Source organism: Collinsella sp. TM05-38 (genome assembly GCF_003466445.1).
GTDB lineage: Bacteria > Actinomycetota > Coriobacteriia > Coriobacteriales > Coriobacteriaceae > Collinsella.
Genome location: NZ_QSPM01000004.1, coordinates 115,343 through 172,293 on the forward strand (window position 1 = coordinate 115,343; position 56,951 = coordinate 172,293).

Below are 56,951 nucleotides of genomic sequence, written 5' to 3' on the forward strand. Positions count from 1 at the left end.
CAAGCTTGCGAACTCCGTAGGCTAACGTGGTGCGGCGGCGTTGTCATCTGTGCCGGCAGCGGCATCGCGGCGCTTCACCATTCCCCACGCATGGGACTTCTGCGACGGCCGTTTTCCGAAGCGATGGATAAGCTGGTAGGCGCCGTGCGCATGGGCTGCTCGGTTGAGCACGCCCAACGACTCGGCGGCGGCGACACCGGGGATGTCACAGCAGATGGCGTGGTTTTCGCCAAGCCCGCCGTGCCCACGCCAATCTGGCACGCCATCATCAAACGTCTCGGCACCCGTGCTCAATCAACTATCTAAATTATCGAGCACCCCAGTCAACGGCCTCGCGCCAGCACTCAACGAGGCGATCCAGGCGCCAGGCCGCGTTAGCGGGACTTGTTGACGGCAATATGACAGCGGGCAGGCCCGTCCGCTCCTGTAGATAGCGCTTGTAGAGGCGCCCCGCCGTGCCACCGTTGCATATTACCTGCTCAATGGACACGTTGCTGGTGATGAGCTCGATGTGTGCCGGCACGACGTTACGAATACTAGCGTCACTCGAGCCCTTGATATCGCAGCTCTCGATCACATCCCACAGGGCTACGCCGCCGTCGAGGAGCATGAATCGCTTGGCGGCAATCGAGGCGTCGAGTGTCGCCGGCGTACCGTCCGCCAAAGGATCGCCCTCATTGGGTGGCACAGGCGCACCGAGGCATGCCGCTATCACGCGCCAAAAGCGGTTCTGAGGGTTGCCATAGTAAAAGGCATTGGCGCGCGAAAGCACCGAGGGGAACGACCCGAGCACCAAAACGCGCGAGTGCCGGTCGAACACGGGCTCAAACCCATGCTCAATATGTTGATAGCCCTCGTCAGACACTGGCATGGGCTAGGCCCTCAACAGATAACGCACCTCGTAGGGCGCAAGCTCAAGCGTGCCCGCCAGCTCGACCGTGGGCGCGTCGTCGGCAAGCAGGTCGACAAAGGACCCGTTGAGCTCGCCGGCTGTAAAGGAATAGGTCTCGTCCACGGCATTCACCGACACGAGCACCGTGGCGTCGTCGCAGGCACGCTCGAACAGCAGCTGCTTGTTTTGAATCACCACGTTACGGTACGCGCCGTAGTTGAGAGCGCGTGCCGCCGCGTCGTCGGCCGAACGAAGGTGCGCGAGCTGCGTGATGAACGCCGTCAGCTCGTTGGGCGCAGGCGCATTGAGCGCAGGTCGCAGCGCCCAGTCGCCATCGGGGCCGCCCTTTTCGCCAGCAATTCCCCACTCGCTGCCATAGTAGACGCACGGGATTCCCGGCATGCCAAAGAGCATGCCATAGGCGGGACGCAGGCACGACTTGTCGGTGAGGATGCTGGCCAGACGCGGCACGTCGTGGTTGTCGACAAACGACAGCAGGTGTTTGCCGCGGTAGATGCACCACGGGTCGCCGCCAAACTGGCGATGCAGCGAATGGGCGATCTCGAACATATTGACTGAGTTAAAGCTGGAATACAGGCCCTTGTAGCACTCGTAGTTGGTGCAGGAGTCGAGCATCTCGTCGTTGACGATCTGGTTGTAGTCGCCGTGGAGCGTCTCGCCGATCAGTACAAAGTCGGGCTTGAGCTCGCGGGTAAAGGAGCGCAGGCGGCGCATAAAGTCGCGGTCGAGCATGTAGGCGACGTCCAGGCGCAGGCCGTCGATGCCAAAGTCATCGGCCCAACGGCGCACAGACTCGAGCAGGTAATCGACTACGGCAGGATTTTGCAGGTTGAGCTTCACGAGCTCAAAATGGCCCTCCCAGCCCTCATACCAAAAGCCGTCGCCATAGCAGGAATCGCCGTCAAAACTGATGTGGAACCAATCCTTGTAGGGCGAATCCCACTTGCGCTCCTGCACGTCGCGGAATGCCCAGAAGCCGCGGCCCACATGGTTAAAGACGGCATCGAGCACCACGCGTATGCCATGGGCATGCAGCGTCTCGCACACGGCGGCAAAGTCGGCATCTCCACCCAGGCGGCGGTCGATATGGCGCAGGCTGCGCGTATCGTAGCCATGGCCATCGGACTCAAGCGGAGGGTTGATCAACACGGCACCGATACCGAACTCCTGCAGGTAATCGGCCCATTGGGCGATTTTCATGATGGGGGCATCGGGATTGGGCGCGGTACCGGCAGCTTGGAAGAGCTCATCCTCGGCAACAGGCGCGGCGTTTTCGCGCGGAGCCCCGCAAAAGCCCAGCGGATAGATCTGATAGAACGTCGTCTCGTATGCCCACATAACAGCCTCCCGGTAAGCTCAACACAACGACATCCATTGTATGCCCAGCAGGGTAGCTAATTTGGGACGGGGCTTTTTTAGCTACCCAATCCAGTCCGCATTCCGCCGCAACTGATGAGGGGGTGTGGTTAGGCGACAGGCTTTGCGCGGCGTATGGCCGGGAACAGCACGGTGATGGCGAGGATGACGCCCACGACGGCAATCGTGCCGCCCGCGTAGCCGATCCAAGCGATGCCCGGGCCCGACACCACGGCGCCACCAATCGCCGTGCCCGTACCAATACCCAGGTTGAACAGGCCCGAGAAGATCGACATGGCGACAGCCGACGAATCCGCCGGCGTGTACTTGATGAGCTCGGCCTGGAACGCCACATTGAAGGCCGTGGCGCAGCAGCCCCATAGCGCGCAGACGGCAAGCACTGCCGCGAGCAACGATGCGGCCGAACCCATGAGCAGCAGGGCCGCCGGCACGCCGGAGAGCGTAATAGCCAAGAACGGGAACCGGTGCCCATCGAACAGTCGGCCGAACAGCCAGCTGCCCACCAGACCGGAGCAGCCAAACGCCGTCAGCGTCATGGTGATGGCGCCTGCGTCGACGTGCGCGACCTGTGCCAGGAACGGCTCGATATAGCTGTAACCCGCGTAGTAGCCGGTCGCCATAAAGACCGTGACCGCGTAGAGCGCAATCAGGAACGGGTTCTTGAGCAGCTCGGGCAGCTGCTTAACGGTAAAGCGCTCACCCGCCGGCATGGCCGGGAACACCGCGGCCTGGTACACCACCGCGGCGGCAGAGAAGGCCCCGACCACGGCAAACGTCATGCGCCAGCCCACGGCCAGGCCGATGGCACGACCGAGGGGCAGGCCGAAAATCTGCGCGATAGACGAGCCCGTGGCGATCATGCTGATGGCGAGCGCCCCGTGGCGGGCGTCAACCAGGCGCGAGGCCATAATCGAGGCGACCGACCAGAACACGGCATGTGCGCAAGCGACCACCAGGCGCGCACAGACCAGGATGGGATATGTCGGTGCCACAGCAGACAGGAACTGACCCAGAGAAAACACGGCGAGCACGCCGAGCAGCATCCACTTGAACTCAAAGCGCGAGGCAAACACCATGAGTGGCAGCGACAGCAGCATGACGCCCCAGGCATAGACCGAAATCATGATGCCGGCTTGGGCCTCGGTGAGCGAGAACGACGCGGCGATATCAGTCAGAAGGCCGATGGGCATAAACTCCGACGTGTTGAACACGAACGCGCAACAGGCGAGCCCGATAAGCGGGAGCCACTGCTTGAGCGAGATGCCATCTTGCTTTGTTTGAGCCATATAGGAAAACCTCTCCGATTGTCTTGGGCGGTGGGCGATTATATAGCAACGGCCCCGCATCCGTCAGTATTGATGCGGGGCCGCAATCAACTCAATACACAGAGGTTGCGCCATCAATTAATAGCTAAGCCAACCCCAGTAATATGCCTGCCGAATGCACGACAAACGCCACGATCCAGGCGACTGTCACTTGGAACGCGAACACGGCCACGGCGTAGCGCGCACCCAGTTCGCTCTTGACGGCACCGATTGCCGCCACACACGGCGGGTACAGCAACGTAAAGACCAGGAACACGTAAGCGGTAAACGGCGAAAACATGGTCGACAGTGCCGCGGGCGAGGTTGCACCCAAAAGCACGGTGAGGGTCGAAATGACACTCTCTTTGGCAATAAGTCCGGTGACGAGCGCCGTGGATGCACGCCAGTCGCCAAAGCCGAGCGGCGCCAGCAGCGGAGCGATAATGCTACCAAGGCCCGCAAGGAGGCTTTGCGACTGGTCGGCAACCACGTTAAAGCGAATGTCGAACGTCTGGAGGAACCAGATGACCACGGTGGCGGCAAAGATGATGGTAAAGGCCTTGGTGATAAAGTCCTTGGCCTTATCCCATGCCAGCATCACCGTCGTCTTAACGCTCGGTAGGCGGTAATTGGGAAGCTCCATGATAAACGGCACCGGGTCGCCCTTAAATGCCGTGCGGTTGAGCACCAAAGCCGCGACGCAGCCGACCACAATGCCGATCAGATAGAGCGAGACCATAGCAGGAACCGTCGCCTGCGGGAAAAACGCCCCGCACAGCAGGCCGTAGACCGGCAACTTGGCCGAGCAGCTCATGAACGGCGTGAGCATGACGGTCATCTTGCGGTCGTGCTCGGACGGCAACGTGCGGGTCGACATGATAGCCGGCACGGTGCAGCCAAAACCGACGAGCATGGGCACAAAGCTGCGGCCCGACAGGCCAAAGCGGCGCAGCACCTTATCCATGACAAAGGCCACGCGCGCCATGTAGCCCGAGTCCTCCAAAATGGAGAGGAACAAGAAGAGCACGACGATGATCGGCAGGAAGGTGAGCACGCTGCCCACGCCTGTGAGCACGCCGTCGACAGCCAGCGAGCGCACCACGTCGTTGGTGCCGAACGCTTTGAGGCCCGCATCGGCCGAAGCGATGATGGCAGCGATGCCGTCCTCCAAGAGTCCCTGCAGCGCTGCGCCGATCACGCCAAACGTCAGCCAAAAGACGAGGCCCATGATTACCAGGAACGCCGGAATGGCCGTGTAGCGACCCGTCAGGATGCGGTCGATCTTGACGGAGCGTACGTGCTCGCGGCTCTCGTGCGGCTTGACGACGCAGCGCCCGCACACGTCGCCGATAAAGCTAAAGCGCATATCGGCCAGCGCGGACAGGCGGTCGGTGCCGGCCTCGCCCTCCATCTGGGAAATAATGTGCTCGATGGCGTCGAGCTCGTTGCGGTCCAGGTGAAGCGCCTCCGTCACCAACTCGTCGCCCTCAACCAGCTTGGTCGCCGCAAAACGCACCGGGATATGCGCCGTCACGGCATGGTCCTCGATAAGGTTGGCGATACCGTGGATGCAGCGGTGCAGGGCTCCGCCGTCCGGGCCATCGGGCGCGCAAAAGTCCAGGCGGCCGGGACGCTCGCGGAACCGCGCCACGTGCAAGGCATGATCCACCAACTCGCCGATGCCCTCGTTGCGGGCAGCGCTAATGGGGACAACAGGCACGCCCAACAGGCTCTCGAGCAGGTTGACGTCCACGGCGCCGCCGTTGGCCGTCACCTCGTCCATCATGTTGAGCGCGATGACCATGGGGCGATCGAGCTCCATAAGCTGCAGCGTTAGGTACAGGTTGCGTTCAATATTAGTAGCGTCGATGATGTCGATGATGGCGTCGGGATGCTCGTCCAGGATAAATTGACGGCTCACAATCTCTTCGCCCGTGTACGGCGACAGGGAGTAAATGCCGGGCAGGTCGGTAACGCTCGCCTCGGGATGGTTGCGGATGGTGCCGTCTTTGCGGTCGACCGTCACGCCGGGAAAGTTACCGACGTGCTGGTTGGAGCCCGTCAGTTGGTTGAACAGCGTGGTCTTGCCGCAGTTTTGGTTGCCGGCGAGGGCAAAGTGCAGCGGCGCGCCCTCGGGCACGGCCGTCTTTGCCGCGCGGGGCGAATACGTTCCCTCGCCGAGGGCCGGGTGCTCCGTTGTGCCAATAGCGGCGTTCACGCGCGGACCCGTATCGGTGTCGTGGATGCCCACGAGCTCAATGCGAGCGGCATCGTCCTTGCGCAGCGTCAGCTCGTAGCCACGCAGACGGATCTCGAGCGGATCGCCCATAGGGGCGTACTTCATCATGGTGACTTCGGTGCCCGGCGTTAGACCCATGTCCAAAATATGCTGTCGGAGTGCCTGATCGTCCGATGCCACCGATGCGACAACGGCGTCCTTTCCAATCTCGAGTGTATCGAGTCTCACGTCCGTGTTCCTCCCCCGGCGCCCACAGGGCTTTGTATTTATGTTCACCATGGCTAACCGTTTGCCATGGCTAACCAATTTTAACCATGCATGATAGCGCGAACACACAACGACGTTCAATCAACAGATCGGTGCAAGCTAAGCTGCCCCCATTGCACCCAAGCAGCAAAAGCCCGCGCAAGCAACTAATGTCACCCGCGCGGGCCTGGTGGGCACTCACAGAAGCACGTTACAGAGGCCCACGTCAGTTATGGATTACCGAACGGCACCGGCACGCGATGCCTCCGCCGGCTTGCCAAGCGATGAAGCTTGCCGCAGTCTTAGACTATCGGCGCAATGCCGGCAAAGTGCAGATACAGCGAAATGATTGCCACGACAATGACCACCGCTGCGATCAGCTTGTCGTGCAGATGCGGAAGCACCGGTTTACCGCGGCCTCGCTCGCCCAGCATATAAACGGGAATGGCCGGAGCAAAAAGAATCGTCGTGATCATAACGCCCTGAAGACCCGTCGACCACACCAGGAACAATGTGTAGATGAAGCCGAGCGTACCGAAGAAGCGGGCTTTGCCGACGCTGGGCGCATGCGGCCCGTCCAGATGCTCGTTCTTCCAGCCAATCACCATGTAATAGGCAGCCGAGCAGACATACGGAACCAGAATCGTGTTGACTGCGCAGCTATAGAAGAACTGGTAGGTGCTCGCCGCCACATACGACACGATCAAGAAGAGCTGCGTGATGCCGGAGCTCACGAGAACCGTTACCACCGGGGCGTCGTGGTTGTTCGTCTTGGCAAACGCCAGAGGGAAGGATCCCTGGCGCGCCGCCTCGAACGGCGTCTCGGACGCAATGATGACATAGCCCAGCAGCGCGCCGACCAACGAAAGGATAACGCCAAGGTTTACGATGGCAGCACCAACCGGACCGATTGCGCACTCGAGAATTCCCGCCATGGAGGGCGTTGCAAGCTGTGCCATCTCCTCGCGCGGCATAATGCCGAGCGACAGCATCGAGATGATCAGATACAGCGTGAATACAGCCGCAAATCCGAGCGCCGTCGAGCGGCCGACGTCACGCACGTACTTTGCACGGCCCGAGATAACGACAGCGCCCTCGATGCCCGTGAAAACCCAGACAAGGGCGATCATGGTCGAGACAACCTGCTCGCCAAAGCCAGGACCAGCCGGCTCTCCCCAGAAGTTGTCCATAAAGATATCGACGTTGAACTTACCCAGGAGCACGATACTCAGCACAAAGAGCCCCAGCGGCACCAGCTTCGCCAACGTGACGATCGTGTTAATGCCCGCAGCCTCCTTAACGCCACGAAGCACAAGGGCGGTAAGGAACCACAAAAACACGCTGGCGCAGACGATAGAAAGCAGGTTGTTACCCGCGCCAAACGCAGGGAAGAAATAGCCCAGCGCGCTAAACAGCAAGAGCGCAAAGCTCACGTTGGAAAGGCACGCGCTGATCCAGTAGCCCCAAGCGGAGTTGAATCCAATGTAATCGCCAAAGCCGGCCGCAGCATATGCATAGATGCCGCCGGTCAGGTCAGGACGAGCCTGAGACAGACCGTTGAACACCATCATCAGCGCAAAGACGCCAATAAAGCAAATTCCCCACGAGATAATGACCGCGCCGGTATTGGCTCCGCCTGCCGCCATATCGCCGGCAAGAGAAAAGATACCGCCGCAAATGCTCGCGGTGATAACCATCATGGTCAGACGGAAAAGATCAAGACCATTGGGGTCGATCATCTCGTCGTTACGAGTTTTAGAGGCCATTATATGTGCACCCCCTCCATCAGACGACCGCATAAAGATGGCCCGGACGTCCCGAATCGGGTGCCGGGCCATCGGTCAAGCGATCATTAAGCTAGTACAGCGACCGCATTAGAAGCGCAGGGACAGGCAGGAGAGGCCGCCGTCGACCTTGCGGTACTCGGAGGTATCGACAACAAGCGTCTTGTAGCCCAGATCCTGCACGGCCTTGAGCACGGTCGGATAGCCCTCGGCAACGATGACCGTACCGTTGACCCAGATGCAGTTGGCGCCGTAAGCCTCGTCCTCGGGCACGACGATCTTGTTGTACTGGGCAAAGTCGGGCTTATCGATAAACTCACCGGAGACGAGCATGTTGTTGTCCTCGATGTAGTTGACGCCCGTCTTGAGGTGCAGGACCTCCTCCAGCGGCACCTCGGAGCCCTCGAGGCCCCAGCCCTCGAGAATCTCGCAGAACTGGCGGATACCCTCTTCGTTGGTGCGAGCGGAGCGACCGACGTAGAAGTGGTCGCCGACCATCATGACGTCGCCGCCGTCGAGCGTGCCGGGGGAAACGATGTGCTTCACATGCTCGTCGTCAAAGAAGCGACGGACGACCGGCTCGATCTCGTCCTTCTCGCCATTACGGCTGTCGGCGCCGGGGTTGGTAATGATGGCGCCGCAGCGAGTGATAACGGCCGGATCCTCGACGAAGCAGCTGTCGGGATACTGCTCGAGAGCCGGCAGCACCGACACGTCAACGCCGCACTGCTCGAGTGCGTGCTCGTAATCGTAATGCTCCTCGATAGCGCGCTCGTAGATGGGCTGGCCAAGCTCGGGAGCGCTCGTGATGCCATTGCTCAGGGACTTGCCGGGACGACGGATAATGACGTGGCTGAACTTGGTCATGATGATCCTCCTTGGATCTCTTAGTAGAGGGCGGACTTCCTCGCGCCCGCCTTCCTTCCGGTGGCTTTATCTTAGGGTGTCTTTGCTGTTTTGTATATTGTATACAATCCTGGGCGGTAGGTTTTTCTCGGTAAGCGTTTTTTTGCTTCTTCTGATTAAGTAGCGCGATTTAGCTGGTCGTTCTATAATTCAATTAGCCTATTCAAGCGAAACGTATTAAGAATTGAAAATATACAGTTAAGGGTTATAAGTTCATGGAAACACTCAGAAGGCCCTTGAAGGACCATGTATACGACTACATTTCGAGTCGTATAGACGCCGGCGAGCTTTCGGCCGGCGACCGCGTGAGCGAGCAAGCGATCTGCGATGCCATGGGCGTTTCGCGCACGCCGGTTCGCGAGGCGCTCATCCAGCTAGCAAGCGATGGCTATCTGGACAATCTCCCCCGCCGCGGATTCCGCGTCCGTGGATTCGATCAGCAAAATGCCGTTGAGGTCTTTGAGATTATGGGGCCGCTCGACGGGCAGGCAGCATATCTCGCCTGCCCCCTCCTGACCGAAGAGGACATCATGCAGCTAAAGTTTTTGGTTGGGTCCATGGACCTTGCGATCCAGGGCGGTCTTATCCGAAAGTACGACGACATTCAGCGAGACTTTCACCTGACGTACTTTAACCGCTGCGGCAACGACCGTCTACGCGACATGATTTCGCAACTCGAACGCTGTTTTATCAAGCGCGATTACGAGACCGTCGACCAGGAGACGGCGTGCAAACTCCTGGGCATAGCCAATGCCGAGCATGCTCATATTCTTGAGCTGTTCGAAGCGCGAGATGCAGTGGGCGTGCGAGACTACGTTCGCGATGTCCATTGGAACACGGACAACGCCCAGTTCGCCGTTTGGTAGAAAAGCAACAAAGGTAGCTTTCAAATGTCCACCTCACGAGAGTGGATAATCTCCCATTTTTGTCGAAAAGCAGACCAAAAAATGGGAGATTATCCACTCTCGTGCTGCGCGGTCTAAAACCCGTGACGCTCGAGGAAGCGGAAGGCTAGACGAATCCAAGGACGGACCGCCACCTGCTTGTCCTCGTTGTCGACTGCGGTGTTGGCGTTGCCGAGCGAAAGGCCGTGGCCGCCCTGGTCAAAGACGTGCATCTCGCATGCGACGCCCTCCTCGGCCATGCGCTGCGCAAACGGGTAGACCTGCGCGATCGGCGCCGTCTTGTCGTCGGACACGCCCCACACAAAGGTCGGCGGCATCTGGCGCGAAACATGCGTGGTGGGGCAGATGTCGGCCAAGTGTTCGTCGGTTGCCTCACCGCCCGTCACCATCGACAGGTAGTCGTTAAGCAAATCACGTCCCGTCTTGCCGCCCGTCTTGGGCACGCGCAGGTCAATGCGCGGATCGCGCGTCTGCGTGTCGCGCACATAGGCAAGGTCGAGCAATGGATAGCCCAGCACCACGGCGTCGGGGCGAATATCATCCGGACGCACCCCGGCAAGCGCCGCAAAGGGACCGGTCTTCCACTGCGTTGCTAACGAGGCGCAGAGCATGCCGCCCGCCGAAAAGCCCACGACGCACACGCGCTTGGGGTCGACATGCCATTCGTCGGCATTAGCGCGCACCGTGGCGACCATCTTGGCAAGATCGGCCTGCGGGTGCGGAAAACTCACGTCGCCCGTGCCGCTTGTCACATAGTTGAGCACAAAAGCCTGGTACCCGTAATCCAAAAACGCAAACGCCACCGGATCTTGCTCATGCGGAGCGATGTGCGTAAACGCGCCTCCACCGCAGATAATCACTGCCGGGCGACGACCATTAGGCTTATCGGGCAGCGGCTCGGCGCCCAAATAGGTAAACGTCGCCGGATATTCCTCAGTCGGCTCCTCGCCCCACAGCGCATGACTCTCGATAATCAATTGGTGCTCCCTTCGCGCAATTCGTGCGCACTATTTTTTCGTCCTCAAGCGTACCCCAGTTGGACCCACGGCGCAGAAACACTCCCGCAATAAGTTCCCTTTCAACTGATATATCACATAATCCCAGCTCAGCACTATCGTTTCACAGCGTAAAATAGGGACGCTGACCGTGCCGGGAAACACATGCGTAACGTTTCCGGCTACATTACACGCGTGCAACAGGCGCGCTTGATACGTTGGAGGCAACTATGGGTCTGCTCGATTCGCTCAAGTCCACGTTCACTTCGTCGGGCGAGGCGTCCGTTCCGCCCTCAGCAAGCTTCGCTACCCGCGAAGGCGTCATCTATGCCCCTGTCAACGGCGTACTCGTCAATCTGGACGAGGTTCCCGACGAGACCATCGCCGCGGGCATGCTCGGTCAGGGCTATGGCATCGAGCCCATCACCGGCACCATCTATGCGCCCGCCAACGGCCGCATCGGCGCCACCACCGTCACCAACCACTCCATCGGCATGATCACCGAGGACGGTCTTCGCGTGTTCATCCATGTTGGCCTGGGCACCGTGGAAATGAACGGCAAGGGTTTTGCCCGCTTTGTCGAGATGGGCGATGTGGTCAAGGCAGGCCAGCCGCTCATCAGCTTCGACCGCGAGGCTATTAAGGCCGCCGGTCACGAGGACATCGTGACCGTCATCGTCTCCGAGCTCGATCGTCTTAAGAGCATCGACCATGTCGGCGAGTCTGGAACGCTTATCGGCGGCAACCCGCTCGTCAAGCTTGGCGACCCGCTGCTGGTAGCCAAGACCAAGTAGCCAGGCCCCGTGCCACACAGCCAAAAGGCACCTCGTCAAGCGCCCGCGACCATTTGGCCGCGGGCGCTTTTCGTTTGAAAAACCATCCCGCCAATGCCTTATCTGTATAGCCCAAATGAGCCGAGCTGCTAGAATATCGAACTGTATGGATAATTATCATTCAACCGCTATGGGAGGATACGTGAACCGCACCAAAATCGCGCAGCTCTATGCCGATGCCGAGTCGCTCGGCGGCCAGACCGTCACTGTCGCCGGCTGGGTCAAGTCCGTCCGCGACATGAAGAACTTTGGCTTTGTTACGCTCAACGACGGCAGCTGCTTCCGCGACCTGCAGGTCGTCATGAACCGCGAGGCGCTCGACAACTACGACGAGATCGCCCACCAAAACGTCTCGGCCGCACTCATTTGCACTGGCACCGTCAAGCTGACCCCCGATGCGCCCCAGCCCTTCGAGCTTTCTGCCACCTCCATCGAGATCGAGGGCGTCAGCGCCCCGGATTACCCGCTGCAGAAGAAGCGCGCAACCGTCGAGTTCCTGCGCACCCAGCAGCACCTGCGCCCGCGCACTAACCTGTTCCGCGCCGTGTTCCGCATCCGCTCTGTCGCGGCTGCCGCCATCCACCGGTTCTTCCAGGAGCAGGGCTTTGTCTACGTCAACACCCCCATCATCACCACGAGTGACTGCGAGGGTGCCGGCGAGATGTTCCGCGTGACCACGCTCGACCCCAAAAATCCGCCCCTCACCGAGTCCGGCGAGGTCGACTGGAGCCAGGACTTCTTTGGCAAGCATGCGAGCCTCACCGTGTCCGGTCAGCTCAATGCCGAGAACTTTGCCATGGCCTTTGGCGACGTGTACACCTTTGGCCCCACCTTCCGCGCCGAAAACTCCAACACCACGCGCCACGCCGCCGAGTTTTGGATGATCGAGCCCGAGATGGCCTTTGCCGACCTTAACGACTACATGGATAACGCCGAGGCCATGCTCAAGTACGTCCTTAAGGACGTTATGGCCACCTGCCCCGACGAGCTCAACATGCTCAACAAGTTTGTGGACAAGGGCCTGATCGAGCGCCTGGACCACGTGGCAAACTCCGACTTTGCCCGCGTTACCTACACCGAGGCCGTCGAGATCCTGGAGCAGGCCGTCGCCGCCGGCCACAAGTTTGACTATCCCGTGAGCTGGGGCATCGACCTGCAGACCGAGCACGAGCGTTTCCTGACCGAAGAGCACTTTAAGCGCCCGACCTTCGTAACCGACTACCCTGCCGAGATCAAGGCGTTCTACATGCGCATGAACGAGGACGGCAAGACCGTCGCCGCCGCCGACTGCCTGGTTCCCGGTATCGGCGAGATTATCGGCGGCTCCCAGCGCGAGGAGCGCCTGGATCTGCTCGAGGCCCGCATCAAGGATCTGGGCATGAATCCCGAGCAGTACAAGTACTACCTTGACCTGCGCCGCTACGGTTCCTGCAAGCACGCCGGCTACGGTCTGGGCTTCGAGCGCTTGGTGATGTACCTCACCGGCGTGGGCAACATCCGCGACGTCCTGCCGCACCCGCGTACCGTGGGCAACGCCGACTTCTAATCGCCACAGCGCCACCCAGCGCGTTACAGCACATCGCGTCAGCGCCTCTCGGCAAGCCGAGGGGCGCTTTTTTCAACAGCATCCGTCAAGCTTTTGGCAAGTTTTTGGTTAGTTGAGCAGGGCTGTTGAAAACTCGACCCGCCGCTTGCCGACAACTACCGACCGCCCAGAGCGCCTTGCGCCCCTAGGCAAGCCCCGCGTCCTAGGCTCCGTACCGTCGCCACCCAAAATGGAAAGGACGTGGGCGTTATGACCGAAGCCGTTGTTGAAAACTATGAGACCACGACCAGAGGCGCCGCCTCGATGGCGGCCTATCGCGCCGTGCGCATCCTGCAGCTCTTGAGCGAAAACACCGGCGAAGACAAGGCATTGCTTTCCGATGAGTTAATCGAGCACCTCGCCCACCCCGATGACCCCACCCGCATGCCCATCTCGGCGGCGCGGCGCAGCATCTACACCTCGATATCCGCGCTTCGTCACGCCGGATACGAAATCGACTACAAACGCGGCGTGGGCTACAAACTTCTTACCCGCCCGCTCACCGATGAAGAGATCATCCGGCTCCACGGCATGGTCATGCGCAACCGCTCCACGCCTATCGCTATCCGCAAGAGCATGGCGCAGCATTTAGTTGCCATGGCGAGTGCCGACGTTCGCGACTACCTCGATACACCCGAACCCGCTCCAAGCGCAAGCAGCAAGGCTACCAAGGCAACACGCACGCCCATCAAGCGCATCGACACGTGCGAGCTCATCGAGCAGGCCATCGACCACGGAACGACCGTCAGCTTTGATATCTCGAGTACCCTCGCCCGTGGCGAAACCGAAGCGGTGCGGATGACGCTCCGACCCTTTGCCATCAGGCAGCGCGATGGCATCTCGTATCTGCTGGGAACGGTCTACGACGCCCGAGGCACCGACGATACGCTGCGCACCGTCGAGATCGCCCGTATGAGAAACGTCAGCACGCGCCTCCTTGACGGCAAGAAACTCTTTGCCGCCCTGGACGAGGATGATGACGCCGTCTCCGCCGCATAAGCATCTCCGTCACCCATTCGACTACCCGTACCGCCTATCCGGTTCTGTATTAAAAAACCCGCCAGGCTGTTGTAAAAATGGACATCGGCGTTACTATAGTTCCACTTGCACTTTGTCCCAGTGCAGTGTTTCCAGCCATTTTTATACTGGGGGTAATGATATGAAGGACATCACCATCAGCCGCAGGAGCCTTCTGGTCTCCGCCGGCCTGCTCGCGCTCGCCCCGCTCGCCGGATGCGGCGGCAACTCTGGTTCCGGCTCTGCTGCCGCCGGTTCCGACTACACCATCGGCGTTCTGCAGCTCACCGAGCACTCCGCACTCGATGCCGCCAACAACGGCTTTGTCAAGGCCATCAAGAAAAGCGGCCTTAAGGTCAAGATCGACCAGAAGAACGCCCAGAACGACCAGTCCACGTGTAAGTCCATCGCCGACAAGTTCGTGGGCGATGGCGTCGACCTGATCTACGCCATCGCCACGCCCGCCGCACAGGCTGCTGCCGGTGCCACGGCGGATATCCCCATCGTGGGCTGCGCCATCACCGACTACGCCGCCTCCGGCCTGGTCCAGGACAACGACAGGCCCGGCACCAACGTCACCGGTGCCTCCGACCTTACCCCGGTCGCCGAGCAACTCGAGATGATGCAGAAGGTCCTGCCCGACGTAAAGAAGGTCGGCCTGCTCTACTGCACCGCCGAGTCCAACTCCGACGTCCAAATCAAGGCCGCCAAGAAGGAACTCGACAAGCTTGGCCTGGAGTACACCGACTTCACCGTCTCGAGCTCCAACGAGATCCAGTCCGTCGTCGAGTCCGCCGTGGGCAAGGTCGACGCGCTCTACTCCCCCACCGACAACACCATCGCCGCGGGCGCTTCGCAGGTCGGTCAGATCTGCAAGGAGAACAAGCTCCCCTTCGTTACCGGCGAGGAGGGCATGTGCAAGGCCGGCGGCCTGTTCACCCTCTCCATCAACTACGAGGATCTGGGCTACGCCGCAGGCGAGATGGCCGTCAAGATCCTGAAGGGCGAAGCCAAGCCCGAGGACATGGCGATCAAGCACCTCTCGAGCAAGGACCTGGTCGTCGTCAAGAACGACGAGATGGCCGAGGCTCTGGGCATCGATCTTTCCGCTCTGGACGAGTAGCGCCATGCGCGGTAGCGCGTCTAGGGCACGCACTCGCGCCGTTGACGTGTTATTCAATATCTGAGCCACAGGGGCGAACGCCAAAGACCGGCGTTCGCCCTGCTTGTTTCGGATGAGTCAAAACATCCGGCCGCAGCTCTTTTATGCATTGTTACCGCTATCATGGTGACTCACGTGTCCACCCTATCCTAGGAGGTATGAAGCATGCTCATTGCATTGCAGGGCGCCGTTTCGCAGGGCGTCCTCTGGGGCATTATGGTGCTTGGCGTGTTTATCACGTTCCGCCTGCTCGACATTCCCGATATGACCTGCGACGGCAGCTTTGCCCTCGGCGGCTGCGTCTGCGCTGTGCTCATCGTCAACAATAACGTCGACCCGCTGCTCGCCGTGCTGGCCGGCATGTGCGCCGGCGCCATCGCAGGCGCGGTCACGGGCATTCTGACCACCGTCTTCGAGATTCCCGCGATCCTCGCCGGAATCCTCACCCAGATCAGCCTGTGGTCCGTCAACCTGCGCATCATGGGCAAATCCAACACGCCCATCCTTGCCAAGGGCACCATCTTCTCGTCTGTTAGCAACATGACGGGCCTGCCGCAGTCCACCGTTGCCATCATCTTGGGCATCCTGCTCGCCGTGGCCATCGTTGCCATCCTGTACTGGTTCTTTGGTACCGAGATCGGCTCGGCGCTTCGCGCCACCGGCAACAACGGGTACATGATCCGCGCCTTGGGCGTTAACACCAACTCCACCAAGATGATCGCTCTCGTGCTCTCCAACGCCCTCATCGGCCTTTCGGGTGCGCTTATCTGCCAGAGCCAAAAGTATGCCGACATTGGCATGGGCACAGGCGCCATCGTTATCGGCCTTGCCGCCATCGTCATCGGCGAGGTGCTCGGTCGCCTGCTACCCGGCGGACTCACGCAGTTTAGCGTCCGTCTTGCCTCCGCCGTCTTTGGCTCCGTGGTGTACTTCCTTATCCGCGCCATCGTGCTGCAGCTGGGCATGGACGCCAACGACATGAAGCTGCTCTCCGCCGTGATCGTGGCCGTGGCCCTGTGCGTGCCCGTGGTTTGGGAGCGCTATAAGCTCCGCAGCTCCTACACGAAGGGAGATGAGGCAGATGCTTAAGCTCTCACACGTCAAGAAGACCTTTAACAAGGGCACCGTCACCGAGAAGCGCGCGCTCACCGGCGTCGACCTCACCCTTAACGACGGCGACTTTGTAACCGTGATTGGCGGCAACGGCGCCGGCAAGTCCACGCTGCTCAACATGATCGCCGGCGTGTATCCGCTCGATTCGGGCGTTATCGAGCTCGACGGCACCGATATCTCGCGCCTGAGCGAGTCGCAGCGCGCCAAGTACCTGGGCCGTGTGTTCCAGGACCCCATGCGCGGCACCGCAGCCGACATGCAGATCGCCGAGAACCTGGCCCTCGCCAAGCGCCGCGGCCAGCATCGCGGTCTTTCGTGGGGCGTCACCAAGGCCGAGAAGGACGAGTACGTTGAGCTGCTCAAGCGTCTGGACCTTGGTCTGGATACGCGCCTCAACGCTAAGGTCGGCCTGCTCTCGGGTGGCCAGCGCCAGGCACTCACCCTGCTGATGGCCACGCTCACCAAGCCGCGCCTGCTGCTGCTCGACGAGCACACGGCGGCCCTCGACCCCAAGACGGCATCGAAGGTGCTCAACCTGACCGAGGAAATCGTCGACGAGAACCACCTGACCACACTCATGGTCACACACAACATGAACGACGCCATCCGTCTGGGCAACCGTCTGATCATGATGCACGAGGGCCACGTGATCTACGATGTGGCAGGCAACGAGAAAAAGTCGCTCACCGTCGCCGACCTGCTGCAGAAGTTCGAGGAGGTCTCGGGCGGCGAGCTCGCCAACGACCGCATGCTGCTAAGCTAACGACTTAGAAAACCACCACAAAGGGGACAGGCACCTTTGTGGTGGTTTTTGTTAAGGACTAAGGAGACTGCCATGAAAAGATTCGTCCCCTGCCTTGCGTTAACCGCCGCGCTGCTTGCCGGCGTGTTCACTGGCGCACCCAGCCTCGCCCTTGCGAGCGATCTGCCCCAGGCGATCAACGACTCCGTGACCGTCATGCACACCAACGATATCCACGGCAGCTACAACGCAAGCAAGGGCACCGGCACTGTGGGCTTTGACGGACTGGCAGTCCTCTATAGCGCCCAGGGCAACGCCCCCGATCTTCTGCTCGATGCGGGTGACACCTTCCATGGACAGTCCTTCGCCACCATGAGCGAGGGCAAAAGCGACGAGAAGCTCTATACCGCCAAGGACGTAAACGTTCTTTTGACCGACCCCAACAAGGGCTCCACCTACTATCAGAGCATCCTTGATGAGGTCCACAACAACAAGATCAAGCCGCTCTACGATGCCTTTAGCGCCGCATCGAGCGAGGTGCTCGGCACGAGCTCTACCAATTATTTCTACGGCGAGGACGCCGCAGGCACGCATGGTTGGGAAATGGTGCGCACCACCGATTTCCGTCCCAGCAAGAAGGGCGACACCACCAAGACCCAGACCATCGGACATGTGATCTGCGGCTCCTATCTTGACCTGACGGGCGCAGACCTTGCCATCGAGAACGCGGGCGGCATCCGCGGCGGCATCGCGGCGGGCGATGTGACCGCCGGCAACGTCATCGCTATCTCGCCCTACGGCAACACCGTGGAGACCTGGACCATGACCGGTGCGGACTTCCTGGCAGCGCTCGAGCACTCGCTGCAGATCAGTGACGAGTGCAATCACAGCTACGAGCTTCAGCAAGCCTACGTGGCGTCCGGCCACACCGAGCAGGAGGCGCAAGACATGTACAAGTGGCGCGACGACTCCGGCAGTGTCCTTTCCTTCGGCGGCATCAACGTGACAATCGATTGGACGCAGTCCGAAGGCAAGCGCATCGTGAGCGCCACACTCACCAAGGATGGCAGCACGCTCGACCCCGCCAAGACCTATACCGTCGCCACCAACAACTACATCATCACCAACACGACCGACTTCCCCACCTTCGCAAACGCCACCAAGCACACCGAGTGGGGTACCTGCGAGTCAGCACTAAGGGCGCTGATCGGGCAGAACAGCTGGGAGAGCAAGATGGCCTCGCTCGCGGGCACCATCAGCTTTGGCTCCGCCGCCGTGGACCCCACGCCCACACCGGCCCCGACGCCTGAGCCCTCGCCTCAGACGGATACGACGACCACGAAGGTCATCACCAAGAAGACGACCGGTAAGCTCGCCGCAACGGGAGACCGCACGCTGGCTATGGTCGGCGCATGCCTCATCGGCGGCATCGTCATCATCATTCTCGGCATTATCTGGAAGCGTCGACGCTAAGCTACACCGCCGGGCCTTGCAGGCCCGCCGTGCAAACCTTATATCGAGCACAGAAGCCCGTCAGAATTTGATCGGACGGGCTTCTTGGTGGGTATCATGGTTGGACGATCATGAGGAGGTTTCCCTACATGGAATTGTTTGAGCCAATTCTTCATTTCTTTGCACAACGATGGGTCCGCAACATCATCTGGGCCGGCATCTTGGCCATCGGCACCGCCGTTGCCGCCAAAGTCGCGTCCAAGACCCTGCACCACCTGCTTAACCGCGACGATAACCCACTCCCTTCATCGAGCATCTTCATCAACATCGCGCGCGCCGTCATCTGGATGATCGGCGGCAGCTTTATCCTCGACAACTGTTTTGGCATCAACGCAAACGCACTCGTCGCCGCTCTTGGCGTCGGCGGCATCGCCATCTCGCTCGGCTTTCAGGACACTCTCTCAAACCTTATCGGCGGCATGCAAGTGACGTTTATGGGCATCATCAAACCCGGCGACAATATCGAGGTCGGCGGCGTATCCGGCGTGGTCCAAGACATCACCTGGCGCCACACGACCATCGAAGATGCCTGTGGACAGACCATCATTGTGCCCAACTCCAACATCTCCAAGAACACACTCGTGCATCTGATGCCCTTTGGACGCGTGACCGTGCCCGTCGCCGTAAAGGACACGTCTAAATGGGCTTCCCTTGACGCGCTGGCAGACGAGCTCACGAGCGCAACCAAAACGGCCGTCTCGCCCATCTCGGGCTTTGACAAGGAGCCCTACGTACTCTTTAGCGAGATCGGCGACTTTGGCATCAAAGGAAAGATCATCTTTATCGTCAGCGACGACAGCACCACTTTCACCGCTGCCGACGCCTGCATCCGCGCCATCGCCCCCATCATTGCCTAAACCACCACAAAGGGGACAGGCACCTTTGTGGTGGTTTTCATTCGTGGTACCATGGTATATATAGTTGTTTAAACGACTAAGGGAGCAGACACCATGGAAGAGGCCTATCGTCAAGCACGCAAGCGCGGCGAGCAGGGACGCCGTCGCGCCATCAGCCAAAGCGAGCACCCGTACCTTACGGACCTCGATAGCCTGGTTGCTCAGCTCCCCTTAGGTCAGCGAGAGAACGTCGGCCTGCGGGATATTCCGCTCGAAATGGTCGTCGGTACGGTTACCAAGGGCCGCCAGTCCGCCTTTTCGTGCAACTTTATGCCCCTGCTGCCGTTTAGCACCGAGTTCGCCCGCAAGTGGTCCAACCTCTACGACATCCAGGTGACCGAGGGCTATCGCGATCCCGTCATCGTAACCGAGTTCATGCATCGGTTTTACGTCCAAGAGGGCAACAAGCGCGTCAGTGTCCTCAAATTCCTGGACGCCCCAACGGTTTCCGCCAAGGTCACCCGTCTCTACCCCGGCAAATGGGATTCCGTCGAAAGCCGCCTGTACGGTGAGTTCTGTGCGTTTTGGCACGTCTGTCCCCTATACGAGATCGAGTTCTCGCGCGAGGGAAGCTATGAGACGCTCGCCAAGATGCTCGGTCAGAACCTCATCGAAAAATGGCCACAGAAAAAGATCGACTACCTGCGCCACACCTTCCTGCTCTTTAAGCGCGCCTACCTTCGCGCAGGTGGCGACCATCTGGACATTGCGCCCGCCGACGCCATGCTCGTCTACCTCAATGTGTACAACCAGGACCGCCTGCTGGATACGCCGACGGATATCGTCGTTAACCGCCTGTGCAAGATTTGGCGCGAGCTGGTCATTGCCGGCAAAAGTGACGAGGACAAGGTCGATCTTGTCGAAGCCCCTCAACCCAACGAGGAAGAGTCGCCCGCCAAGTCCACCTCCGGCGTGCTCAACTTCTTTATGGGCAAGACCGTCTACTCGGCGACCAATCCCCTGCGCATCGCCTTTATCCACGAATTCCCCTGTGCGACATCGAGCTGGGACAGCCTGCACGATCAAGGGCGCCAATATCTTGACGAGCACTTTGGCGGCATCGTGCGCACCGAGGCGTTCGAAAACTGCCACGATCCGGACGTGTTCTACGCCGCCGTGGAAACGGCTGTCAAACATGGAGCAAACGTCATCTTCTCGACCTCGCACCGCCTGATGGAATACACGCTCAGGGCTGCCGTCGAGTATCCTCAGGTGCGATTCCTCAACTGCTCTATCGGCCTTCCCCACCAAAGCGTCCGTTCGTACTTTGGCAAGATGTATGAGGCCAAATTTCTCTTGGGCGCCCTTGCCGCCAGCATGGCGGACAACCACCGCATCGGTTACCACGCGTCGGTCTTCGCCTCGGGCGCGCTCAGCGAGATCAACGCCTTTGCGATTGGCGCTTCGCTGCTCGACCCCCGTGCGCAAATTATCCTGACCTGGGGCGATGTGCCCGCCGGAGGCCTTGCCGAGGCCATGTGCCGCGAAGGTGTGAGCGTCATGACCGGCGCCGACATGTCAAAGTCACTCGAAGACCCCACGGCATACGGACTCCACCGTCTGGTCGATGGCAAGGCTGTCGGCATTGCCATGCCGGTATGGAACTGGGGCCGATACTACGAGCTTATCGTGCGAAGCCTGCTGCATGGCACCTGGGATGAGACCAGTGACGACAGCCAGGTTCGCGCCGTCAACTACTGGTACGGCATGAGCTCAGGTGTTATCGACATCCGTTATGCTCCTGGCCTACCCTACCAGACGCGCAAGCTTGTTCAGCTACTCCGCAATGGCATCGTCGAGGGCTCCATCAATCCATTTGGCGGCGAGCTCCATAGCCAAGACGGCGTGGTACAGATTGAGGGCTTTCCCCCACTGCCGAGCACGCAGATTGTCGAGATGAATTGGCTGGCGGACAACGTGGTGGGCACCATTCCGCAGCTCGACGATGAGCCGGGGGTTACCGCCCTATGAAGATCCTTGCCATAGCAGATACCGAAGAACGATGCCTTTGGGAGTGCTTTCGCAAGGAGCGCTTTGAGGGTGTCGACCTGATTCTGTCTGCCGGCGACCTGGACCCGGACTATCTTGAGTTTTTGGTCACGGTCATCAACAAACCGCTCATCTACGTCCGCGGCAACCACGATGACCGCTACGCACGTCATGCACCGGGCGGCTGCATCTGTGTCGAAGACACCGTGTACGTGTATCGCGGCGTACGTATTGCGGGTCTTGGCGGCTCCATGCGCTATCGAGACGGTGCCAACATGTACACTGAGCGCGAGATGGCCAAGCGCATGCGCAAGCTGTCCCGCAAAGTGAGGATGGTCGGCGGCTGCGACATCTTGCTCACCCATGCGCCCGCCGCCGGCGTGGGCGATCTGGATGATCTACCGCATCGAGGATTCGAATGCTTTAACACGGCACTCGAATCCTGGAATCCCGACTACATGGTGCACGGGCATGTGCACCAAAGCTACGGTTGCGATTTTCAGCGCGAGCGTCAGCACGCATGCGGGGCAACGATCATCAACGCCTGCGGCTATACGCAGTTTGAACTCGACGAGACGCGCTACCCCATCCGTGGCTGGCAAGCAGCCTGGCTCAATTCGCAAACCATGCGCCGCGAGCTCAAGCGCCACGAGGCTATCGAGTCCTCGACCGCCAGAACCCCCTGGTAACCACCACAAAGGGGACAGGCACCTTTGTGGTGGTTCCGGACTCTCGACGCTACAGGGCAGCGATGACCTTATCGCCCATCTGAGCGGTGCGGAGGATCTTATCAGCAGGGGTGTTGGCGTCGGCGATGTCGCGGGTACGCCAACCTTCGTCGAGCACATGGGGCACAGCATTTTCGACTAAGACGGCCTGCTCGCCCATGTCGAGCGCGTACGTGAGCAGCATTGCCGCCGACAGGATCTGTGCGAGCGTATTGGCAATACCGAACCCTGCGATATCGGGCGCGCTGCCAGCGCTCGGCTCGAACAGCGAAACGCCGTCGCCCAGCGAAGCAGAGGCGAGCATGCCGAGCGAGCCCGTAATCTGTGCAGCATCGTCGGAGAGAATGTCGCCGAACATGTTCTCCGTAACTACGACGTCAAAGTCGCCCGGTCGGTTGATGAGCTGCATAGCGGCGTTATCGACGAACAGGTCTTCGAGCTGCACATCGGGGCACTCTTCATCATGCACGCGATGCACGACCTCGCGCCACATGCGGCTCGTCTCCAGCACGTTGCGCTTATCCACACTCGTCACGTCACCGCGACGCTTGCGGGCCGCTTCGAACGCTTGACGGGCAATGCGCTCCACCTCGAACTCGCGGTACTCCATCACATCGACCGCACGCTGGCCCGCAGCGCCATTAGCGCCCGCGCCGTCCTCGTCGTAGAAACGATCGTGCTTGCCAAAGTAAATGCCGCCGGTAAGCTCGCGGCGTGGGGCAGCCGGATCGGTCGAATCCCACTTAGGGCCACCGACTGATGCTAGCCTCATCCTCGGTCATATGGAGCTTGTCGCGCAGATGGCTGGGGCTTACCCCAGGCCGGTATGGATACGGGGCCTCTGAGCCGTCTTGAGGGCTTCTGCGGCCACTTCGATATCCTAGTCGACCGCACGGGTGAGACTCCATACCGTGCACCGGCCGCCCGCGATCTTGCCAATCTCCTGCACCGAGCGAAAATCGCCGGGGCTCGAGATGGGAAAGCCCGCCTCGATCACATCCCCGTTCATGCGCACCAGCTGACGTGCGATGACGATATTTCCCTCAGTATTCATGCTGACGCCGGGAGGCTGCTCCCCGTCGCGCAGCGTAGTGTCAAAGATTGCGATTTTGCGACTCATGATTTCCACCTGATAGGCCTGAGATACAGATGGCTTTCAGGAGAGATGGAGTGCCCCAAGATAGAAAAATACCCGTGTCGCTCATCACGCCCAAAAGCAGCGGACGATAGCGCACCCGGGTACAACTCATCGTTATAGCGAGATTGCAACCCTAGCGCGCTATCCCATCTAGTAGCGCTAGGCCTAGGAGCTGCTGCGTGTTATAGAACATGTCTGGCTCCTTTCAGCCTCGGGTATTCACTACATCGCGCTAAAGTGCAACTCAGTCGAAACGACGCGCAATGGGGATTTTGGAGCAACCGAGGCAAAACCACCACGAAGGTGCCTGTCCCCTTTGTGGTGGTTTTGCCCCGAGATAGCAAAGAACCCGGTCCTGCACGAGGCAGAACTGGGTTCCTTTAGCAATGCTTGCTTTGCTGAGGCAGTAACTAGCAGTTACTCAGCCAGGAAGTCACGCTGAACAGCGGGATCGACCTTGACGCCAGGGCCCATGGTGGAAGACACGGAGATGGACTTGACGTACTTGCCCTTAGCAGAAGAGGGCTTGACGCGCAGGATCTCGGTGTACAGGGCAGCGTAGTTCTCGACGAGCTGCTGCTCAGAGAAGGACTTCTTGCCCAGGGGCACGTGGCAGATGCCGTAGCGGTCGGCGCGGTACTCAACGCGGCCAGCCTTGAGCTCGGAGACCATCTTGGCGACGTCCATGGTCACGGTGCCGAGTTTGGGGTTCGGCATGAGGCCACGGGGACCAAGGATCTTACCGATGCGGCCAACCTTGGCCATCATGTTCGGCGTAGCAATAGCGGCGTCGAAGTTGATCTCGCCCTTCTGGATCTGGGCGACGAGCTCGTCGGAACCGATGATGTCGGCGCCGGCAGCCTCGGCCTCGCGGGCCTTCTCGCCCTCGGCGAAGACGGCAACACGAACGGTCTTGCCGGTGCCGTGGGGCAGGGAGATGGAACCACGGATGTTCTGGTCAGCCTTACGAGTATCGATGCCCAGACGGAAGTGGGCCTCGATGGTCTCGTCGAACTTGGCGGTGTCGAGCTCCTTGATGAGCTTGGCAGCCTGAAGGGGGGTGTAGAGCGCGGCGCGGTCGATCTTCTCGGCAGCGGCGTTATAGCTCTTACCATGCTTAGCCATGTGCATTACCTCCTGTGGTTAAACGGGCGTGAGCCCTCCCACATCGTATCGTGTGCCCTATTGCACACATATAACGGGCGCCCCGGTCGGAACACCCGTCATTACCTAAAGAAATCGCTACTCAGCGATGGTGACGCCCATGGAGCGGGCGGTACCGGCGATGATCTTCTTGGCGGCGTCAATGTCGTTGGCATTGAGGTCCGGCATCTTGATCTCGGCGATCTTGGTGAGCTGCTCTTGGGAGAGCTGACCAACCTTGTCGGCCTGGGGCTTAGCGGAACCAGACTTGAGGTTCAGCTCCTTCTTGATGAGGTGAGCCGCCGGCGGGGTCTTGGTGATGAAGGAGAAGGACTTATCCTCGTAGACAGAGATCTCAACGGGGATGATGTCGCCCTTCTTGTCCTGCGTCTCGGCGTTAAAGGCCTGGCAGAACTGCATGATGTTCACGCCAGCAGCGCCCAGGGCAGGACCGACGGGAGGAGCGGGGTTAGCGGCACCAGCAGGAATCTGGAGCTTAATGACGTTGGCAACCTTCTTCTCAGCCATGGTCATTCCTTTCGAATCACGAGTGTGAAGTACTTGCTATATCGTAAGCACGCACGTGTTAGAAGCACTCCTGAGATGAGCAGTCACAGAAGAAGCACGCTCGCGCGAACGGACGAAAACTTAAGCGATGACAGCGACCTGGTTAAAGTCGAGCTCGACCGGCGTCTCGCGGCCAAAGATCATCAGCGTGACCTTGAGCTTGCCAGCCTCGGTGTTAACCTCGGAGACTTTTCCATCAAAGTCGGTAAGCGGGCCATCGGTGACGCGGACGGACGTGCCGACCTCAATATCAACCGAGGTACGCTTGGGCGAATCACCCTTACCGGGACGACGAGTCATCTTATTGTACTCGTCGCGGGAAAGCGGAGCGGGCTTGCCGTTGCCGCCCAGGAAACCGGTGACGCCGGGCGTGTTGCGAACGCACGTCCATGCATCGTCATCCATCTCCATGCGGACCAGAACATAACCCGGGAAAATCTTGGAATCCTTGGTCTCGCGCTTGCCACCCTCTTTAATCTCAGTGACGCGCTCCATAGGAATCTCGATATCAAAGATACGGTCCTGCATGCCCATAGTCTCGATACGATGCTCGAGATCAGACTTAACGCGGTTCTCGTATCCAGAGTAAGTGTGAACGACGTACCAACGCTTAGACATGGTTTAGCCCCTCAATCCAGAAAACAGAGCAAGAGCCTCGCCAAAGCCAGCATCGAGCAGAGCGATGACGACGCCGACGACGATCAGAGAAGCGCAAACGACGACCGAGTAGTTCACGAGCTCCTTCTTATCGGGCCACGTGACGCGCTTCATCTCGGACTTGACCGAAGCGAAATACTTCTTGGTGCGGGCGAAGAAGCCAGGCTTCTCGTTCTTCTTGGACTTCGCAGCCTTCTCGTTCTTCTTGGCAACGGCCTTCTTGGCCTCAACCTTGGAGTTGGCGGCAGCGTTGTTGGCGAGTGCCGGCTGCTGAGCCTTCTTCTTGTTCTTCTTGTTGGCCATTTGGGTTACCTCCGCGCAATGCGCTTATACATGAGTAAACCGTAAGCCCCCAATGGGAGCTTACGGAATAATGACTGGCACGCCAGGAAGGACTCGAACCCTCAACACTCGGTTTTGGAGACCGATGCTCTACCAATTGAACTACTGGCGTATGTGACTAGAGACTAGCGGGTCTCTTTGTGCAGCGTGTGGTGACGGCACCAGGGGCAATACTTCTTGATCTCCATACGATCAGGCATGTTCGCCTTGTTCTTGGTGGTCGTATAGTTGCGGCGCTTGCACTCAGTGCACGCAAGAGTAACTAGAGTACGCATGTATCCTGAACCTTTCATTTCCGCCCCGTACGGGCACGAGTTGGTACTTTATCAGCTCTACGTAAGGGCTGTCAACGAAAACCTCGAGTCAATTGGTTCTCGGTGGATCCATTCATATTTGGAACACATCAATGAAGCCAGCGAGAGCTAATCGACGGTGTACCCAGGACCATTATCGATCCTCTCGACACCAGCAACGACTCAATGTCCATTGCAGAAAAGAACCCGGCACCCATATAAGTGCCGGGTTCTCTAAGTCAGCTATATCAGAGAGCTAATTTACTCAATGATCGTGGAGACGATGCCCGAACCAACGGTGTGGCCACCCTCGCGGATAGCGAAGCGCAGGCCCTCCTCCATGGCGATCGGGTGGATGAGGTCGCCCTCGATGGTGATGTGGTCACCAGGCATAGCCATCTCGGTGCCCTCGGGAAGCTTGACCGTACCGGTAACGTCGGTGGTACGGAAGTAGAACTGAGGACGATAACCATCGAAGAACGGGGTGTGACGGCCGCCCTCCTCCTTGGTCAGAACGTAGATCTCGCCGGTGAACTTGGTGTGCGGGGTAACCGAACCGGGCTTGCAGAGAACCTGGCCGCGCTCGATGTCCTCGCGCTTGATGCCGCGGAGCAGCAGACCGACGTTGTCGCCAGCCTCGCAGAAGTCCATGGACTTACGGAACATCTCGATACCGGTAACGACGGTGTTCTGGGTGTCCTTGATGCCGACGATCTCGACGGGCTCGTTGAGCTTGAGCTCGCCGCGCTCGACACGGCCGGTAGCAACGGTACCACGGCCGGAGATGGTCATAACGTCCTCAACGGCCATCAGGAAGGGGAGGTCGTTGTTACGAGCAGGCGTCGGGATGTACTCGTCGACGGCGTTCATGAGCTCGCGGATAGCGTCCATCCACTTGGCGTCGCCCTCGAGAGCGCCCAGAGCGGAACCACGGATGACGGGGATGTCGTCGCCGGGGAAATCGTACTCGGAGAGGAGCTCACGGGTCTCCATCTCGACGAGGTCGATGAGCTCGTCATCGTCAACCATGTCGCACTTGTTCAGGAAAACGACGATGTAAGGAACGCCGACCTGACGGGCGAGCAGGATGTGCTCGCGGGTCTGAGCCATGGGGCCGTCGGTAGCGGCGATGACCAGGATAGCGCCGTCCATCTGAGCAGCACCGGAGATCATGTTCTTGACGTAGTCAGCGTGGCCCGGGCAGTCAACGTGAGCGTAGTGACGGGCAGCAGTCTCGTACTCGACGTGGGAGACGGAGATCGTAATGCCGCGCTCGCGCTCCTCGGGAGCCTTGTCGATATTCTCGAACGCAGTGAAGTCAGCCTTGCAGCCCTCGGTCTCGGAGAGAACCTTGGTGATGGCAGCGGTCAGCGTGGTCTTGCCGTGGTCGACGTGACCAATGGTGCCGATGTTAACATGCGGCTTAGTGCGCTCAAACTTCTCTTTGGCCATAAAGCCCTCCTCTTAACAGGTCGTCCCCGGACGGGACTTTGCCTTTATACCATAGTGGCCTCTCAACATACTATTGAGAAGCCACCGTGTTACCTATGGTAGCGGTGACTGGATTCGAACCAGTGACGCCACGGGTATGAACCGTGTGCTCTAACCAACTGAGCTACACCGCCGGATGGAGCCTGCAACCAGACTTGAACTGGTGACCTCTTCGTTACCAACGAAGTGCTCTACCGACTGAGCTATACAGGCACTTGACGGGTGGGAGCTATAGGATTCGAACCTATGTAGGCAGAGCCAACGGGTTTACAGCCCGTCCCCATTAACCACTCGGGCAAACTCCCAATCGTTCAAGTATCCGCAGGTTCTTCGGTCTTTTGGACCGCCGCCCCCGCGAACGAAGAAGATAATACGATGCCACCTTGGGGGCTGTCAACGAAAACCTCTAGATACACGGTGCCGGGCGTATCTATATACCTGTGACCTGCGATTTTGTTGGGTTTAGATATGAAGGACGGTGAATTTCGCTACGCTGGTGACATTTCCCGAGGCAACACTTTGGTGTAGTGGAGTACACCTTCAGGATCGAACTTCGATACCGGCTTATTTACACCTATATATAGGTCGTGATCGCGCTTCTCTGGCTTGACCGAGCGTGGATGACTGGAGCCGGTCCGGCCTTTGTCTCGATCTGTAACATCTAGAGAACATTTTCTCCCCTATCTGTTACAGATTGAGATATTACGCAGAGACCCCAGCTCACGTCTCATTCTGTAACAGTTAGAAACGATTAAACCGTCTTGGTGTTACAGATTGAGACTAATTGGGGGACGAGACGGACGCTTTGCCCGATACTTATCAACAAAAAAGAAACGGGCCCTGTCCCACAAGGAACAGAGCCCGAAACTCTCATGGAGCCAGTGACAGGAATCGAACCTGCAACCCACTGATTACAAATCAGTTGCGCTACCGTTGCGCCACACTGGCACACTTGGCGCTTTCGCGCGAAGCCTGTTAAGAATAATGGAATTGCGGACGGGGCGCAACAGGCCGCACGGCGATATACAAATATGCAAAATCCAGCAACAGCGCATACCAGGCCCGTTCATTTCTGTCAGTGCGCCCTCAATCTTAAAACCATTCGTCAGAACGAATAGTTTTAATTACAATTGGCTATATAAAACTATTCGTTTTGGCGAAGGGTTTCGCGATGTTGACTACAAAGGAAGCAGCCGAGCTGCTCGGCATCACCCCGCGCAGGGTGCAGGAGCTCATTAAGAACGGCGCGCTGACCGCCCGCAAGGCTTCTGGCGTGTGGCTTATCGACAAAGACAGCGTAGACACGCGACTCCGCTCCGCAACCAAAAGAGGGGGACGGCCTCGTCGCGGACATGGGAAAAGCGAAATCGCATTTACCCTCATGAACCGCACGCACGAAGTAGCCCAGCTGGTCTACAGCAGATCACGGAAAGACTTCACCCACATCGGCGCCGACGTCGATCGTGCCCACGCCCCTATTGGAGTTTTTGCTCCCAGCAAACCTGTATCGCTCGACTCCTTCCGCATCTGGTGGCGCGGCCGCGGTATCCCGCTCGCACGCATTGGGCTAACCTCCCTGCTTGCAGAAGCCGCAGTCGATGTTCCCGATGAACTCGTACAGCGAAATCTCGGCCTCTCCCTATCCGACCAGTATTGGATTAGACCCCAAGATTCCGGTCTCGCCTGGGAGGATATCAACTTCTTCAATAACGCCTTTGATGACGTCTCGCTGTCCATTGCGCCCTTTGCCCCAGAGGGAAAAGCGGCTGCCGCAAAGCCCGATAACACCTCGGACGGCAATCTTCAAAAGTACTGGACGTGCGAGGACGGGCGTCGAATTCTGCATAAGGCAGGAGCGCACCTGAACCAAGAACCTTATAACGAGCTGGTGGCGACCGCGCTCCACCGGCGCATCCTAAACGCCTGCGATTATGTACCCTATTCGCTCGAAGGCGCGGGTACTTCTGCCTTGAGCACATGCAATGTCTTCTTAACTGACGAAGAAGAATATGTCCCTGCGTTCTATGTAAACCAGCATGCAAATGCAGACGAGCGACTAACCGATTACGAACGGTATGTAGCAAACTGCGAGGAGCTCGGGGTGACAGGCGTTAAGGATGCCCTTGACCGCATGATCGTGTGCGACAACATCATCGCCAACTACGATCGTCATTGGCGCAACTTCGGCCTCGTGCGAAACGTCAACTCACTAGTCTGCAGGCCAGCCCCCATCTTCGATTCGGGCTCATCGCTCTGGTGCAACATTTCTCTTGAGGAGCTTAGGGCGGGAGAGCACAGTTTTACCAGCGCGCAGTTTCATTCAAGCCCCGCCAAACAAATGCTGCTCGTCGAGGACATGGGCTGGTTCGATGGAGACAAACTCAAAGGCTTTGTCGACGAGGCAATCGAGATTCTGTCTAAAAACGATGCCCTAGCAGCGAGACTGCCTTATCTAAAAGAGGCGCTAACGTGGCGCCTCGAAAGAATGATCGACATCGCTGAATGGAGTTAGCAAGGCAGCATTGCCCCGCCAGCTCCCCTACCGTCCGCGCAACGCCTTGAGCTTGGCCAGGGCCTCGGGGCTCAGGCGGCTGCCCAGGGTCATCTTGATTTGCGGAGCTTCCTCTGCCTCGTGAACATCGTTATCGATCTGTTTGATCTCGTCCACCAGCATGCGGCTCGAGATGCGCGTAACGCCCTTGCCCATGACGACGGCCTGGATCGTGCCGTCGCTCGACACCACGGAGCACGCGCGGCCTTCCTCGCGCGCCTCGATGCAGAGCTTCTGCACCACGGTATCGGCAGAGACGCCCGTCGGCGAGAACTCGATACGCACGCCGCGGGCAGGCAGGTTGGGGCGCTCGCTGGAGATATTGCCCGCGCCGTCAAAGACGACCACAGCCTCGTAGCGGCCCTGGGCAAACGCGGCAACGTCGTTGATGAGCGCCGTGCGCGCCATATCGTGGACGTCGCTGGAATACGGATCATCGGAATGGTCGTAGACGAGCTTTTCGTAGCGCGGCGTGCAGTGAATCACGTTGTAGCCGTCGACCACCAGCAGCTCGGGCTTATTGGAGTGCACCGTCGAGACCGGATCGGCGATGGCCTGCGCAAACGCATTGCCGCCCACGCCATAGGTCGCGGCTGAAACAATCGGCTTGGCCGAGCCTTCGCCAAAGCGCTTGGCCTTGGACTTGGCGCGGTTCTTCTTGGACATGCGCTACTCCTCCCCCATGAGCTCACCGGCGTTGCGGCGCAGCCACTCAAAGCACAGCGCGGTGGTCGCCTGGGCCACATTGAGGCTCTCGGTCATACCGCGCTGGGGGAGCTTGGTCAAAAAGTCGCACTTCTCGAGCACCAGGCGCGAGATGCCGTCACCCTCCGAACCCATGACAAGTGCCACGCGGCCCTCGAAGGGAGCGTCCCAGCAGCTGCCCTCGGCGTGCTCGGAGGCACCGCCCACCCAAAAGCTGGCGGCCTTGAGGTCGTCGAGTGCGCGAGCGATATTGGGAACCTGCGCAATGGGCAGATGCATGACGGCGCCGGCAGAGGTCTTGTAGCTGCCCACCGTTACGCCTGCTGCTCGTTTGTTGGCGATGATGACACCGGCCGCTCCCACAACCTCGGCGGAGCGCACGATGGCACCAAAGTTGCCGTCATCGGTCACATGGTCGAGCACGACAACGAGCGCAGGACCCTCGCCCGCGCGGTCGAGAATGTCGGCAACGTCGGCGTAGGGAAAGTTGCCCACCTCGAGCGCAATGCCCTGGTGAGCGCCGTGGCTCGACAGCGCATCGAGCTGTGCGCGCGACACGTACTTAATGCGGACGCCCGCGGCGTTGAGGTCATCGACCAGACGCGATAGGGCGGCATCGCGCTCCCCACCCTCGGCAATCAGCGCACACTTGACGGGAAAACCGGTGCGCAGAGCCTCGGCGGCAGCACGGCGGCCCTCGATGAACTCACCCTTGGGAGCCTGGACAGCATCGCGGCCACGCTCGCGCTGCGGACGCGCAGTCTGGGCTTGGGAGCGCTCGCGCTGACCCTTGGACGCGGCAGTGCGGTCATTGCGGCGAATCGGACGCGAGCCAGAAGCAGCCTGCTTGCCGCCACGAGACGCACGCTTGCGATTGTCGGCCATAAAACGGCCTCCTTAAATAGATAACGAACAAGAATCGACCGTCCGAGCCACGGCACCTTGCCTTTCAATCGTCGGGCATGACCACCAGGTCTATGCCCTCCTCTTTCAAGGCAATCTGCCGCACCTCGAGCGGTCGACAAATACTAGAGACTCTTAATACGAGTGCCCGCGGCAGTATCCTCGATCGTCAGCCCGAGGTCCTTGAGCTGGTCACGGATGGCGTCGGCCAGATCCCAGTTCTTGTCGGCGCGGGCCTCGGCGCGGGCCTCGAGAATCTTGGCAGCGGCCTCGTCCACGTCGTCGCCCGTGTAGGCGACCAAGCCGGCGGCAACGCCTAGCAGACCCAGCGGCAGCTCGACCTTGGGCTCGGGGAGCTCAACGCCAAACGTATCGAGCAGCTCGACCAGCGTATCGGCGGCGGCCAGGGCAGCGGTCTTGTCGGCAGCGTCGCCCGCTTGCTCCAGGTACTGGTTGCACTCGGTCACAAAGCCAAAGACGGCACCCATGGCGCCGGCGGTGTTAAAGTCGTCGTCCATGCACTCCTTAAAGGTGGCGCGGGTCTCGGCGGCCTTGGCGGCAAACGCCTCGGATGCTGCCTCATCGGCATCGGCCGTCGCATGGTTCGCGGCCCAGCGCAGGTTCTCGACCGTACCGGCGATACGCGTGAGCGAGTTTTCGGCACCCTCCAGGCGCTCCCAAGAAAAGTCGAGCGGCGAGCGATAGCTCGTCTGCAACATCAGCAGGCGCAGAGCGGCAGCGGAGTGCTGCTCGAGGACCTCGGCCAGCGTAAAGAAGTTGCCGAGCGACTTGGACATCTTCTCGCCGTCTACCAGCAGCATGCCTGTGTGCATCCAGGTGTTGGAGAAGCCCTGGTGCCAGGCGCAGGTGGCCTGGGCGCACTCGTTCTCGTGATGCGGGAAGGCAAGGTCGGAGCCGCCGCCGTGGATGTCGATCGGAGTGCCCAGGTAGCGATGCACCATGGCGGCGCACTCGGTGTGCCAACCAGGACGGCCCTCGCCCCAAGGGCTCGGCCAGCTGGGCTCGCCGGGCTTGGCGGCCTTCCACAGGGCAAAGTCGAGCGGGTCGTTCTTGTCCTCGTTCTCCTCGATGCGCGCGCCAACCATAAGGTCATCGATGTTGCGGCCCGAGACCTGACCGTAGCTGGGATCGCTGCGCACGGCAAAGTACACATCGCCGTTATCGGCTGCGTAGGCATGGCCCTGCTCGATGAGCGTCTTGATCATGGCGATCATGGGGCCGATCTCCTTGGTGGCGCGGGGGCGCACATCGGGATCGAGCACGTTGGCGGCACGCATGACGCCGATGAACTTGTCGGAGAACTCCGTCGCGACCTCGACAGCCGTACGGCCCTGCTCGTTGGCGCGCTTGATGATTTTGTCGTCGACATCGGTGAGGTTCTGGGCGAACGTGACCTCGTAGCCGCTCGCGATGAGCCAGCGACGAATCACGTCAAAGCTGATGAACGTGCGGGCATTGCCGATGTGGATGTTGTCGTAGACCGTGGGGCCGCACACATACATGCGGACCTTGCCGGACTCGATGGGCTTGAACTCTTCCTTTTTATGGGTAGCGCTGTTGTAGATACGCATTCGTTACTCCTTAACGGTTTTCTGTAGCAGGCAGACGGCCCAGGCGCCGATTCCCTCGCCTTGGCCTTCCCAACCGAGCTTTTCGGTCGTAGTGGCGGCGACGCCCACGTTTTCGACGTCAACGCCCAGGGCATGGGCAAGGTTGGCGCGCATGGCATCGCGGTGCGGGGTGATCTTAGGTTGTTGACAGGCAATGGTGCAATCGGCATCGACAAACTCAAAGCCCAGCTCGCGCGCATAGTCCATCACGCGAGCGAGCAGCACCATCGAATCGGCACCCTCGTAGGCGGGATCGGTGTCGGGGAATAGCTTGCCGATGTCTCCCCCGCGGCAGGCTCCCAGAATGGCGTCTGCCAGCGCGTGTGCAAGCACATCGGCATCCGAGTGGCCCAGCAGGCCGCGCTCGTAGGGGATGTCGACCCCGCCGATGATACATCGACGCCCCTCCACCAAACGGTGGACGTCGTAGCCGTGGCCAATGCGCAGGTTACTGAACATGGGGAAGGTCCTCTCCCTCGGCCATGCGGCCAAGCAGAATCGCGGTTACGGGACGCAGGTCCTCGGGCACCGTCACCTTAAGGTTATCGCGCGGGCTCTGGACACAGCGGACGCGCCCGCCCATGCGCTCGACCAGCGAAGAATCGTCGGTCCCGATAAAGCCCTCGGCGATAGCTGCGGTGTGGGCGCGCTTCATGGCGTCGACGCTAAAGATCTGCGGTGTCTGCGCGGCCCAGTAGAGCTCACGCGGCGGCGTCTCGACGATATTGTCGCCGTCGACGATCTTGAGCGTGTCGATCGCGGGCTGACCGCATACGACACCGTCGAGCGAGCGGTCGCCCACAAGCACGTCGATCGCATGATCGATGGCCTCGGTCGTGATGAGCGGACGGGCGCCGTCGTGGATGGCGACATATTCGAAACCCGCCGGAACCGCATGCACGCCGGCACGGGTGGAATCCTGACGGGTATCGCCGGCATCGGCGAAGCTGATGGGCGTGTCATAGTCAAACGGATCGATGGCCAGGCGGCGCATCTCGGCGCGGCGCTCGGCAGGGCACACCACCACGATGTGGCCGACCTTGTCGCTACGATCGAACGCGCGGATGGACCAGCTCATGAGCGGACGGCCCGCCACGTTAACGAGCTGCTTGCCGCCTGGATTTCCAAAGCGCTGGCCGCTGCCGCCGGCAACGACCACGGCGCATACGGGCGCCATTATGCGTTCCCCTGTTTGGTGCCCTTCATGCGGTACAGCGAGTCCGCAAGAATGGCAGGGTTGTTGACGCCAAAGTCGCCCAGGCGCTCCGGGTCCTCGCTGATGTCGTCCATGAGCTCCTGCAGCGAGCCATACTCGTCGACGATCTTCTCTGCCACGCCGTCGCGCACGACGGACACGCGCGAAAGCGTGCGCAGGCCCAGCGGCGTCATGACGGAATCCTCGTCCAGGTCGTCATAGCCCAGAACTGCCGCCACGTGCTGCGGGTCGGACAGGTCCTTAGGCGTCATGCGGCTCAGCTCGGCGCGGATCTTCTCGGCGTTGGCCTCAGAGGAATCGCTTGCGTAGTCGCGGATCATCAAGTCGTATTCGGTATCCATGCTGGAGCCCGCGAGCTGCTCGAGCTGCATCTGCACGAGCTTGCCCTGGTTGCCCAGCTTGACGATGCAATCCTTAAGCTCGGTCTTTGCCTGCTGCATGATCTCGAAGCTCGAGAAGATGCCGGTGATGTCGGCGAGCGTGACGTAGTCGTCGAGCTCAAGGGCCGTCAGGCGCAGCAAGGAGCGGTCGAGCGACTGACGGGTGGTCTGAAGCGTGGCGACGAGCTGGTTGACCGAGCTCATGATGGTGGTGACGGGCTGGATCTCGTAACTCTTGCCGTGGACGTACACGTTGACGACGGCACGACGGGCCGAGACCGAGATCACGATGGCATCGGTGAGCACCGACATGCGAGCGGCAGTACGGTGACGCATGCCCGTCTCACTCGTGGCGAGCGAGGGATCGGGATTGAGATGGAAGTTGGCGCGCAGAATCTGGGTGAGGTCGCCGTCGATAACGATGGCGCCGTCCATCTTGGAGAGTTCGAACAGACGGTTCGAGGTGAACGAAATGTTGAGCGGGAAGCCGTCGTTGCCGGCGGCGAGCACGTTTTCGGTATCGCCGACGCAAATGAGGGCACCAAGGTGACCGGCGATGATCATATCGAGGGCGGTGCGGATCGGCTGGCCAGGTGCCGTCAGGCGAATAGCCTGTTCCATACGCTTTTGCAGCTCGTTCTTATCCAAGGCATCGCTCCCATCGTATACGCTCCATAAACGCTAAATAGTTTCTCACGGTTTGTCCCCGCGGCGCTCGCGAAATCCGATGCTTACAGAATGAGCGAACACAGCTTAGGTAGCTCATTTGGGACGGGGCTCCTTTGACTGCTCATGTGATAGCATTGGGTCTCATATAAATGAGGGAGTAGTCGCGTAATCGGGTTCGCCCGCAGAGATGGAGCCAGACTATGGGACTCGCAGAGCTCGTGTTGCTCGCCGTTGGCCTTTCGATGGACGCCTTTGCCGTATCCATCTGCAAGGGTCTCGGCATGAAAAAGATCAACCTTAAGGTCGCCGTGGTGCTCGGCCTGTTCTTTGGCGGTTTTCAGGCCGGCATGCCCGTAATCGGATGGGCGCTTGGCAGTCAATTCATGGGCATCATCGGCCCCATCGACCACTGGATCGCCTTTATCCTGCTCGCCTTCATTGGCGGCAAAATGCTGTGGGAGGCATTTACCGAGGACGAGGATGAAGGCGACGGCAAGGATGCCGAAAAGATTGACCTGGGCGAGTACCTGATCCTCGCCATCGCCACCTCAATCGACGCCCTAGCCGTAGGCATCTCATTTGCCGCGCTCTCGGTCGACATCATGCCCGCCGTGTCGCTCATCGGCATCACGACCTTTATCTTCTCCGTCGCCGGCGTAGCGATCGGCCACACCTTTGGCGCGCGCTACGAAAAGCCTGCCACCATCGTGGGTGGCGTCGTGCTCATCTTCATCGGGCTTAAGATCTTGCTTGAGCATCTGGGGATTCTCGCGATATAAAAAACGCCTCTCATAAGCTCAACGTCAATGTAGAGGTCTCATGCAGAGTTTTACATAATGCCTTTTCGTGCAGACTTTTGCATGTCATACTGATATGCAAAAGTCTGCACGTTAGGAGATCGCCATGGATACCCTTCCCATCACCACACCGCGGCAAGCTGGCATCTATGTGCGTCAGGCACGCGAGGCTCAGGGTCTCACCCGTGCCGCCCTCGCTAAAATGGCCGGTGTTTCGGAGCGCCTGCTCGCATCGCTCGAGCTAGGAGACGCCACTGGCATTCGACTCGACAAGCTGCTGACCGTCTTTAACGCACTCGGCATAAGTCTCTTTGTGCAAAGCGATAACGACCCAATCGCATCACCCTTTAAACATCCGACGACGATAGCGGACCTCCCTATCGCGAACTCGAATGCCCTGCCCAAGCCAAGTGTAGGCAGACGACCCGCCCGACAGGGAACGCCATCTTCCTATGGTGCCTTGCTGGCCCAAATCGCAGCCGAGCAAGGCCTTACCGACACTTCAGACCTCTCCTTTGGCTGTAAGGTTGTGAAATAAATGGCAGAGATGGAGCTTGCGACCCTCATTTGTGGCGAAATCGCAGGCACTCTCCGGCAAGACGAGCATGGACTCTGCAGCTTTGTATACGCCCCAACCTATCGCGGAGCACCACTATCGCTAACAATGCCGCTTTCCAATCGCACGTATGGCCATAACATCGTCCGCCCGTTCCTATTTGGCCTTTTGCCCGACAGTCAAGAGCAGTGTCGCGCTATTGCCGCCGAGCATGACGTTGCATCCAACAACCCCGTCGCCCTCTTGTGCCATATCGGTCTTGACTGCGCGGGGGCCGTTCAGTTTTGTCGAACCGATCAATTAGACGCCGTCCGTGGCAGGGTCTCCGCATGCCGCCCGCTTACCAATTCTCAAATCGCTCATAAGCTCAAAGCAATTCGCGATGACGAAAGAGAGACATGGATGGGCTCCAACGAAAGCTGGTCCCTGGGCGGCAATCAAGGCAAATTTGCACTAGCTTGGCATGATGGCCAATGGTGCGAATGTCTAGGGTCATCCCCCACTACCCATATCTTCAAAAATGGTGTCGTTGGGTTCAAACATCAGGCCTTAAACGAATTCGTCTGCATGAAAACGGCTCGGCGTGTTGGCATTCCAACTGCCGACGTCTCCTATTGCACATTTGAAGACGAAGCCGCGCTCGTCGTTGAACGGTACGACAGAATGGTCAATAGCAGCGGAAATATCGAAAGGCTGCATCAGGAGGACTTTTGCCAGGCGCTCGGTGTATTGCCAAGCCAGAAATACACCGCCGACGGAGGACCAACAACACGAGACATCCAAGAACGACTGATTAAAACAGTCCCCCACCACATGAATCTTGTGCTTTTTACCTATATGTTGTTCTATAACGCCATTATCGGAGCGCCTGACGCACACGCTAAAAACTACTCGCTCGTCCTTGGCAAAGGCACAAACGCGGCGCTCGCACCCATGTACGATGTCGCATCGGGCTTGGCGTATGAGAGCATGCGACGTCGGGCACGCCTTGCTATGAGCGTTGGCGGCGAAAATCGTGTGGGACGCATCGGTCCAGGCGCTATCCGCCGATACCACGGTATGGGCGACCCCGCGCTGGAGGCGGCGCTCTCCGATGCCGGGCTATCCGAGAAGTTTTGCTTTGCGACTATGATGGACCTCGCCTACGAGGTACCCATTTGCATGGAAGAGGTCATGGACGAATACGCCGACCTGCCCGGCATGGCGGACCTGCGCGAGCATATGCTCGGCCCCGTCCGCGAAAACTGCCAGCGCACCCTCGACCTCATCAAGGCGGATATTGGCTAGACGCCCGCAATTTCCCATTTCCCAAAAGAAGAGAGGGGGCACCCGTCGCAAAAGCTCGGGTGCCCCCTCTCGTAATGTCATTTGCAATCCGCTAGCACGTGGCTCGGGCTGCTGCTAGCGCAACCCTTACGCGGCAAGGCGCTTGAGGACGTCGATGAGCAGCTCGTAGAAGCGCTCGGCAGAAGCGAGCTCCATGCTCTCGTCCGGGGTGTGGACATCGGAGAGCGTCGGGCCCACGGCGATGGCGTCCAGGCCGTGCAGGGCATCGGCAAACAGGCCGCACTCAAGGCCGGCATGAATGGACTCGATGCGCAGCTCGGAGCCAAAGAGCTCGCGATAGCTCTCGACAAAGACGTCGCGGACCGGCGAATGTTCGGCATAGCTCCAGCCGGGATACTCGAACTCGAACTTGGCGTCGAAGCCCAGGATATCGGCGAGCGTCTGCAGACGATCCTTAAACTCGTTCTGCAACGAGGTGATCGAGGAGCGCGGAGACAGCATGATCTTGACCTCGTCGTCAGAAGTGGCAACCACACCGATATTGGAGGAAACCTCGACGGAGCCGTCGGTGGCGACGTTGCGGCGAATCACGCCGTTAGGGGCAAGACGCAGGGCGCGGATGAGGGCAAGCGCGGACTTCTCGTCCATGGCCTCGACCTCAGCGTCGTCGGCGATCTCGACAGTGCAGGTAAAGCCAGGGTCGAAGACCTCGAGCTCGACGGTAACGTCGGCGATGATGCCACGGGCGATCTGGGCCGCGGTCTCGGCGGCAGCGTGGTCGGCATAGACCAGAACAGCCTTGCACTCACGGTTGATGGCGTTGTCCTTGGTGCCGCCGTTAAAGCTAACGATGGCAGGCTCGCCGGCAACCATCAGGCGGTCGATGATGCGGGCCATGATGAGGTTGCCGTTGCCGCGCTCCAGGTGGATATCGCTGCCGGAGTGGCCGCCCAGCAGGCCGGAGATGTCGAGCGTGAGGGTGCTACCGGTCTTGTGCTCGCGCACGATCGGGCAGGTGTAGGTAACGACGACACCGCCGGCGCAGCTGACGGTAGCAACGCCCTCTTCCTCGGAGTCAAGGTTAATCATGGTGCGGGCGCTAATCTGGGACTTGTCGAGCGTCTCGGCGCCGACCAGGCCAGTCTCCTCGTCGGTGGTGAATACGCACTCGAGGGCGGGGTGAACGATCGAATCGTCATTGAGAACAGTGAGCATCAGAGCGACGGCAATACCGTTGTCGGCGCCCAGAGTGGTGCCGTTAGCGGTGAGGACGCCGTCCTTGACGACCAGGTCGATACCATCAGTCGTAAAGTCGTGCTCAACGGAGCCCAGCTTGTCGCACACCATATCGATGTGGCCCTGCAGCATCACGGTCGGGGCATTCTCGGCGCCGGCAGATGCGGGCTTGCGAATGATGACGTTGTAGACCTCGTCCTGATACACATCGAGACCGCGCTCCTTGGCAAACGCGACCAGGAAATCGCTGATGCCCTTCTCGTTGCCAGACCCACGGGGGATCGCGCTGACCTCCTCAAAGAAATGGAACAGCTGGGCGGGCTCGTAGCCGGTAATCTTGTAGTCCATGGTGCCTCCTTGGCGCAACTGGTTAGACAGTAAGACATGCGACTTGTATATTCCCAGACTTTGCGTGCATAAACCAGTCGAAAACGCCGAGCGCCCTCGCATCATCGGCTAACGGCGAGGAAACGCCACTTTATCAAGATAAAGCAGGTTAGACGGGCCGTGCCGAAGGGACGTTGGACCCTTCAACCAGCCTCAACGCCTGTTGAACGTTAATGCATACACCATTGGTATGTTTAATAAGATTCTTGTCCTCCGTCACGACGTAATCGGCATCAATGCGATTGGCGACGCCCAGCATCAGGTCGTCCTCGAAGTCGTTGTGATGATACTTGAACACAAAGGAGTCGAAGACCTCGTCTGCACCGACCGGCGCGATGAGGGCGAGCTCGCGCATCTGCCGAACGCATGCCCAGGCCGTTTCGTCCGCCGCCGCAATGGCGTTATCGCTCAGCGAACCATTCTTCCTTCGGCACTCCCTCTTAATCGCCGCCGAGACAAGATACGAGACATCTTTGACCGAAAGAGACGAGGCAAACAGGGCAATCTGCTCCGAGACATCGGCAATCTCGAATAGACGGGCGACATCCGCTGTCCGGTCCGACCTTCCAGAAAAGTAATCCATCCATACGTTGGTGTCGATGAGCAACTTGAGAATGCCGTCTGCACTCATAGCTCCACCCACTCGGGATAGCGCTCCGCCATTGCTTCCTCATAGAGGTCATCGTAGTCACCCGAGAGGTCGGGAACAGGGATGCCGTATTTGAGGCACGCATCGCGCACGATGTGGCTGCCCTGCGTAACCCTTGATTCCACCGACGCAGTCGCTGGCACGTTAGAGCTCGGTGCCGCAACCCCTGATCTCGAGGGCATGCATCCGTTGACGACCAGATATTCCCAAAGTGTCCGCACCGCTTGAGACGGCGTCATGCCGATATGCGCCAGCACGGCGTCCCCAGCCTCTTTGAGTTGGCGATCCATGCGCACATTCATCTGGACCGGCCGTGAGTCGAGTACCGATATAGGCATACTAGCTCCTTCTGCTATACATATTTATATTTCGAGTATAGCACCATTTACTCATAAAAAAGGGGCGCCCCGACAGGAGTGCCCCTTCGCAAAGCTATGTTAACCCCTACAGCGCGCCGGAACCGGCTTGCATCATGCCGCCGGGGCCCGAGCTCACGCCACTGCTCACAGGCGCGGCGTTGCCGATGTGCGGTGCCGCCGGGGCGGAATCGCCACCGAGCGTGCCCGCCGGACGCGGTGCCGGGATCTCGCCCGTGCCGTGGCTAAAGACAAACTTGCCATCGGCCACGTCGCACAGGACGGTATCGCCCTCGCCCCACTCGCCGGCCAGAAGCTCCTCGGACAGCGGGTCCTCGATGAGCTTTTGAATAGCACGGCGCAGCGGACGTGCGCCGTTGGTGAGGTCAGTGCCCTCGGCCACGATCTTGTCGTAGGCCGCATCGGTGAGCTTGATGTTCATGCCGTTTGCGATCAGACGCTGGCGCAGATCGTCCACCAGCAGGTGCGCGATCTTGGTGAGATTCTCGCCCGAGAGCTTCTGGAACACCACAATGTCGTCGATACGGTTGAGCAGCTCGGGGCGGAACAGGCGCTTGAGCTCGCCCATCGCGCGGCCCTTGATCTCACTCGACGTGAGACCCTGCTCGCCGGTGGTGCCAAAGCCAACGCTCGCATCCTGTGCGATCTCGCGGGCGCCCACGTTGGACGTCATGATGATCACCGTGTTGCGGAAGTCGACCGTCTTGCCCTGGCTATCGGTCAGACGACCCTCCTCCAGCACCTGCAACAGAATGTTGAAGATGTCGGGGTGCGCCTTCTCGATCTCGTCGAACAGCACAACCGAGTACGGGTGACGGCGCACGGCCTTGGTGAGCTGGCCGCCCTCGTCATGGCCCACGTAACCCGGAGGGCTACCGATGAGCTTGGAGACCTCGAACTCGCTACCGAACTCCGACATGTCAAAGCTGATGAGCGCGTCCTTGCTGCCAAAGAGGTACTCGGCGAGCGTCTTGGCGAGCTCGGTCTTGCCCGTGCCGGTGGGACCCAGGAAGATAAAGCTGCCGCCGGGGCGACGCGGGTCCTTGAGCGGCGAACGGCTGCGGCGCACTGCCTTGGCGACGGCCTCGACTGCCTCATCCTGGCCGATGATGCGAGTCTTGAGCACGCTTTCGGTCTGCAGCAGGCGACGGCTCTCGCTCTCGGTGAGCGAGGAAACCGGTACGCCCGAAGTCACGGACACAATGTCGGCAATCTGACTCACGTCGATGGTGAGCGGGCTGGCGTCGAGCTCGGCGGTCCAGGCAGCCTTGGCCTCGGCGAGTTCAATCTCGGCAGCCTTCTGCTGCTCGGTGATCTCGGCGGCCTTGTTCATGTCGTCGCTCTCCGTGGCCTCCTGTGCGGCAGCCTTGAGCTCCTCGATGCGATGCTCGGCCTCGCGCACCGGCTCGGGCGCGCGATTCGCGGCGATGCGAGCGCGGGCACCGGCCTCGTCGATGAGGTCGATGGCCTTATCGGGCAGGAAGCGATCCTGGATGTAGCGGTTGGAAAGGTTCGCGGCGGCCTCGATAGCACCCTGCGTATAGCGCACATGGTGGTGCTCCTCGTAGCGCGGCTTGAGCGCGGTCAGAATCTTAACCGTGTCCTCAACGCTCGGCTCCTCGACATCGATAGTCTGGAAGCGACGCTCAAAGGCCGGGTCCTTGGTGAGGTACTTGCGGAATTCCTCGGCCGTGGTGGCGCCGATAATCTGGAAGGCACCGCGCGCAAGCACGGGCTTGAGCATGGAGCTCGCGTCGATGGAGCCCTCGGCGGAGCCGGCACCGATGATGGTGTGCATCTCGTCGATAAACAGGATGACGTCGTCGGCTTCGGTCGCCTCCTGGATCACGTTCTTGAGGCGCTCCTCAAACTCACCGCGATATTTAGCACCCGCAACAAGGCCCGGCAGGTCGAGCGTCCAGATGTTCTGGTTCATAAGGTTCTCGGGCACGTTACCGGCGGCGATCTGCTGTGCCAGGCCCTCGACGATGGCCGTCTTGCCCACGCCGGGGTCGCCCAGGATAAGCGGGTTGTTCTTGGTGCGGCGCGAAAGGATCTCCATCATGCGCTGGACTTCTTTTTCGCGACCAATCACCGGATCGAGCTTGCCGTCGCGCGCCTTCTGTGTGAGGTTGGTGGCGAACTGCTTGAGCGTGTCGGTGCCGCTCCCCTTTTGCTGTGAGGCGTCCGAGCCGCTAAAGAACGGCAGACCCGCACCGGGACGCCCGGCACCGGCGCCAGCGAGCGGGCGCTTCTTGTCCTGGTCCTTGGCGGTAAGCTTCTCGATGGCCTTCTTGATGGAAGCAGACGACACGCCCAGGCGCATGAGGATGTCCATGGCCATGCCGTTGCCCTCTTCGACGATGCCGATCAGCAAGTGCTCGGTCGACACGTAGGTCTGGTTGTTCTCACGCGCCACGCGGAATGAACGCTCCATCACGCTGATGACGAGCGGCGTAAAGGCGAGCTTGGCAGCCTCGGTCTCCTCGCTGGGCTCGGGAACCGTGGTCTGGACCTCTTTGAGGGTATCCATGATGTCATCGTAGGAGATATCGAGCGAGCGCAGTGCCTCGGCGGCAATTCCCTCGTCCTCCTTGGCAAGCGCGAGCAGCAGATGCTCGGTACCCACCTTATTTGAATGAAGATCGAGCGCCTCCTGCTTGGCCATGGACATGACCTTGCGCGCGCGATCGGTAAAACGGTCTAACATGCTAGTTCCTCTTAGACGAGCTAGTTTTTCAAACGCAAAGCGCCACTCGTGGCGGCGCTTTGGTCTCTTTACCCATATGGAGTATATGTTAACCGTTGGGACCTTTCCCACCCGTAGCCGCGCGACAACGTCTACAAAAAAGGAATCGCTCTGGTCCGCTTGGCGGTTTGGTTTTGCGCTGCTGTCTAGCAGACGGGCTCAACGTCCATGCTCTCGGCAACGTCATTGACTGCATCGGCAGCGGGAGCGCCCGGCATACGCACGAGCTCCATATGCTGCTCCTCAAAAACCGTGCCCATGGGGAAGGCTCGACGGAAGACATAGCGAGCAACCGGGCCGGCCACCAGCAGATTCCAAGGCAGGGCCATGACAAAGTTGCGCGGGATGTTGATGAGCCACATCATCGGCAGCATCTGAAGGTTGGCGAGCGGGCCGCCGGGCATGTGGAACAGGCCCTCACACGCACCGTAGAGCGACATGATGATGACCATAGGAACGACCATGCAGGAGCTAACGGCGAGCGTCATGGCAAGCGGCGAACTCTTGCCTGGCGTGACCAAATACTTAAAGGCGAATCCCTTGGCGAGCGCGCTGGCGACGAACCAGTCGCAGCACACGGCAAAGACATAGGCAACGGGGAAGCCGAGCCACGCAGCGGCAACAACCTCGCCGTTGATGACCCCATGCTGCAGGGCAACGTTGTAGATGCTCATCCAGAGCACCATGCAAAAGCACATGATAAAGGTGAACAGCAGGCTCTCTCGTTTGTTGATAGGCATAAAGGGCAGATTCCTCTCTGTGTTGCGTCGCGGCGCCGCCAACAAAAACGGGCGGGCGAGATGGAGCTGTTGGGACTTCATCTCGCCCGCCCGTGTTACGTGCGTCTGCGACTACTTATGTGGTGGAACCAGCCTAGCACGAAACGCATGCGCTTCGTAAGCGTTGGGTTTATGAAGATGCCGAGTCATTCGCGCAGGACGGCAGATGCGCCCGCATCGGCCCAACGAGCGTGGATTATCGGACACCCATTCCACGAGAGTGGATAATCTCCCGTTTTAAGTCCGCACACGCGCCAAAAGTGGGAGATTATCCACTCTCGTGCGTTGTAGTCGTTGGGAACGTTCTTAAATAACCAGTCGTTTAAGAACGTCCCCAACGACTACTCAACAACAATGACAACGCCGATGTAATGGGACCAACAGCGAGCGACGTCCAGGACGAACAAGTTGGCATGAAAAAGGCAAGGCGTAGACCTTCTGGTCATGCCTTGCCTTTTGAATGACAAATTGTCGCCCTGGGTGGCGCGTAGCGTCAACTGGTTACGCGGTTCGTAGAACCGCGTAACTCTTAATACATCTTTGCGCCGGCGGGGATGGAGGCGTCGAGCTGGATCAGGTTGAGGCGCTCCTCGCCCTCCTCCTCGTGGATGGCACTGATGAGCATGCCGCAGCTGGGGATGCCCATCATCTTGCGCGGAGGCAGATTGGTGATGGCGAGCAGCGTCTTACCGACCAGGTCCTCGGGCTCATAGTAGCCATGAATGCCGGAGAGGATGGTACGGTCGGTGCCGGTGCCGTCGTCGAGCGTAAAGTTCAGCAGCTTCTTGGACTTCTTGACGGCCTCGCATGCCTTGACCTTCACGGCGCGGAAGTCGCTCTTGGAGAAGGTATCAAAGTCGACGAACTCCTCAAACAGCGGCTCAACGGCAATCTTGGAATAATCAACCGTGGGCTTGAGCGGCTTGACAAACGGGCTCGCGGCGTTGCCGGCCTCGGCAGCCTTGGCAGCAGCGGCACCGGACTGGAAACCCTTCTCGGGCTTCATGTGCGGGAACAGCAGCACGTCGCGGATGGAAGCCTGGTTGGTAAGCAGCATGACCACGCGGTCGATACCGATGCCGATGCCGCCCGCGGGAGGCATACCGTACTCGAGGGCGCGCACGTAGTCCTCGTCATACTCCATAGCCTCATCGTCGCCGCCGGCCTTCTCGGCCATCTGGGCAGCAAAGCGCTCGGCCTGGTCGACCGGGTCGTTGAGCTCGGAGAATGCGTTGGCGTACTCGTGGCCGGCGATGACCAGCTCAAAGCGGTGAGTCAGACGCGGGTCGTCCTCAAAACGCTTGGCAAGCGGGCTGACCTCGATGGGGTAATCGCACACGAAGGTCGGGTTGACGATGGTGTCCTCGCCCAGCTCATCGTAAATCTCGGCGATGATCTTGCCGGCAGTCCACTCGGGCTTGATCTCCAGGCCCTTCTCGCGAGCGGCGGCAGCAAGCTCCTCGACGGGCGTGTCGATGGTGACCTTCTTGCCGAGCACGTCCGAGACAATGTCGGACATGGGACGGCTTGCCCACTCACCAGAAAGGTCGATGGTCTGGCCCTGGTACTCGATGACCTCGGGGTTGCCGATGGCCTTGTTAGCCGCCTTAATGACACCCTGGGCGAGCGCCTTCATGCCCTCGAGGTCTGAGAAGGCACGGTAGGCCTCCATCGTGGTGAACTCGGGGTTGTGGGTAAGGTCCATGCCCTCGTTACGGAAGATGCGGCCGATCTCGAACACGCGCTCAAAACCACCGACGATGCAGCGCTTGAGGTGGAGCTCGGTGGCAATACGCAGGTAGCACTCCTGATCGAGCGCGTTGAAGTGGGTAATGAACGGCTTGGCGGTAGCGCCGCCCTGGATGGTCTGCAGGATGGGGGTCTCGACCTCCATGTAGCCGTCGGACTCCATAAAGCGGCGGAAGGTGGAGAGGATCTGCGAGCGCTTACGGAAGGTCTCGCGAACGTCGTCGTTGGCGATCAGATCGACATAGCGCTGGCGATAGCGGGTCTCCTTGTCGGAAAGACCGTGGAACTTCTCGGGCAGTGGGCGAACGGCCTTGGAAAGCAGGGTCGCGCTCTTAGGGGCAACGGAAAGCTGGCCGCGCTGGGTACGCACGACCACGCCGGTCACGCCCAGGATATCGCCAAGGTCGAGGGCCTTGAGCGTATCCCAAGCGGCCTCGTCCATGTCGTTGATGCGGCAGAACAGCTGAATCTCGGCAGTCGCATCGCGCACGACGATGAACATGATCTTGCCCTGACCGCGCTTGGCGACCACGCGGCCGGCGATCTTCACGACGTCCTCGGTGTCCTCGCCATCGGCGAGATCGGCATACTTGGCCTCGATGTCGACGACATAGTCCTCGATCTCGGAGTGCTCAGGATAGGGGTTCTGGCCCGCCTCAAACAGGGCGGCACGCTTGGCCAGGCGCGTGGCGCGCTCGTCGTTGAGCGTCGATGCCTGCTCGGCGGCGTTCTGGTTCTCTGCCATAAGATAGCTCCTCAAACTAAAACGCTCCCCAGGATTCGGTCCCAGGGAGCGAAAACATACCTTTACGCGGGACCGTGGTCTAGCGTGCGATCTTGGCGATGGTGTAGACGCGGGTCTTGCCAGAAGGCGTAACGACCTCAACAGAGTCGCCCTCGCCGTGACCGATGATGGCGTGGCCGACCGGAGACTCGTTGGAAATCTTGTGCTCGAGCGAGTTGGTCTCGGTGGTACCGACGAGCGTGACTTCCATGACCTCACCGTTGGGATCAATCAGAGAAACGGTGGAACCGATGGAGACGGTCAGATCGCCCGTGGTGGCAGCAACCTGAGCGTTGGCGAGGATGGCCTGGATCTCGGCAATACGAGCGGCGTTCTGGGCCTGCTTGTCCTTGGCGGCATCGTACTCGGAGTTCTCCGAAAGGTCGCCGAACGCGCGGGCTTCTTTGATGTCCTCGACGATCTCCTTGGCGTAATCGCCCTCACGCCAAGCGAGCTCCTCGACGAGCTTCTGGCGACCCTCAGCGGTCAGTACGATCTGGCTTGCGTCCATACGGATATCTCCCCAACTCTGATCAAACAATCAACTGTCAACAAAACGAAAAAGACCGGCTAGCCTGCGGGCAAGCCGGTCAGGTGCTCACCCCAAAGGGATGGGACTACTCTGCGTCCGCGTCGCCGTCCTCTGCCTGCTTCTTCTTGGCAGCAGCGAGCTTGGCCTCGAGCTCGGCGATCTCCTTGTCCTCCTCGGACTGCTCGACCACGACCTCCTCGGCCTGCTTGGTCTCGGCCTTATCGTCGCCCTCCATACCCTCGCGGATATTCTTGACGGTAGAGCCGAGGGACTTGCCGAGCTTCGGCAGGTTCTTGGGCCCGAAGATAATCAGGACAACGACGAGAATGATGATGAGCTCAGGAGCCCTCAGTCCAAACATGTAGACCTCCACAATACAGCGAGACAAGCTCGAATGAGTATACCGCGGGTGTCGCGGTATCACAACAATAGCTAAAAAAAGGGACCGCAAGAAGCGGTCCCTCCTCATGCTCTGGTCGGGTTGACTGGATTTGAACCAGCGACCCCTGCGTCCCGAACGCAGTGCTCTACCAAACTGAGCCACAACCCGTTAGCTCGACTATAGTAACAAAGATTTCCGCCACGTGCTAGAGAATTTTTTATTTCTTTGGCGCGTCGATCTGAACCGTGTTGGAAATGAGCTCCGTTGCGCAGGCCCACCAGCCATTTTGCTGGGCAGCGCCGGCAAGCCTTTCGGCCGTGGCGGCGGTGTCGCAAATGGCAAACGAGCAGGCGCCCGACCCGCACACGTCCACGGCAACGGTACCGTCCTGTGTGCGCAGCCAGTCGAGGACCACTTGGATCTGCGGCTCCATCTGCGCGGAAATGACGCCCAGGTTGTTGTGGACGAGCGCGTAGGCAGTCTCGGCGTCTCCCGAGCGAAGCGCCGATGCGATCGCACCGGGCTTCTCCGCAGGCACTGGGGTCTCGTCAAAGCGTCGATACGCTTCAACCGTTGAAACGCTCGCCTCGCGCGGCTTAACCAGCACGACAGGCGTTGCGGGCAATGCGGGGTACTCGGTCGCCAGAACGTCTCCCCCGCCCACGTAAAATGCAGGGCTCGTATGCAAAAAGAACGGCACATCGGCGCCAATGCTGCGGGCGATATCGTCCAGCGCAGGATCGGTGCGGTCGATGCCCCAGAGTTCCGCCAAAGCGATAATGACCGCGGCGGCATCCGTCGAAGGACCGCCCAGACCGGCGCACAACGGAATATGCTTCTCGATCGTCACGCACACGTTTGCCTCGCGACCATAATGCTCGGCCATGGCAACCGCAGCCCGATACGCCGTATTCTTTTGCATGGGAAAATCTGATGCCGGAACCGTCTGGACGGTCAGCGCCTGTGCCGGCGTGACCGTCACGGTATCGGAAAGACCGACGGCTGCCATCAGGGAATCGACCCTGTGGTAGCCGCGGTCATCGCGCTCGGTATGAACCCCCAGGTAAAGGTTAATCTTTGCCGGCGCGGAAAGAGTCAGGGACCGATCGGTCACCGTTAATGCTCCTCGAGCTGATTGCCGAGCGGGGTAAAGATATGCTCGCCGCTCTCGGGGTCGAACAGCTCAACCTGACCGGTGAGGACATCGATATACTGATATGACTGACGCGACTTGCGGCCGCGACGCTCGTCAACCTCGACGATAAAGACGGCGGGGTGGACGCTCTTGATGGTGCCCATGCGCTCGACGACGCGGGTGCGGCCCATGTTGGCCTTAACCTTGACGCGATCGCCCACCATATCGGTCAGCTTCTCGTGGATGTCGTCGACGTGATTGACTTCCATCTCTTCCATGAACAGGGCCTCCAGAAGGTGCAATTCAAAAAGGGGATAATACCCCTAAGATAGACAAAACTCTAATACTATAGCACCCTGCTGCCACCACACGCAAGTAGCTAAATAAGCCCCGTCCCAAATACGTACCAGACGACAACCTCGCATGACCAGTTGTTACGCGGTTTGGTAAAACCGAGTAACCTAAAGGTTGTCCGTGTCCAGGACGATGGTGAACGGGCCATCGTTGACCAGGTCGACCTTCATGTCGGCGCCAAAGATGCCATGTGCCACGTGCTCGACATCTTGGGCAACGAGCGTCAAAAAGTACTCGTAAAGCTCGTTGGCGACATCGGGCGCGCCGGCATCCGTAAACGATGGGCGGCGGCCGTGACGGCAATCGGCGAACAGCGTGAACTGCGACACCACGAGCACCTCGCCGTCGACATCGGCAAGTGCCAAGTTAGTCTTGCCGTTCTCGTCCTCGTTGATGCGCAAGCCGCGGAGCTTGCCCCACAGCTTATCGGCCTCGGCGCGCGTGTCGCCGTGGCCCACGCCCAGCAGCACCAGATAGCCGCGCCCAATTTTGCCCACGCACTTGCCGTCGACCGTCACGCCGGCGTTGAGCACGCGCTGCACCACCGCACGCACAGCCTACTCCTCGCCCGTCAGTTTGGCGGACAGATGCTCAAGCGCGTGGAAACGATGACTGATGGCGTTCTTCTCGTCCGCCGTCAGCTCAGCCATGGTCTTGCCCGGCGTGTCGACCGGCAGGAACAGCGGGTCGTAGCCAAAGCCGTGATCGCCGCGGCCCTCGTGTGCGATAACGCCCTCGCAGGCGCCCTCGCCATAGGTGACCAGACCATCCGTGTCGATGAGCGCGACGACGCTCATAAAGCGCGCGGTGCGGTCCTCGTCCGCCACGCCTTCCAGGTTAACGAGCAGCTTGGCATTGTTGGCGGCATCGTCGCCGTGAACGCCCGCGTAGCGCGCGCTATACACACCGGGCTCACCGTCCAGCGCGTCAACGACCAGGCCCGAATCGTCGGCAATGGCCATGAGCCCCGTCTCTTCGACGGCAGCCTGCGCCTTGATGATGGCGTTCTCCAAAAACGTCGTGCCGTTTTCCTCAGGGTCCTCAAAATCGCCCAGCTGGCCGAGCGCCACAAAGCGCACCTCGGGCATGACCTTGCCCAAAATGGCCTCGATCTCGGTGAGCTTATGAGCGTTTCCTGTTGCCACGACGATGGTCGCCGCCGGGTCGAGGGTGTCGATGTCGATCTTCTCAAGTGCCATGAGTGGTCTCCTTGTCTCTATAGCAATGCCGTGTTGAGGACGACGAGGACCTTAGCCTCTCCCCTCTCAATCAACGGCAGTCTTGTGTCTAGACGTCTCCGCAGATAAAACCTACCAAAATAAACCTGTCCCTTTTTGGCAGGTTAGGCGAGGGCTTGGCGCTGGAGCTCGATGAGCTCGGCGATACCCTTGTCGCCCAGGTCGAGCAGGGCGTTGAGGCGTTTGCGGTCGAAGGGCGCCTGCTCGCCGGTGCCCTGGAGCTCGATCATCTCACCGGTGTCGGTGGCGACGAGGTTCATGTCGACCTCGGCATGGCTGTCCTCGGAATAATCGAGGTCAAGCAGCGTATTGCCGTCGACAACGCCCATGGAGATGGCAGCCACCTGGCCGGTAAGCGGGATGCGCTCGATCTTGCCTGCCTCGACCCACATGGCGAGGGCGTCGTGCAGCGCCACCCAGGCGCCGGTAATGCTTGCCGTACGTGTACCACCATCGGCCTGGATCACGTCGCAGTCGACGGTGACGGTGTACTCGCCGAGCGCCTTCATGTTGACGACGGTACGCAGGCTACGGCCAATGAGGCGCTCGATCTCCATGGAGCGGCCTTTGCGGTTGGCGTGCTCGCGCTTGCAGCGCTTGCCGGTCGATGCCGGTAGCATGGCGTACTCCGCCGTTACTCAACCGGCCTTGGCGCCCTTGCGCCAGCCCGGCACGCCCTCCTCGATAGTAGCGGCGCACAGCACGCGCGTGTCGCCGAACTCGGCCAAACACGAGCCGTGGGCGTGCTTCATGACGCCACGGGTGAGCTTAACGGGGCGCAGCTCATCGGCGGCGCGGCCGTTGGCGCGGTTGACCTGCATGTACTCCATAGAAATATCCTTTCGGCAAAAGGTGAAAGTGAGCCTTTGGTCGGTGACCTTACATCTATTTCAGCTCATCGATATCGATATGTTCTATGCTCTTGAGCGGCTGTCCAAAGATAAAGCTGCCCGCCACCGCAAACTCAGCAATGCTATCGGCCGTCGTGGCAAAACGATGCTGCGGCTCGGCGGCGTCGCCCGCCAGCTGCTCGCGGCGCGTGAGGATATCGGTCAGCTCGCGCGTGGTCTCCTCGGCGGAACTCACGACGCGCACCCCAGGCCCCAGCGCATGGCGGATAGGTCCCACCAACAGCGGAAAATGCGTGCAGCCGAGCACCACGGTATCGATACCGTGGTCGCGCAGCGGCTCAACCGTGGCGCCCACCAGCGCACGCACGGCAGGCGTATCGAAGATGTCCTCGTTCTCGAGCCACTGCTCCTGCAGATGCGCGCCCGAGGCGAGCTCGTGCTCAACGACCTCGACAAAGCTCGAGGCAGGGCAGCCGTACACGTCCACGCCGGCATCCAGGTCTTGGATGGCGCGCGTGTAGGCACCCGAGCGGATGGTGAGGTTAGTGGCGAGCACGCCCACGCGGCGCGTGCGGGTGCTGTTGATGGCCGCACGCGCGCCCGGCGCGATCACGCCGATCACAGGAACGTCGAGCACCTGCTGGGCCAGACGCAACGCCGCGGCCGTTGCCGTGTTGCAGGCGATGACCATAATCTTGACGTCGTGCCTCGAAAGCCAGCGCCCCGCCTGCAGCGCAAACGAGCGCACCTCATCCTCGGTGCGAGTGCCGTAAGGGCAGCGCTTAGTATCGCCAAAGTAGTAAACAGACTCGTGCGGAAGCGCCGTGGCAATTGCCCGTGCGACCGTCAGGCCACCCAGGCCCGAGTCGAACACGCCGATGGGGCGCGTGTCCCCGGCCAGATTCTCGATATCGGACATTACCTCACCAGATTCTCTCTCGAAAAATGCGGCCACGCGTGATGCGTCGCGCTATGAACGGGCCGCAACAAGCAGCTCAGCCGTTGCCACCCAGCCGTCGACAATCTTGCCGCGGGTGACAAAGGCGTTGTCGCAGGCGTCCAGGAACTCGGGCGCGCCGGCGCTGGTCAGACCGTTCTCGACCAGGCAGAACGTGCCCACGTGGTCGGCCATGTAGAAATCGGACTCGGAATCACCGAGCGCGAGCGTCTCCTCGCGCTCGATCCCTAGGTGCTCGCAGAAGCGCGCGACCGCCACGCCCTTGTCGAGACCCGCCGGGTTGATGTTAAAGGCGCGACCGTCCTCGACGCGATCGAGCTCGAGGGTCGTTGGCTTGGACAGATGCGTCAGGTGGCCATTGCAGGCCCAGACCAGACCGCAGCCGGCCTCGTCGAGAATGGCCTGGGCCTCATCATCGGGAATGTCGCCACGCATGCCGACGGTGACCTCACGGTATTTGTAGCCGGTCGACATGTCGTTGTGGTACTCGATCTTGTGCGGCCAGCGAGCAAGGATCTTCTCGCACACGCCGGTCTGCTCGATCACCTGGTGCGGAGTAAGGCCGCAGGCGGGGTCGTAAGGCATGTCGCCGGTCAGATACTCCCAATCGTTGGCTTTGAGGTCGTACATGACCAGGCCGCCCATCTCACCAATGTAGGAGTTGAGGCCGAGCACGCGCGCGTCCTCGTGGATCATGGTACGGTTGCGGCCCGAGGTGGGAACCACCTGAATACCAGCGCGAGCGAGCGCCACGACGGCCTCGACGAGTTTGGTCGAGGGGTTGCCGTCGTTGTCGCGCAGCACGCACGAGCCGGGCGCGAGCATGGTGGCGTCCAGGTCGGTAAAGACGTACTTAACCTTGGCCAAGCGCTCGCGCATCTCGCCCGAAAGCTCGGCAACGGTCGGCAGGGTGTTGTGGGACATGGTTACTCCGTTTACGTAGAAGGGTTTGGACTTGGACGGCATGTTTTGATCGGGGGAACACGCTTATGGCGACAGCGCACTCAGGGCGCCGCCGCCATCATGGTTCATTAGTCAAACTGGGCAACATCGATCAGGCGATTGGCCAGTGAAAGGTCGCTCTCGATGGGCACGAACTCGTCGCCCACGTGCATGAGCTCCTCGTCACCCTTTGCCAGCAGCAAAACAATGGTGGGAGCATCGGGGTTGACGTACTCCTCGCGCGCCGCCTTGAACGCCGCATGCACAGCGGCTTCGCGATCGAGGATAATCTTGTTCGGCGTATCGTCGGGAACATGTTCGGCAAGCTCGCGACAGACCTTCATCGGGTCCTCGTGAGCCGGGTCCTCGTTAGCAAAGATCATCAGGTCGGAATATGGTGCGGCCTCGCGCGGAAGCTGCTCGCGGCGCTCCTGCGCCTTGCCGCCGGCAGCACCAAACACTGCGATGACCGGGCTGACGGGAAACGCGCGCTTCACCGACGAGAAAAGCGAGCGGAACGAAAGCTGGTTGTGCGCGTAGTCAACGACACAAATCACGCGGCCGTCCTTCGACTCCACGACCTCCATGCGGCCCGGCACACGCAGTTTGGAGAGGCCCTTCTTGATGGCATCGATACCGATGCCAATCTCGCGCGCGGCGGCGATAGCGACCAGCGCGTTCTCCACGTTAAAGTCGCCCGCGATGCCCAACAGGACCTTCTCCCCCGCCTCGGACTCACCGGCACACAGGCCATGCAAGTTGAACTCGATGCTAAAGCCGACCATGCGCACGTCGCTCGCCCACAGGCTTGCCTCGGGATGCTCGACGCCAACGGTCACCAAGTGCTCGGCCGTCGACGCTGCCTCCAGCACACGGTCAACCTCTTCGGTGCCCAGATTCACCACGGCGGTCTTTGCCTGGTCAAAGATCCTGAGTTTGCTCTCAAAATAATCCTCAAACGTGGGATGTTCGATCGGCGAGATGTGGTCGCGGCCGATGTTGAGGAAGCACGCCACGTCAAACGGCAAGTTCTCGACGCGCTGGTACTTGAGCGCCTGGCTCGAGACCTCCATGACCATGGACTGGCGACCGGACGTGCGGCAGTTGGCGATATGGCGCCAGACCTCGGGAGCCTCGGGCGTGGTGTTGGTGCTCTCGTAGCACTCGATACCATCGTCGGTGTTCACCGAGCCGATCATGCCGCAGGACTCACCCGCCGCTTTAATGATGGACTGGAGCATGAAAGCGGCCGTGGTCTTTCCCTTGGTACCGGTGATGCCCACGATCTTGACGTCGTGGTCGGGACGGTCGTAGACCTCCGGCGGCAACAGGGCCATGGCCGTGCGAACGCTATCAACAACCAGCATCGCCGCGCCGTTCTCCTGCGCCAGCGGCTCCAGAGACTCGACCAGCGACTCCTCGCACACAAATGCGACGGCGCCCGCATCGAGCGCCATGCTCAAAAACGCGGGCTTAAAGGCAGCGCCTTTGCAAAAGAACACGTCACCTGCCGAGACCGCGCGCGAATCAAACGAGCAGCCGGTCACGGCACGCTCGTCAACCTGCTCTGATGCGCGCAGCTCGCCGCACACATCGAGAAGCTTGGCAAGCGTATCGACCGTGGTCACGGTCGCGGAATCCGAATGGTGCATCTTTCACCTTTCTCAGCCATTTGGCAGGAACGGTTTTTATAGTAACTGAAACGCACCCACGCAAAAACGGCTCCCGGAGGAGCCGTTACGCGCAGGCGTTCGTAAGCCGAGGCTAGGCAGCCTGAACAGCGGGCTGGTCCTCGTCGATAAAGAAGCGCTTGTACCACACCAGGAACACGAGCGGCGTATAGATCTTGCGCTGGAAATCGCCCTTGCCCGCAAAGTGCAGATCGAGCAGGTGCATGAGCTCGTCGGTATCGAAGAACTCGCTTGCCCACGGCGCGGTGAAGTACTCCTTGACATAGTCGTACCACTTTTGCTCACGCAGCCAGTAGACAATCGGCACCGGGAAGCCCACCTTGGGACGGGTGGCCCACTCATCGGGCAGCGACTTGTTGGCAGCGTGGCGGAGTACCTGTTTGTTGCCGTTCTCGTTGATGCGGTAGCGGTCGGGAATGTGCTCGGCGAACTCCATGACTTTGCGGTCCAGGAAGGGCACGCGCAGCTCCAGCGAGTGCGCCATGCACATCTTGTCGGCCTTGAGCAGAATGTCGCCCGGGAGCCACATGTTCATGTCCAGGTACTGCTTCTTGACCAGCTCGGGCTGACCCTTCACGCGCGCATAGATGGGAGCGGCAAGCTCGAAGGCGCCATCGCCGGTGTTGTACTCGGGCTTGAGCACGCCGTCGACCTCGCGCTCCGGCCATACCAGAGCCTGTCCCAGGAACGACTTCTCGGGGATCTCGGCACCCTTGACCAGGAAGTTATGTCCCTTGAAGTACGGCATATGCAGCGCCAGGTTACCGAGCGCGCGACGGATGGGCAGCGGCACCATCTTTTTGTACTTGCGCACCGGGACCGTGTCCTCGTAGTAGGCGTAGCCGCCAAAGAGCTCGTCGGCGCCTTCGCCCGAAAGCACGACGGTGACGTCCTTGCGGGCCATCTCGGCCAAGAACCACAGCGGCACGGAAGACAGGTTGGACTGCGGCTCGTCCATGTGATACTGGATGTCCTCGAGCGCACCGAAGAACTCGTCGGCGGTAATCATCTTGCGAACGTTTTCGACGCCGAGCTTATCGGAAAGCTCCTTGGCGTAGTTGGTCTCGTTGAAGTTCTTGTAGTCAAAGCCCACCGAGAAGGTCTTGTCGGGCATGAGGCAAGCGGCGATGTAGCTGGAGTCGACGCCACCGGAGAGGAACGACGCGACCTTGACGTCGGCGATGCGATGGGCCTCGACGCTCTCGTGCACGACTTCGTCCAGCTCATCGACATACTCTTCGAACGGCTTCTCGACGGCAGAGTAATCGCAATCCCAGTAGCGCTCGATGTTCATCTTGCCGGTCGGGATATCGACGGTAAAGTAGTGCGCCGGCGGCAGCTTGTAGACACCCTCGAAGAAGGTCTCCTCGGTTGCCGAATACTGCAGCGTCATGTACGGACGCAGAGCCTTTTTGTTGACCGCCTTGTGGAAGTGCGGGTAGTCCAGGAAGCTCTTGATCTCGGAACCAAAGAGCACGCCCGGAGCGCCGTCGCCCGCATCGGCCATGGGATAGTAGTAGAGCGGCTTGATGCCAAAGATGTCGCGGGCGCCAAAAAGCTTGTTCTTCTTTTTGTCCCAGATGACG

At 60.0% G+C, this 56,951-nt stretch carries 53 protein-coding genes, 6 tRNA genes and 1 pseudogene (2 of these 60 running past the window's edge); 16 read left to right on the plus strand and 44 right to left on the minus strand.

The annotated features are described in order from the left end of the window. Positions 1–306, plus strand: partial view of a hypothetical protein gene (locus DXD49_RS03240; RefSeq protein WP_117743076.1) — the final stretch only. The gene continues 357 nt to the left of window position 1, outside the view; the window shows 306 of its 663 coding nt (coding positions 358–663); the start codon falls outside the window, past its left edge; its stop codon occupies positions 304–306. Position 307: 1 nt separating this feature from the next. Here DXD49_RS03240 and DXD49_RS03245 read toward each other — a convergent pair whose 3' ends face one another. The 6 genes from DXD49_RS03245 to DXD49_RS03270 form a co-directional block, all read right to left on the minus strand. Further along, entirely contained in the window at positions 308–871 is a 564-nt protein-coding gene (locus DXD49_RS03245) for a uracil-DNA glycosylase family protein (protein ID WP_117743077.1), read from the minus strand. A 3-nt stretch (positions 872–874) separates the two neighbouring features. Continuing rightward, positions 875–2,251: an alpha-amylase family glycosyl hydrolase gene (locus DXD49_RS03250; protein WP_117743078.1), complete on the minus strand. Its 1,377-nt coding sequence runs from the start codon at positions 2,249–2,251 to the stop codon at positions 875–877. A gap of 128 nt (positions 2,252–2,379) precedes the next feature. Continuing rightward, positions 2,380–3,576: an MFS transporter gene (locus tag DXD49_RS03255; protein WP_117743079.1), complete on the minus strand. Its 1,197-nt coding sequence runs from the start codon at positions 3,574–3,576 to the stop codon at positions 2,380–2,382. A gap of 124 nt (positions 3,577–3,700) precedes the next feature. After that, a complete protein-coding gene (gene feoB / locus DXD49_RS03260) occupies positions 3,701–6,112 on the minus strand; it encodes a ferrous iron transport protein B (RefSeq protein ID WP_117743080.1) in 2,412 nt (803 codons plus the stop codon). Positions 6,113–6,381: 269 nt separating this feature from the next. Continuing rightward, positions 6,382–7,845, minus strand: coding sequence for a basic amino acid/polyamine antiporter (locus DXD49_RS03265; RefSeq protein WP_117794183.1), 1,464 nt, complete (start codon positions 7,843–7,845; stop codon positions 6,382–6,384). A gap of 108 nt (positions 7,846–7,953) precedes the next feature. Beyond that, on the minus strand, positions 7,954–8,730 hold the full coding sequence (locus DXD49_RS03270) for a dimethylarginine dimethylaminohydrolase family protein (protein WP_117635364.1): 777 nt from the start codon (positions 8,728–8,730) through the stop codon (positions 7,954–7,956). Positions 8,731–9,005: 275 nt separating this feature from the next. On the opposite strand from DXD49_RS03270, the gene DXD49_RS03275 reads away from it, so the two are divergent. Further along, the gene (locus DXD49_RS03275; protein ID WP_233541735.1) at positions 9,006–9,635 is read left to right on the plus strand and encodes a GntR family transcriptional regulator; all 630 of its coding nucleotides are present in this window, start codon (positions 9,006–9,008) and stop codon (positions 9,633–9,635) included. 113 nt (positions 9,636–9,748) lie between these two features. Here the strand turns inward: DXD49_RS03275 and DXD49_RS03280 are convergent, their stop codons facing one another. After that, positions 9,749–10,651, minus strand: a complete 903-nt coding sequence (locus tag DXD49_RS03280) for an alpha/beta hydrolase (protein WP_117743082.1) — start codon at positions 10,649–10,651, stop codon at positions 9,749–9,751. A gap of 248 nt (positions 10,652–10,899) precedes the next feature. Between DXD49_RS03280 and DXD49_RS03285 the strand changes: the two genes are divergently transcribed. The 10 genes from DXD49_RS03285 to DXD49_RS03330 all read left to right on the plus strand — a co-directional run bounded on the left by DXD49_RS03285 (position 10,900) and on the right by DXD49_RS03330 (position 22,207). After that, positions 10,900–11,463, plus strand: a complete 564-nt coding sequence (locus tag DXD49_RS03285) for a PTS glucose transporter subunit IIA (protein WP_117743083.1) — start codon at positions 10,900–10,902, stop codon at positions 11,461–11,463. Between the two features lie 181 nt (positions 11,464–11,644). Continuing rightward, a complete protein-coding gene (asnS, locus tag DXD49_RS03290) occupies positions 11,645–13,048 on the plus strand; it encodes an asparagine--tRNA ligase (protein ID WP_117794185.1) in 1,404 nt (467 codons plus the stop codon). A 249-nt stretch (positions 13,049–13,297) separates the two neighbouring features. After that, on the plus strand, positions 13,298–14,086 hold the full coding sequence (locus DXD49_RS03295) for a hypothetical protein (RefSeq protein WP_147347827.1): 789 nt from the start codon (positions 13,298–13,300) through the stop codon (positions 14,084–14,086). Between the two features lie 160 nt (positions 14,087–14,246). Then, complete coding sequence (locus tag DXD49_RS03300; RefSeq protein WP_117794187.1) at positions 14,247–15,227, plus strand: ABC transporter substrate-binding protein; 981 nt, start codon at positions 14,247–14,249, stop codon at positions 15,225–15,227. 204 nt (positions 15,228–15,431) lie between these two features. Then, positions 15,432–16,355, plus strand: coding sequence for an ABC transporter permease (locus tag DXD49_RS03305; RefSeq protein WP_117794188.1), 924 nt, complete (start codon positions 15,432–15,434; stop codon positions 16,353–16,355). After that, on the plus strand, positions 16,348–17,142 hold the full coding sequence (locus tag DXD49_RS03310; protein ID WP_117743088.1) for an ABC transporter ATP-binding protein: 795 nt from the start codon (positions 16,348–16,350) through the stop codon (positions 17,140–17,142). Before DXD49_RS03305 ends, DXD49_RS03310 begins: the two co-directional genes overlap by 8 nt. A 72-nt stretch (positions 17,143–17,214) precedes the next feature. Then, positions 17,215–18,594 (plus strand): bifunctional metallophosphatase/5'-nucleotidase, encoded by a 1,380-nt coding sequence (locus tag DXD49_RS03315; RefSeq protein WP_117794189.1) that lies wholly within the window; start codon positions 17,215–17,217, stop codon positions 18,592–18,594. Between the two features lie 128 nt (positions 18,595–18,722). Further along, positions 18,723–19,490, plus strand: a complete 768-nt coding sequence (locus DXD49_RS03320; RefSeq protein ID WP_117794190.1) for a mechanosensitive ion channel family protein — start codon at positions 18,723–18,725, stop codon at positions 19,488–19,490. 93 nt (positions 19,491–19,583) lie between these two features. Then, a complete protein-coding gene (locus tag DXD49_RS03325) occupies positions 19,584–21,500 on the plus strand; it encodes a BMP family ABC transporter substrate-binding protein (protein WP_117794191.1) in 1,917 nt (638 codons plus the stop codon). Next, positions 21,497–22,207: a metallophosphoesterase gene (locus DXD49_RS03330; protein WP_117794192.1), complete on the plus strand. Its 711-nt coding sequence runs from the start codon at positions 21,497–21,499 to the stop codon at positions 22,205–22,207. Before DXD49_RS03325 ends, DXD49_RS03330 begins: the two co-directional genes overlap by 4 nt. 49 nt (positions 22,208–22,256) lie before the next feature. Here DXD49_RS03330 and DXD49_RS03335 read toward each other — a convergent pair whose 3' ends face one another. From DXD49_RS03335 to DXD49_RS03395, 13 genes are all read right to left on the minus strand, one after another. After that, positions 22,257–23,018: an isocitrate/isopropylmalate family dehydrogenase gene (locus tag DXD49_RS03335; protein WP_117794193.1), complete on the minus strand. Its 762-nt coding sequence runs from the start codon at positions 23,016–23,018 to the stop codon at positions 22,257–22,259. 108 nt (positions 23,019–23,126) lie between these two features. After that, positions 23,127–23,366: a hypothetical protein gene (locus tag DXD49_RS03340; RefSeq protein ID WP_233540093.1), complete on the minus strand. Its 240-nt coding sequence runs from the start codon at positions 23,364–23,366 to the stop codon at positions 23,127–23,129. Positions 23,367–23,801: 435 nt separating this feature from the next. Then, positions 23,802–24,509 carry a 50S ribosomal protein L1 gene (gene rplA, locus DXD49_RS03345; RefSeq protein ID WP_117763512.1) on the minus strand — a complete coding sequence of 236 codons (708 nt, stop codon included), beginning with the start codon at positions 24,507–24,509 and terminating at the stop codon, positions 23,802–23,804. A gap of 117 nt (positions 24,510–24,626) precedes the next feature. Further along, positions 24,627–25,055, minus strand: a complete 429-nt coding sequence (gene rplK / locus DXD49_RS03350) for a 50S ribosomal protein L11 (RefSeq protein WP_022093893.1) — start codon at positions 25,053–25,055, stop codon at positions 24,627–24,629. Positions 25,056–25,175: 120 nt separating this feature from the next. Continuing rightward, the gene (nusG, locus tag DXD49_RS03355) at positions 25,176–25,712 is read right to left on the minus strand and encodes a transcription termination/antitermination protein NusG (protein WP_099432095.1); all 537 of its coding nucleotides are present in this window, start codon (positions 25,710–25,712) and stop codon (positions 25,176–25,178) included. A 3-nt stretch (positions 25,713–25,715) separates the two neighbouring features. Further along, the gene (secE, locus tag DXD49_RS03360; RefSeq protein WP_117794194.1) at positions 25,716–26,054 is read right to left on the minus strand and encodes a preprotein translocase subunit SecE; all 339 of its coding nucleotides are present in this window, start codon (positions 26,052–26,054) and stop codon (positions 25,716–25,718) included. 75 nt (positions 26,055–26,129) lie between these two features. Beyond that, positions 26,130–26,205: transfer RNA gene (locus tag DXD49_RS03365), tRNA-Trp, on the minus strand. Between the two features lie 13 nt (positions 26,206–26,218). Next, entirely contained in the window at positions 26,219–26,368 is a 150-nt protein-coding gene (gene rpmG, locus DXD49_RS03370) for a 50S ribosomal protein L33 (protein ID WP_102372646.1), read from the minus strand. Positions 26,369–26,647: 279 nt separating this feature from the next. Continuing rightward, positions 26,648–27,838, minus strand: a complete 1,191-nt coding sequence (gene tuf / locus DXD49_RS03375; protein ID WP_117563790.1) for an elongation factor Tu — start codon at positions 27,836–27,838, stop codon at positions 26,648–26,650. Between the two features lie 96 nt (positions 27,839–27,934). Further along, positions 27,935–28,011: transfer RNA gene (locus DXD49_RS03380), tRNA-Met, on the minus strand. Positions 28,012–28,014: 3 nt separating this feature from the next. Then, a tRNA-Thr gene (locus DXD49_RS03385) sits at positions 28,015–28,090 on the minus strand. Positions 28,091–28,100: 10 nt separating this feature from the next. After that, positions 28,101–28,182, minus strand: a tRNA-Tyr gene (locus DXD49_RS03390). Positions 28,183–28,750: 568 nt separating this feature from the next. Further along, positions 28,751–28,825, minus strand: a tRNA-Thr gene (locus DXD49_RS03395). 223 nt (positions 28,826–29,048) lie between these two features. Between DXD49_RS03395 and DXD49_RS03400 the strand changes: the two genes are divergently transcribed. Further along, positions 29,049–30,389 carry a DNA-binding protein gene (locus tag DXD49_RS03400; protein WP_117794195.1) on the plus strand — a complete coding sequence of 447 codons (1,341 nt, stop codon included), beginning with the start codon at positions 29,049–29,051 and terminating at the stop codon, positions 30,387–30,389. Positions 30,390–30,416: 27 nt separating this feature from the next. Here DXD49_RS03400 and DXD49_RS03405 read toward each other — a convergent pair whose 3' ends face one another. The 6 genes from DXD49_RS03405 to disA all read right to left on the minus strand — a co-directional run bounded on the left by DXD49_RS03405 (position 30,417) and on the right by disA (position 35,884). Next, entirely contained in the window at positions 30,417–31,094 is a 678-nt protein-coding gene (locus DXD49_RS03405) for an NYN domain-containing protein (RefSeq protein WP_117794196.1), read from the minus strand. Between the two features lie 3 nt (positions 31,095–31,097). Further along, positions 31,098–32,018, minus strand: coding sequence for a 23S rRNA (guanosine(2251)-2'-O)-methyltransferase RlmB (gene rlmB / locus DXD49_RS03410; protein ID WP_117794197.1), 921 nt, complete (start codon positions 32,016–32,018; stop codon positions 31,098–31,100). A gap of 143 nt (positions 32,019–32,161) precedes the next feature. Then, positions 32,162–33,628 carry a cysteine--tRNA ligase gene (gene cysS, locus DXD49_RS03415; RefSeq protein ID WP_117743095.1) on the minus strand — a complete coding sequence of 489 codons (1,467 nt, stop codon included), beginning with the start codon at positions 33,626–33,628 and terminating at the stop codon, positions 32,162–32,164. Positions 33,629–33,631: 3 nt separating this feature from the next. After that, positions 33,632–34,126 (minus strand): 2-C-methyl-D-erythritol 2,4-cyclodiphosphate synthase, encoded by a 495-nt coding sequence (ispF, locus tag DXD49_RS03420; protein ID WP_006234975.1) that lies wholly within the window; start codon positions 34,124–34,126, stop codon positions 33,632–33,634. Next, positions 34,116–34,844 carry a 2-C-methyl-D-erythritol 4-phosphate cytidylyltransferase gene (ispD, locus tag DXD49_RS03425; protein ID WP_117629251.1) on the minus strand — a complete coding sequence of 243 codons (729 nt, stop codon included), beginning with the start codon at positions 34,842–34,844 and terminating at the stop codon, positions 34,116–34,118. The genes ispF and ispD overlap by 11 nt, the downstream gene beginning before the upstream one ends. After that, positions 34,844–35,884, minus strand: coding sequence for a DNA integrity scanning diadenylate cyclase DisA (disA, locus tag DXD49_RS03430; protein WP_369796797.1), 1,041 nt, complete (start codon positions 35,882–35,884; stop codon positions 34,844–34,846). The genes ispD and disA overlap by 1 nt, the downstream gene beginning before the upstream one ends. A gap of 248 nt (positions 35,885–36,132) precedes the next feature. On the opposite strand from disA, the gene DXD49_RS03435 reads away from it, so the two are divergent. The 3 genes from DXD49_RS03435 to DXD49_RS03445 all read left to right on the plus strand — a co-directional run bounded on the left by DXD49_RS03435 (position 36,133) and on the right by DXD49_RS03445 (position 38,572). After that, positions 36,133–36,711, plus strand: a complete 579-nt coding sequence (locus tag DXD49_RS03435) for a manganese efflux pump MntP family protein (protein ID WP_117743096.1) — start codon at positions 36,133–36,135, stop codon at positions 36,709–36,711. 124 nt (positions 36,712–36,835) lie between these two features. Next, complete coding sequence (locus tag DXD49_RS03440) at positions 36,836–37,267, plus strand: helix-turn-helix domain-containing protein (protein WP_117794198.1); 432 nt, start codon at positions 36,836–36,838, stop codon at positions 37,265–37,267. Beyond that, positions 37,268–38,572 carry a type II toxin-antitoxin system HipA family toxin gene (locus DXD49_RS03445; RefSeq protein ID WP_117794199.1) on the plus strand — a complete coding sequence of 435 codons (1,305 nt, stop codon included), beginning with the start codon at positions 37,268–37,270 and terminating at the stop codon, positions 38,570–38,572. Positions 38,573–38,698: 126 nt separating this feature from the next. Here DXD49_RS03445 and DXD49_RS03450 read toward each other — a convergent pair whose 3' ends face one another. The 18 genes and pseudogenes from DXD49_RS03450 to asnB all read right to left on the minus strand — a co-directional run. Continuing rightward, entirely contained in the window at positions 38,699–40,156 is a 1,458-nt protein-coding gene (locus DXD49_RS03450; protein ID WP_117794200.1) for an aminoacyl-histidine dipeptidase, read from the minus strand. Between the two features lie 148 nt (positions 40,157–40,304). Further along, positions 40,305–40,826: a PIN domain-containing protein gene (locus tag DXD49_RS03455; RefSeq protein ID WP_117794201.1), complete on the minus strand. Its 522-nt coding sequence runs from the start codon at positions 40,824–40,826 to the stop codon at positions 40,305–40,307. After that, entirely contained in the window at positions 40,823–41,182 is a 360-nt protein-coding gene (locus DXD49_RS03460; protein WP_117794202.1) for a type II toxin-antitoxin system RelB/DinJ family antitoxin, read from the minus strand. The genes DXD49_RS03455 and DXD49_RS03460 overlap by 4 nt, the downstream gene beginning before the upstream one ends. A gap of 106 nt (positions 41,183–41,288) precedes the next feature. Beyond that, complete coding sequence (locus DXD49_RS03465) at positions 41,289–43,931, minus strand: ATP-dependent Clp protease ATP-binding subunit (protein WP_117794203.1); 2,643 nt, start codon at positions 43,929–43,931, stop codon at positions 41,289–41,291. 185 nt (positions 43,932–44,116) lie between these two features. Further along, positions 44,117–44,710 carry a DUF2798 domain-containing protein gene (locus tag DXD49_RS03470; RefSeq protein WP_117794204.1) on the minus strand — a complete coding sequence of 198 codons (594 nt, stop codon included), beginning with the start codon at positions 44,708–44,710 and terminating at the stop codon, positions 44,117–44,119. A gap of 568 nt (positions 44,711–45,278) precedes the next feature. Beyond that, a complete protein-coding gene (lysS, locus tag DXD49_RS03475; RefSeq protein ID WP_117794205.1) occupies positions 45,279–47,243 on the minus strand; it encodes a lysine--tRNA ligase in 1,965 nt (654 codons plus the stop codon). Between the two features lie 79 nt (positions 47,244–47,322). After that, on the minus strand, positions 47,323–47,793 hold the full coding sequence (gene greA / locus DXD49_RS03480; protein ID WP_006234960.1) for a transcription elongation factor GreA: 471 nt from the start codon (positions 47,791–47,793) through the stop codon (positions 47,323–47,325). Positions 47,794–47,899: 106 nt separating this feature from the next. Beyond that, a complete protein-coding gene (gene tatA / locus DXD49_RS03485) occupies positions 47,900–48,175 on the minus strand; it encodes a twin-arginine translocase TatA/TatE family subunit (RefSeq protein WP_158564851.1) in 276 nt (91 codons plus the stop codon). Positions 48,176–48,287: 112 nt separating this feature from the next. Beyond that, positions 48,288–48,364 (minus strand) — tRNA-Pro (locus DXD49_RS03490). Between the two features lie 49 nt (positions 48,365–48,413). Continuing rightward, positions 48,414–49,310 carry a 4-(cytidine 5'-diphospho)-2-C-methyl-D-erythritol kinase gene (gene ispE / locus DXD49_RS03495; RefSeq protein WP_233541736.1) on the minus strand — a complete coding sequence of 299 codons (897 nt, stop codon included), beginning with the start codon at positions 49,308–49,310 and terminating at the stop codon, positions 48,414–48,416. Between the two features lie 2 nt (positions 49,311–49,312). After that, positions 49,313–49,609, minus strand: a complete 297-nt coding sequence (locus DXD49_RS03500; RefSeq protein WP_006234957.1) for a Veg family protein — start codon at positions 49,607–49,609, stop codon at positions 49,313–49,315. 183 nt (positions 49,610–49,792) lie between these two features. After that, a complete protein-coding gene (gene dtd / locus DXD49_RS03505) occupies positions 49,793–50,239 on the minus strand; it encodes a D-aminoacyl-tRNA deacylase (protein WP_117794207.1) in 447 nt (148 codons plus the stop codon). Positions 50,240–50,242: 3 nt separating this feature from the next. After that, positions 50,243–50,884: an RdgB/HAM1 family non-canonical purine NTP pyrophosphatase gene (rdgB, locus tag DXD49_RS03510; RefSeq protein ID WP_022094898.1), complete on the minus strand. Its 642-nt coding sequence runs from the start codon at positions 50,882–50,884 to the stop codon at positions 50,243–50,245. Positions 50,885–51,027: 143 nt separating this feature from the next. Beyond that, positions 51,028–51,753, minus strand: a pseudogene (gene rph, locus DXD49_RS03515) (ribonuclease PH). Positions 51,754–51,808: 55 nt separating this feature from the next. Continuing rightward, a complete protein-coding gene (murI, locus tag DXD49_RS03520; RefSeq protein ID WP_117794208.1) occupies positions 51,809–52,693 on the minus strand; it encodes a glutamate racemase in 885 nt (294 codons plus the stop codon). Positions 52,694–52,744: 51 nt separating this feature from the next. Continuing rightward, positions 52,745–53,656: an HAD family hydrolase gene (locus DXD49_RS03525; protein ID WP_117763501.1), complete on the minus strand. Its 912-nt coding sequence runs from the start codon at positions 53,654–53,656 to the stop codon at positions 52,745–52,747. 107 nt (positions 53,657–53,763) lie between these two features. Next, the gene (locus DXD49_RS03530) at positions 53,764–55,326 is read right to left on the minus strand and encodes a Mur ligase family protein (RefSeq protein ID WP_117794209.1); all 1,563 of its coding nucleotides are present in this window, start codon (positions 55,324–55,326) and stop codon (positions 53,764–53,766) included. Positions 55,327–55,438: 112 nt separating this feature from the next. Then, positions 55,439–56,951, minus strand: the 3' portion of a protein-coding gene (gene asnB, locus DXD49_RS03535) for an asparagine synthase (glutamine-hydrolyzing) (RefSeq protein WP_117563808.1). It continues 368 nt past the right edge of the window; only the last 1,513 of its 1,881 coding nucleotides appear in the window; its start codon lies off the right edge, out of view — the gene reads right to left on this strand; it ends in the stop codon at positions 55,439–55,441.

Bases quoted from the DNA above. Each gene is read 5' to 3' on its own strand.
- DXD49_RS03245 (WP_117743077.1), bottom strand. From the start codon at position 871: ATGCCAGTGTCTGACGAGGGCTATCAACATATTGAGCATGGGTTTGAG.
- DXD49_RS03250 (WP_117743078.1), bottom strand. From the start codon at position 2,251: ATGTGGGCATACGAGACGACGTTCTATCAGATCTATCCGCTGGGCTTT.
- DXD49_RS03255 (WP_117743079.1), bottom strand. From the start codon at position 3,576: ATGGCTCAAACAAAGCAAGATGGCATCTCGCTCAAGCAGTGGCTCCCG.
- feoB (WP_117743080.1), bottom strand. From the start codon at position 6,112: ATGGTGAACATAAATACAAAGCCCTGTGGGCGCCGGGGGAGGAACACG.
- DXD49_RS03265 (WP_117794183.1), bottom strand. From the start codon at position 7,845: ATGGCCTCTAAAACTCGTAACGACGAGATGATCGACCCCAATGGTCTT.
- DXD49_RS03270 (WP_117635364.1), bottom strand. From the start codon at position 8,730: ATGACCAAGTTCAGCCACGTCATTATCCGTCGTCCCGGCAAGTCCCTG.
- DXD49_RS03285 (WP_117743083.1), top strand. From the start codon at position 10,900: ATGGGTCTGCTCGATTCGCTCAAGTCCACGTTCACTTCGTCGGGCGAG.
- DXD49_RS03295 (WP_147347827.1), top strand. From the start codon at position 13,298: ATGACCGAAGCCGTTGTTGAAAACTATGAGACCACGACCAGAGGCGCC.
- DXD49_RS03300 (WP_117794187.1), top strand. From the start codon at position 14,247: ATGAAGGACATCACCATCAGCCGCAGGAGCCTTCTGGTCTCCGCCGGC.
- DXD49_RS03305 (WP_117794188.1), top strand. From the start codon at position 15,432: ATGCTCATTGCATTGCAGGGCGCCGTTTCGCAGGGCGTCCTCTGGGGC.
- DXD49_RS03310 (WP_117743088.1), top strand. From the start codon at position 16,348: ATGCTTAAGCTCTCACACGTCAAGAAGACCTTTAACAAGGGCACCGTC.
- DXD49_RS03315 (WP_117794189.1), top strand. From the start codon at position 17,215: ATGAAAAGATTCGTCCCCTGCCTTGCGTTAACCGCCGCGCTGCTTGCC.
- DXD49_RS03320 (WP_117794190.1), top strand. From the start codon at position 18,723: ATGGAATTGTTTGAGCCAATTCTTCATTTCTTTGCACAACGATGGGTC.
- DXD49_RS03325 (WP_117794191.1), top strand. From the start codon at position 19,584: ATGGAAGAGGCCTATCGTCAAGCACGCAAGCGCGGCGAGCAGGGACGC.
- DXD49_RS03330 (WP_117794192.1), top strand. From the start codon at position 21,497: ATGAAGATCCTTGCCATAGCAGATACCGAAGAACGATGCCTTTGGGAG.
- DXD49_RS03335 (WP_117794193.1), bottom strand. From the start codon at position 23,018: ATGAGGCTAGCATCAGTCGGTGGCCCTAAGTGGGATTCGACCGATCCG.
- DXD49_RS03340 (WP_233540093.1), bottom strand. From the start codon at position 23,366: ATGAGTCGCAAAATCGCAATCTTTGACACTACGCTGCGCGACGGGGAG.
- rplA (WP_117763512.1), bottom strand. From the start codon at position 24,509: ATGGCTAAGCATGGTAAGAGCTATAACGCCGCTGCCGAGAAGATCGAC.
- rplK (WP_022093893.1), bottom strand. From the start codon at position 25,055: ATGGCTGAGAAGAAGGTTGCCAACGTCATTAAGCTCCAGATTCCTGCT.
- nusG (WP_099432095.1), bottom strand. From the start codon at position 25,712: ATGTCTAAGCGTTGGTACGTCGTTCACACTTACTCTGGATACGAGAAC.
- secE (WP_117794194.1), bottom strand. From the start codon at position 26,054: ATGGCCAACAAGAAGAACAAGAAGAAGGCTCAGCAGCCGGCACTCGCC.
- rpmG (WP_102372646.1), bottom strand. From the start codon at position 26,368: ATGCGTACTCTAGTTACTCTTGCGTGCACTGAGTGCAAGCGCCGCAAC.
- tuf (WP_117563790.1), bottom strand. From the start codon at position 27,838: ATGGCCAAAGAGAAGTTTGAGCGCACTAAGCCGCATGTTAACATCGGC.
- DXD49_RS03400 (WP_117794195.1), top strand. From the start codon at position 29,049: ATGTTGACTACAAAGGAAGCAGCCGAGCTGCTCGGCATCACCCCGCGC.
- DXD49_RS03405 (WP_117794196.1), bottom strand. From the start codon at position 31,094: ATGTCCAAGAAGAACCGCGCCAAGTCCAAGGCCAAGCGCTTTGGCGAA.
- rlmB (WP_117794197.1), bottom strand. From the start codon at position 32,018: ATGGCCGACAATCGCAAGCGTGCGTCTCGTGGCGGCAAGCAGGCTGCT.
- cysS (WP_117743095.1), bottom strand. From the start codon at position 33,628: ATGCGTATCTACAACAGCGCTACCCATAAAAAGGAAGAGTTCAAGCCC.
- ispF (WP_006234975.1), bottom strand. From the start codon at position 34,126: ATGTTCAGTAACCTGCGCATTGGCCACGGCTACGACGTCCACCGTTTG.
- ispD (WP_117629251.1), bottom strand. From the start codon at position 34,844: ATGGCGCCCGTATGCGCCGTGGTCGTTGCCGGCGGCAGCGGCCAGCGC.
- disA (WP_369796797.1), bottom strand. From the start codon at position 35,884: ATGGAACAGGCTATTCGCCTGACGGCACCTGGCCAGCCGATCCGCACC.
- DXD49_RS03435 (WP_117743096.1), top strand. From the start codon at position 36,133: ATGGGACTCGCAGAGCTCGTGTTGCTCGCCGTTGGCCTTTCGATGGAC.
- DXD49_RS03440 (WP_117794198.1), top strand. From the start codon at position 36,836: ATGGATACCCTTCCCATCACCACACCGCGGCAAGCTGGCATCTATGTG.
- DXD49_RS03445 (WP_117794199.1), top strand. From the start codon at position 37,268: ATGGCAGAGATGGAGCTTGCGACCCTCATTTGTGGCGAAATCGCAGGC.
- DXD49_RS03450 (WP_117794200.1), bottom strand. From the start codon at position 40,156: ATGGACTACAAGATTACCGGCTACGAGCCCGCCCAGCTGTTCCATTTC.
- DXD49_RS03455 (WP_117794201.1), bottom strand. From the start codon at position 40,826: ATGAGTGCAGACGGCATTCTCAAGTTGCTCATCGACACCAACGTATGG.
- DXD49_RS03460 (WP_117794202.1), bottom strand. From the start codon at position 41,182: ATGCCTATATCGGTACTCGACTCACGGCCGGTCCAGATGAATGTGCGC.
- DXD49_RS03465 (WP_117794203.1), bottom strand. From the start codon at position 43,931: ATGTTAGACCGTTTTACCGATCGCGCGCGCAAGGTCATGTCCATGGCC.
- DXD49_RS03470 (WP_117794204.1), bottom strand. From the start codon at position 44,710: ATGCCTATCAACAAACGAGAGAGCCTGCTGTTCACCTTTATCATGTGC.
- lysS (WP_117794205.1), bottom strand. From the start codon at position 47,243: ATGGCAGAGAACCAGAACGCCGCCGAGCAGGCATCGACGCTCAACGAC.
- greA (WP_006234960.1), bottom strand. From the start codon at position 47,793: ATGGACGCAAGCCAGATCGTACTGACCGCTGAGGGTCGCCAGAAGCTC.
- tatA (WP_158564851.1), bottom strand. From the start codon at position 48,175: ATGTTTGGACTGAGGGCTCCTGAGCTCATCATCATTCTCGTCGTTGTC.
- DXD49_RS03500 (WP_006234957.1), bottom strand. From the start codon at position 49,609: ATGGAAGAGATGGAAGTCAATCACGTCGACGACATCCACGAGAAGCTG.
- rdgB (WP_022094898.1), bottom strand. From the start codon at position 50,884: ATGGCACTTGAGAAGATCGACATCGACACCCTCGACCCGGCGGCGACC.
- murI (WP_117794208.1), bottom strand. From the start codon at position 52,693: ATGTCCGATATCGAGAATCTGGCCGGGGACACGCGCCCCATCGGCGTG.
- DXD49_RS03525 (WP_117763501.1), bottom strand. From the start codon at position 53,656: ATGTCCCACAACACCCTGCCGACCGTTGCCGAGCTTTCGGGCGAGATG.
- DXD49_RS03530 (WP_117794209.1), bottom strand. From the start codon at position 55,326: ATGCACCATTCGGATTCCGCGACCGTGACCACGGTCGATACGCTTGCC.